The sequence below is a fragment of the Dorea sp. 210702-DFI.3.17 genome (genome assembly GCF_020560825.1).
Classification (GTDB): Bacteria; Bacillota; Clostridia; order Lachnospirales; family Lachnospiraceae; genus Dorea; species Dorea formicigenerans.
In genome coordinates, this window is the sequence record NZ_JAJCNB010000001.1 from 345,392 (window position 1) to 403,062 (window position 57,671).

The 57,671-nt window shown below is 41.2% G+C and carries 52 protein-coding genes, 4 tRNA genes, 8 pseudogenes, 1 riboswitch and 1 other annotated feature (2 of these 66 running past the window's edge); of the genes and pseudogenes, 13 read left to right on the forward strand and 51 right to left on the reverse strand.

All coding sequences use genetic code 11. From position 1 onward, the window contains the following. From LI149_RS01695 to LI149_RS01720, 6 genes are all read right to left on the reverse strand, one after another. Positions 1–769: the 5' portion of an AI-2E family transporter gene (locus LI149_RS01695; protein ID WP_227078375.1), read on the reverse strand. 578 nt of this gene lie to the left of the window's left edge; 769 of the gene's 1,347 nt are visible here — the first part of the coding sequence; it begins with the start codon at positions 767–769; its stop codon lies beyond the left edge, outside the window. A gap of 278 nt (positions 770–1,047) precedes the next feature. Next, positions 1,048–1,371, reverse strand: coding sequence for a DUF1540 domain-containing protein (locus tag LI149_RS01700; protein ID WP_118000194.1), 324 nt, complete (start codon positions 1,369–1,371; stop codon positions 1,048–1,050). A gap of 68 nt (positions 1,372–1,439) precedes the next feature. Beyond that, positions 1,440–3,371, reverse strand: coding sequence for a threonine--tRNA ligase (gene thrS / locus LI149_RS01705; RefSeq protein ID WP_005333086.1), 1,932 nt, complete (start codon positions 3,369–3,371; stop codon positions 1,440–1,442). A gap of 1 nt (position 3,372) precedes the next feature. Beyond that, entirely contained in the window at positions 3,373–3,852 is a 480-nt protein-coding gene (locus LI149_RS01710; RefSeq protein ID WP_173786548.1) for a thioesterase family protein, read from the reverse strand. A 21-nt stretch (positions 3,853–3,873) separates the two neighbouring features. Further along, positions 3,874–4,725: an aldo/keto reductase gene (locus LI149_RS01715; RefSeq protein WP_040015473.1), complete on the reverse strand. Its 852-nt coding sequence runs from the start codon at positions 4,723–4,725 to the stop codon at positions 3,874–3,876. A gap of 393 nt (positions 4,726–5,118) precedes the next feature. Continuing rightward, a complete protein-coding gene (locus LI149_RS01720) occupies positions 5,119–5,631 on the reverse strand; it encodes an SEC-C metal-binding domain-containing protein (protein WP_005333089.1) in 513 nt (170 codons plus the stop codon). Between the two features lie 138 nt (positions 5,632–5,769). Here LI149_RS01720 and LI149_RS01725 point away from each other — a divergent pair, with 138 nt between their 5' ends. After that, positions 5,770–6,012, forward strand: a complete 243-nt coding sequence (locus tag LI149_RS01725) for a hypothetical protein (protein WP_005333090.1) — start codon at positions 5,770–5,772, stop codon at positions 6,010–6,012. A gap of 89 nt (positions 6,013–6,101) precedes the next feature. On the opposite strand, the gene LI149_RS01730 is transcribed toward LI149_RS01725, so the two are convergent. The 3 genes from LI149_RS01730 to cls all read right to left on the reverse strand — a co-directional run bounded on the left by LI149_RS01730 (position 6,102) and on the right by cls (position 9,582). Continuing rightward, positions 6,102–6,269 (reverse strand): hypothetical protein, encoded by a 168-nt coding sequence (locus tag LI149_RS01730; RefSeq protein ID WP_005333092.1) that lies wholly within the window; start codon positions 6,267–6,269, stop codon positions 6,102–6,104. A gap of 330 nt (positions 6,270–6,599) precedes the next feature. Continuing rightward, the gene (locus LI149_RS01735; RefSeq protein WP_005339246.1) at positions 6,600–7,892 is read right to left on the reverse strand and encodes an adenylosuccinate synthase; all 1,293 of its coding nucleotides are present in this window, start codon (positions 7,890–7,892) and stop codon (positions 6,600–6,602) included. Positions 7,893–8,001: 109 nt separating this feature from the next. Next, complete coding sequence (cls, locus tag LI149_RS01740; protein ID WP_117494676.1) at positions 8,002–9,582, reverse strand: cardiolipin synthase; 1,581 nt, start codon at positions 9,580–9,582, stop codon at positions 8,002–8,004. 249 nt (positions 9,583–9,831) lie between these two features. Between cls and LI149_RS01745 the strand changes: the two genes are divergently transcribed. Further along, a complete protein-coding gene (locus LI149_RS01745; RefSeq protein ID WP_227142902.1) occupies positions 9,832–10,206 on the forward strand; it encodes a hypothetical protein in 375 nt (124 codons plus the stop codon). A gap of 319 nt (positions 10,207–10,525) precedes the next feature. Here the strand turns inward: LI149_RS01745 and LI149_RS01750 are convergent, their stop codons facing one another. The 26 genes and pseudogenes from LI149_RS01750 to gdhA form a co-directional block, all read right to left on the reverse strand. Further along, positions 10,526–11,923 carry a PLP-dependent aminotransferase family protein gene (locus LI149_RS01750; protein WP_227142903.1) on the reverse strand — a complete coding sequence of 466 codons (1,398 nt, stop codon included), beginning with the start codon at positions 11,921–11,923 and terminating at the stop codon, positions 10,526–10,528. A gap of 14 nt (positions 11,924–11,937) precedes the next feature. Further along, positions 11,938–13,608: a glutamine--tRNA ligase/YqeY domain fusion protein gene (locus LI149_RS01755; RefSeq protein WP_168933653.1), complete on the reverse strand. Its 1,671-nt coding sequence runs from the start codon at positions 13,606–13,608 to the stop codon at positions 11,938–11,940. Between the two features lie 167 nt (positions 13,609–13,775). Then, positions 13,776–14,516, reverse strand: a complete 741-nt coding sequence (locus LI149_RS01760; RefSeq protein ID WP_227142904.1) for an NUDIX hydrolase — start codon at positions 14,514–14,516, stop codon at positions 13,776–13,778. A 17-nt stretch (positions 14,517–14,533) separates the two neighbouring features. Further along, a complete protein-coding gene (locus LI149_RS01765; RefSeq protein WP_227142905.1) occupies positions 14,534–15,895 on the reverse strand; it encodes an MATE family efflux transporter in 1,362 nt (453 codons plus the stop codon). 149 nt (positions 15,896–16,044) lie between these two features. Then, positions 16,045–16,117 (reverse strand) — tRNA-Thr (locus tag LI149_RS01770). Positions 16,118–16,212: 95 nt separating this feature from the next. Then, a complete protein-coding gene (sigH, locus tag LI149_RS01775) occupies positions 16,213–16,821 on the reverse strand; it encodes an RNA polymerase sporulation sigma factor SigH (protein WP_227142906.1) in 609 nt (202 codons plus the stop codon). A 2-nt stretch (positions 16,822–16,823) separates the two neighbouring features. Continuing rightward, complete coding sequence (rlmB, locus tag LI149_RS01780) at positions 16,824–17,582, reverse strand: 23S rRNA (guanosine(2251)-2'-O)-methyltransferase RlmB (RefSeq protein ID WP_005331454.1); 759 nt, start codon at positions 17,580–17,582, stop codon at positions 16,824–16,826. A gap of 42 nt (positions 17,583–17,624) precedes the next feature. Then, a complete protein-coding gene (locus LI149_RS01785) occupies positions 17,625–18,089 on the reverse strand; it encodes a Mini-ribonuclease 3 (RefSeq protein ID WP_005331457.1) in 465 nt (154 codons plus the stop codon). After that, the gene (gene cysS / locus LI149_RS01790) at positions 18,074–19,480 is read right to left on the reverse strand and encodes a cysteine--tRNA ligase (RefSeq protein WP_117657044.1); all 1,407 of its coding nucleotides are present in this window, start codon (positions 19,478–19,480) and stop codon (positions 18,074–18,076) included. Before cysS ends, LI149_RS01785 begins: the two co-directional genes overlap by 16 nt. Positions 19,481–19,482: 2 nt before the next feature. Continuing rightward, a complete protein-coding gene (gene cysE, locus LI149_RS01795; RefSeq protein WP_227142907.1) occupies positions 19,483–20,175 on the reverse strand; it encodes a serine O-acetyltransferase in 693 nt (230 codons plus the stop codon). Between the two features lie 140 nt (positions 20,176–20,315). Then, positions 20,316–20,566: a binding site (T-box leader), on the reverse strand. A gap of 51 nt (positions 20,567–20,617) precedes the next feature. Continuing rightward, positions 20,618–21,193: a DUF4234 domain-containing protein gene (locus tag LI149_RS01800; RefSeq protein ID WP_173786402.1), complete on the reverse strand. Its 576-nt coding sequence runs from the start codon at positions 21,191–21,193 to the stop codon at positions 20,618–20,620. Positions 21,194–21,215: 22 nt separating this feature from the next. Further along, complete coding sequence (locus LI149_RS01805) at positions 21,216–21,365, reverse strand: hypothetical protein (RefSeq protein ID WP_173786404.1); 150 nt, start codon at positions 21,363–21,365, stop codon at positions 21,216–21,218. Further along, positions 21,352–22,374 carry a GNAT family N-acetyltransferase gene (locus tag LI149_RS01810; RefSeq protein ID WP_227078372.1) on the reverse strand — a complete coding sequence of 341 codons (1,023 nt, stop codon included), beginning with the start codon at positions 22,372–22,374 and terminating at the stop codon, positions 21,352–21,354. The genes LI149_RS01805 and LI149_RS01810 overlap by 14 nt, the downstream gene beginning before the upstream one ends. An 88-nt stretch (positions 22,375–22,462) precedes the next feature. Further along, positions 22,463–23,032, reverse strand: coding sequence for a 2-C-methyl-D-erythritol 2,4-cyclodiphosphate synthase (gene ispF / locus LI149_RS01815; protein ID WP_117613225.1), 570 nt, complete (start codon positions 23,030–23,032; stop codon positions 22,463–22,465). Between the two features lie 184 nt (positions 23,033–23,216). Beyond that, a tRNA-Met gene (locus LI149_RS01820) sits at positions 23,217–23,290 on the reverse strand. Between the two features lie 17 nt (positions 23,291–23,307). After that, positions 23,308–23,380: transfer RNA gene (locus tag LI149_RS01825), tRNA-Val, on the reverse strand. 71 nt (positions 23,381–23,451) lie between these two features. Beyond that, the gene (bilS, locus tag LI149_RS01830; RefSeq protein ID WP_005331472.1) at positions 23,452–23,955 is read right to left on the reverse strand and encodes a flavodoxin family protein BilS; all 504 of its coding nucleotides are present in this window, start codon (positions 23,953–23,955) and stop codon (positions 23,452–23,454) included. A gap of 37 nt (positions 23,956–23,992) precedes the next feature. Continuing rightward, positions 23,993–24,343 (reverse strand): annotated as a pseudogene (locus tag LI149_RS01835) (response regulator); the annotation flags it as partial. After that, positions 24,339–24,629, reverse strand: a pseudogene (locus LI149_RS01840) (carbohydrate ABC transporter substrate-binding protein); the annotation flags it as partial. The pseudogenes LI149_RS01840 and LI149_RS01835, both read right to left, overlap by 5 nt. Positions 24,630–24,771: 142 nt before the next feature. Then, positions 24,772–24,847, reverse strand: a riboswitch (cyclic di-GMP riboswitch). A gap of 99 nt (positions 24,848–24,946) precedes the next feature. Beyond that, positions 24,947–25,020: transfer RNA gene (locus LI149_RS01845), tRNA-Met, on the reverse strand. Between the two features lie 270 nt (positions 25,021–25,290). Then, a complete protein-coding gene (gene ftsH / locus LI149_RS01850) occupies positions 25,291–27,108 on the reverse strand; it encodes an ATP-dependent zinc metalloprotease FtsH (RefSeq protein ID WP_117613223.1) in 1,818 nt (605 codons plus the stop codon). Positions 27,109–27,245: 137 nt separating this feature from the next. Further along, positions 27,246–28,628 (reverse strand): APC family permease, encoded by a 1,383-nt coding sequence (locus tag LI149_RS01855; RefSeq protein ID WP_173786408.1) that lies wholly within the window; start codon positions 28,626–28,628, stop codon positions 27,246–27,248. Positions 28,629–28,639: 11 nt separating this feature from the next. After that, positions 28,640–28,771: a hypothetical protein gene (locus tag LI149_RS15410; protein WP_005331475.1), complete on the reverse strand. Its 132-nt coding sequence runs from the start codon at positions 28,769–28,771 to the stop codon at positions 28,640–28,642. Beyond that, positions 28,768–29,049 carry a hypothetical protein gene (locus LI149_RS01860; RefSeq protein WP_029732576.1) on the reverse strand — a complete coding sequence of 94 codons (282 nt, stop codon included), beginning with the start codon at positions 29,047–29,049 and terminating at the stop codon, positions 28,768–28,770. The genes LI149_RS15410 and LI149_RS01860 overlap by 4 nt, the downstream gene beginning before the upstream one ends. Positions 29,050–29,064: 15 nt before the next feature. Next, a complete protein-coding gene (locus LI149_RS01865; protein ID WP_227142908.1) occupies positions 29,065–29,361 on the reverse strand; it encodes a hypothetical protein in 297 nt (98 codons plus the stop codon). A 243-nt stretch (positions 29,362–29,604) separates the two neighbouring features. Next, positions 29,605–30,939 (reverse strand): NADP-specific glutamate dehydrogenase, encoded by a 1,335-nt coding sequence (gene gdhA, locus LI149_RS01870; protein WP_117613220.1) that lies wholly within the window; start codon positions 30,937–30,939, stop codon positions 29,605–29,607. Between the two features lie 580 nt (positions 30,940–31,519). Here gdhA and LI149_RS01875 point away from each other — a divergent pair. The 3 pseudogenes from LI149_RS01875 to mobT form a co-directional block, all read left to right on the forward strand. Next, positions 31,520–33,205, forward strand: a pseudogene (locus tag LI149_RS01875) (SrtB-anchored collagen-binding adhesin); the annotation flags it as partial. Further along, positions 33,182–34,099: pseudogene (locus LI149_RS01880) on the forward strand (FtsK/SpoIIIE domain-containing protein); the annotation flags it as partial. The pseudogenes LI149_RS01875 and LI149_RS01880, both read left to right, overlap by 24 nt. Positions 34,100–34,282: 183 nt before the next feature. Next, a pseudogene (gene mobT, locus LI149_RS01885) lies at positions 34,283–35,308 on the forward strand (MobT family relaxase); the annotation flags it as partial. On the opposite strand, the pseudogene LI149_RS01890 reads toward mobT, so the two are convergent. The 9 genes and pseudogenes from LI149_RS01890 to LI149_RS01935 form a co-directional block, all read right to left on the reverse strand. Further along, a pseudogene (locus LI149_RS01890) lies at positions 35,277–35,540 on the reverse strand (hypothetical protein); the annotation flags it as partial. The pseudogenes mobT and LI149_RS01890 overlap by 32 nt on opposite strands. Beyond that, positions 35,518–35,916, reverse strand: coding sequence for a conjugal transfer protein (locus tag LI149_RS01895; RefSeq protein ID WP_004843362.1), 399 nt, complete (start codon positions 35,914–35,916; stop codon positions 35,518–35,520). The pseudogene LI149_RS01890 and the gene LI149_RS01895, both read right to left, overlap by 23 nt. 116 nt (positions 35,917–36,032) lie before the next feature. After that, positions 36,033–36,536 (reverse strand): antirestriction protein ArdA, encoded by a 504-nt coding sequence (locus LI149_RS01900; protein WP_004843360.1) that lies wholly within the window; start codon positions 36,534–36,536, stop codon positions 36,033–36,035. A gap of 17 nt (positions 36,537–36,553) precedes the next feature. Then, positions 36,554–37,057, reverse strand: coding sequence for an antirestriction protein ArdA (locus tag LI149_RS01905; RefSeq protein ID WP_004843359.1), 504 nt, complete (start codon positions 37,055–37,057; stop codon positions 36,554–36,556). Next, positions 36,976–37,272 (reverse strand): hypothetical protein, encoded by a 297-nt coding sequence (locus LI149_RS01910; RefSeq protein WP_004843358.1) that lies wholly within the window; start codon positions 37,270–37,272, stop codon positions 36,976–36,978. Before LI149_RS01910 ends, LI149_RS01905 begins: the two co-directional genes overlap by 82 nt. Positions 37,273–37,359: 87 nt before the next feature. Then, complete coding sequence (locus tag LI149_RS01915) at positions 37,360–37,668, reverse strand: hypothetical protein (RefSeq protein ID WP_004843356.1); 309 nt, start codon at positions 37,666–37,668, stop codon at positions 37,360–37,362. A 73-nt stretch (positions 37,669–37,741) separates the two neighbouring features. Continuing rightward, positions 37,742–37,963: a hypothetical protein gene (locus tag LI149_RS01920; protein ID WP_004843355.1), complete on the reverse strand. Its 222-nt coding sequence runs from the start codon at positions 37,961–37,963 to the stop codon at positions 37,742–37,744. Between the two features lies 1 nt (position 37,964). Further along, positions 37,965–38,078 (reverse strand): annotated as a pseudogene (locus LI149_RS01925) (DUF3789 domain-containing protein); the annotation flags it as partial. Between the two features lie 33 nt (positions 38,079–38,111). Continuing rightward, positions 38,112–38,279: pseudogene (locus LI149_RS01935) on the reverse strand (Cro/Cl family transcriptional regulator); the annotation flags it as partial. Between the two features lie 266 nt (positions 38,280–38,545). Between LI149_RS01935 and LI149_RS01940 the strand changes: the two are divergent. Beyond that, positions 38,546–38,749: an excisionase gene (locus LI149_RS01940; RefSeq protein WP_004613735.1), complete on the forward strand. Its 204-nt coding sequence runs from the start codon at positions 38,546–38,548 to the stop codon at positions 38,747–38,749. A gap of 78 nt (positions 38,750–38,827) precedes the next feature. Further along, positions 38,828–40,018, forward strand: coding sequence for a site-specific integrase (locus LI149_RS01945; protein WP_227142910.1), 1,191 nt, complete (start codon positions 38,828–38,830; stop codon positions 40,016–40,018). A 174-nt stretch (positions 40,019–40,192) separates the two neighbouring features. Here the strand turns inward: LI149_RS01945 and LI149_RS01950 are convergent, their stop codons facing one another. Next, on the reverse strand, positions 40,193–43,960 hold the full coding sequence (locus LI149_RS01950; protein ID WP_227078369.1) for a phosphoribosylformylglycinamidine synthase: 3,768 nt from the start codon (positions 43,958–43,960) through the stop codon (positions 40,193–40,195). Positions 43,961–44,072: 112 nt separating this feature from the next. Beyond that, positions 44,073–44,792, reverse strand: a complete 720-nt coding sequence (locus LI149_RS01955; protein ID WP_227142911.1) for a TIGR01906 family membrane protein — start codon at positions 44,790–44,792, stop codon at positions 44,073–44,075. Between the two features lie 181 nt (positions 44,793–44,973). On the opposite strand from LI149_RS01955, the gene LI149_RS01960 reads away from it, so the two are divergent. Continuing rightward, positions 44,974–45,846, forward strand: coding sequence for a LysR family transcriptional regulator (locus LI149_RS01960; RefSeq protein WP_005331483.1), 873 nt, complete (start codon positions 44,974–44,976; stop codon positions 45,844–45,846). Here LI149_RS01960 and LI149_RS01965 read toward each other — a convergent pair. Together LI149_RS01965 and argS are read right to left on the reverse strand one after the other, a co-directional pair. Continuing rightward, a complete protein-coding gene (locus LI149_RS01965) occupies positions 45,821–46,963 on the reverse strand; it encodes a DHHA1 domain-containing protein (protein WP_173786410.1) in 1,143 nt (380 codons plus the stop codon). The two genes, LI149_RS01960 and LI149_RS01965, sit on opposite strands and share 26 nt — an antisense overlap. 112 nt (positions 46,964–47,075) lie before the next feature. Then, positions 47,076–48,842 (reverse strand): arginine--tRNA ligase, encoded by a 1,767-nt coding sequence (argS, locus tag LI149_RS01970; protein ID WP_117648850.1) that lies wholly within the window; start codon positions 48,840–48,842, stop codon positions 47,076–47,078. 213 nt (positions 48,843–49,055) lie between these two features. Between argS and LI149_RS01975 the strand changes: the two genes are divergently transcribed. The 5 genes from LI149_RS01975 (at position 49,056) to LI149_RS01995 (ending at position 52,849) form a co-directional block, all read left to right on the forward strand. Further along, the gene (locus LI149_RS01975) at positions 49,056–49,742 is read left to right on the forward strand and encodes a flavin reductase (protein WP_168933668.1); all 687 of its coding nucleotides are present in this window, start codon (positions 49,056–49,058) and stop codon (positions 49,740–49,742) included. Positions 49,743–49,791: 49 nt separating this feature from the next. Further along, on the forward strand, positions 49,792–50,703 hold the full coding sequence (locus LI149_RS01980) for a deoxyribonuclease IV (RefSeq protein WP_168933669.1): 912 nt from the start codon (positions 49,792–49,794) through the stop codon (positions 50,701–50,703). Between the two features lie 244 nt (positions 50,704–50,947). Beyond that, positions 50,948–51,316, forward strand: coding sequence for a GntR family transcriptional regulator (locus LI149_RS01985; RefSeq protein ID WP_227078367.1), 369 nt, complete (start codon positions 50,948–50,950; stop codon positions 51,314–51,316). 1 nt (position 51,317) lies between these two features. Beyond that, positions 51,318–52,019 carry an ABC transporter ATP-binding protein gene (locus LI149_RS01990; protein WP_227078366.1) on the forward strand — a complete coding sequence of 234 codons (702 nt, stop codon included), beginning with the start codon at positions 51,318–51,320 and terminating at the stop codon, positions 52,017–52,019. Further along, positions 52,013–52,849 (forward strand): hypothetical protein, encoded by an 837-nt coding sequence (locus LI149_RS01995; RefSeq protein WP_227142912.1) that lies wholly within the window; start codon positions 52,013–52,015, stop codon positions 52,847–52,849. Before LI149_RS01990 ends, LI149_RS01995 begins: the two co-directional genes overlap by 7 nt. Positions 52,850–53,124: 275 nt before the next feature. On the opposite strand, the gene LI149_RS02000 is transcribed toward LI149_RS01995, so the two are convergent. The 3 genes from LI149_RS02000 to LI149_RS02010 form a co-directional block, all read right to left on the reverse strand. Continuing rightward, complete coding sequence (locus LI149_RS02000) at positions 53,125–55,542, reverse strand: ATP-dependent DNA helicase (RefSeq protein ID WP_227142913.1); 2,418 nt, start codon at positions 55,540–55,542, stop codon at positions 53,125–53,127. A 78-nt stretch (positions 55,543–55,620) separates the two neighbouring features. Then, positions 55,621–56,394, reverse strand: a complete 774-nt coding sequence (locus LI149_RS02005) for a TIGR03915 family putative DNA repair protein (RefSeq protein WP_227142914.1) — start codon at positions 56,392–56,394, stop codon at positions 55,621–55,623. Continuing rightward, positions 56,372–57,671, reverse strand: the 3' portion of a protein-coding gene (locus LI149_RS02010; RefSeq protein ID WP_117613209.1) for a putative DNA modification/repair radical SAM protein. Its footprint extends 29 nt past the window's final position; only the last 1,300 of its 1,329 coding nucleotides appear in the window; its start codon lies off the right edge, out of view; it ends in the stop codon at positions 56,372–56,374. The genes LI149_RS02005 and LI149_RS02010 overlap by 23 nt, the downstream gene beginning before the upstream one ends.

Sequence of the window (57,671 nt, forward strand, 5' to 3'; positions counted from 1 at the left end):
GATCTGCACGGAACAATGCATAAACCGCTTTCTTACATTGTCGTGCAAATATTTCTTTACTATAAAGTATGTAAACAGATACAATTACACCAATCAGCATGTTAAAAACTTCACTGATAACATTGAAGATTCCGACTGTCAGGTTCGACATCAGACTGTTCACCTGCGTCATCAGATCAGTACGCAGCCAATTGGTCAACATTGTCGTTCCTTCTTCCAGCGCATTTTTCAAAATAGCAACTGTTGTACTGTCTTCCAGTTGGATAGAATTAATCTTATCCAGTGCATCATTGACCTGTTTTGGCAATGTCAGTACCATATTACGGATACTGCTGTAGAGTTCCGGTATCAGCATATTTAATAATACCGTAATCAACACAATTAATATGATTAACGATACGAAGATACCGACACTTCTGGATACCTTTTCAGCCTTCTCCGGCTTTTTCATGCGTTCCTGAAGCTTGGGAATCAAAAATGCATCTACCCTTTTTACAATCGGATTTAAGAGATATGCAATAACACACCCGTACAATACCGGTTTTAATACATCTATAATTTTAAAAATCACATCCGAAATATGCCCTAGTCTTAAAAGCGCAAAATAAAACAGAATACAGGCTGCAACAATTACAAATACTGTCATTCCCCGGTTGATCTGTTGCCGTATTCTGGATGGTCTACGTCCTCCAATCTGTGGCGCTTCCTCGTAATAGGCTTTTTCACGTTGTTTTTTTTCTTCTCGAGTTTTAATTTCTATATTCCCCATATTCTTCTCTTCTTTCCTAAGCATGTATAATTATTATACCCTCAGAAATATACCCCGTCAACTGCGAAACTTTGAAGAAATTCTAAAGAAAATATAGAACAAAGAATGTGCCTTGGCACATTCTCGCGCCGAGCGCGGTCGCTTGCGACATAATTCTTATTCGCGCGAGTGCGCATCCTGCCGGAGGCTTTTTGTATAATAGGAAATGCAATTTCCTATTATACAAAAAAAAGAGAGGACTTGCCTCTCTTTTTCTAATCACATATATTCATTTTTAACTAATGACAGCCACAACTAAATGTTGCGCATTCTGTCTCCTGACATCGACAGGCATTTCCGCCTTCCACACTGATTTTTCCGGCATGACAGTGACACTGTTCATTGTACATACATTCTGTAGCCTTACAGTCAATCTCACTCTTTGGAGATGCCTCTTTCATAGTATTACTGTAACTGTTTCCATCTTTTCTCTCTTCAAAGCTGTCACAGCATGTATCCTGTGCATGTTTTGCAGAGCTTCCACCTACTTTGATACTGTCAAGATCACAATAATAATTCTGGTTATGCAGACATGTCTGTACTGTACATTTTAATTCTGGCATAATGCTACCTCCTTTATTTAATAACATAGCTTATTATGCCCTCACGCCGCAAAAATATTCTTATTATTTTATTTTTCGTCTTCTTTTACAACTTCTCGTTTTACTCTGTCAGCAATCTCTTTCTGAATATCTGCAATAAATGTTTCCAGATTCTTCTGTCCTTCATCTCCTGCAAAACGGCTTCTTACTGATACGAGATCTGCCTCCTGCTCTTTTTCACCTACAACAAGCATGTATGGTATCTTCTGCATCTGAGCCTCACGAATCTTGTATCCAATCTTCTCTGCTCTGGAGTCGACCTCAGCACGAACACCTGCTGCATTTAACTCATCAAGAACTTTATTGGCGTAATCCATATATTTATCAGAGATTGGAAGTACTTTTACCTGTACCGGAGCTAACCATGTCGGGAATGCTCCTGCGAAATGTTCAATCAGGATTCCAATGAATCGCTCAATAGAACCGAATGCTACACGGTGGATCATGATTGGACGATGTTTCTCTCCGTCAGCTCCTGTGTACTCAAGTTCAAATCTCTGTGGAAGCTGCATATCTAACTGAATTGTTCCGCACTGCCATGTTCTGCCAATAGAGTCTGTCAAATGGAAGTCAATCTTCGGTCCGTAAAATGCTCCGTCGCCTTCATTGACTACATAATCAAGTCCAAGGTCATTTAACGCACCACGAAGTCCTTCTGTAGCAAGCTCCCAGTCTTCATCCGTTCCCATACTGTTTTCCGGACGTGTAGAAAGTTCTACATGATATTTAAATCCGAACAGGCTGTATACCTCATCGATCAATGCTACAACACCTTTGATCTCGTCACGAATCTGCTCTGGCATCATAAAGATATGTGCATCGTCCTGTGTGAAGCAACGTACACGCATCAGTCCATGTAACTGACCGGATTTTTCATGACGATGTACTAACCCAAGCTCACCGACACGAAGTGGAAGGTCTTTGTATGAACGTGGCTCTGCTTTATACACAAGCATTCCACCTGGACAGTTCATTGGTTTAATAGCATAGTCTTCTCCGTCGATCTGTGTTGTGTACATGTTCTCTTTATAGTGATCCCAGTGTCCGGATGTCTCCCAAAGATGTCTGCTTAAGATAATTGGGGTAGATACTTCTACATAACCTGCTTTTTTGTGAAGTTCTCTCCAGTAGTCAAGCAGTGTATTCTTAAGAACCATTCCCTTTGGAAGGAAGAATGGAAATCCCGGTCCTTCTTCACACATCATAAAGAGTCCAAGCTCTTTTCCGAGTTTTCTGTGATCACGTTTTTTAGCTTCTTCTAACATTGTAAGATACTCATCAAGCTGTGCTTTCTTAGGATAAGAAATACCATAAATTCTTGTAAGCATCTTGTTCTTTTCATTTCCTCTCCAGTAAGCACCTGCAAGACTTGTAAGCTTGATTGCTTTTACCGGCTTTGTTGTCATCAGATGTGGGCCTGCACATAAATCAACGAACTCACCCTGCTGATAGAAACTGATTTCTGCATCTTCCGGAAGATCCTCGATCAATTCTACTTTGTAAGGCTCATCCTTCTCTTTGAAGTAAGCGATAGCCTCATCTCTTGGCTTTGTAAATCTTGTGATTTCAAGATCTTCTTTAACAATCTTCTTCATCTCTTTCTCGATTTTTTCAAGATCTTCTGCCACAAATGGAGTCTCACGATCCAAATCATAATAAAATCCATTTTCGATGGAAGGTCCAATCGCAAGTTTTGTCTCTGGATAGAGTCTCTTGATTGCCTGAGCCATGATATGAGATGTTGTATGGAAAAATGCTCCTTTTCCTTCCTCATTATCAAATGTCAGGATTTCTACTTCACTGTCAGAATCTACAACTGTACGCAGATCTACCAGTTCTCCATTGACTCTTCCTGATGTTGCAACTCTTGCAAGTCCTTCACTTAAATCTTTTGCAATGTCGATAACTGACATGCTGTGTTCATACTCTTTTACAGAACCGTCTTTTAATGTGATCTTCATGCTATTTATCCTCTCTCTTCTTTATTAATGCTTTTTTGTTTTCTTTATGTACCTTTACCCCAGCCTCAAATGCTTCATTGAGTTCCGGGAAAGACTTTCGAAGTACCAGTGGTCTTCCTGTCTTATCTATGAAACAATGCTTGCTTGTTCCACGACAATGAACCATTCCTGTTCTATCGTCCTTAACTTCATATCCAACGATTAGTTTTATTCCGTTATATTCCTTAATGTATGCGTCAATACTGACCGTATCTCCGTAATAGACCATTCTCAGATAATCCGCTTCCACCGAAAGAATCGGACTGATTATCCCCTGTTTCTCCAGATCTGCAAATCCGACGCCCATATAATCTAAAAGGTCGCATCTTGCTTCCTCAAACCAGCGGATATAATTGGAATGATGTACGATTCCCATCTGATCTGTTTCGTAATTCTGTACTTTGTGGATATATTTATTCCATGTTTTTGTCTGTTCACTCATCTTATGATTCTTAAATATTCCTTATTTTACTCTTGGAAAATCCGGATGCTCTCCTGACCAGCCTGCTGGCTGCATAGAATCGATCCGATACATATCCTCCTTTTCAATCTCAAAATCAAACACTTGATAATTCTGTACCATCCGTTCCTTTGTCGATGCTTTCGGAAGTGGTATGACCTGTCGTTGTATCTCATAGCGAAGACAGATCTGCGCTGCTGATTTGTTATATTTTTCCGCAAGTCCTACTAATAGTGGATGTTCCAGAACTCGTTTTCTTCCAAGCGGTGACCAGGCCTGCACATAAATTCCTTTTTCCTGGCAATAACGAACTGTCGCTTCCTGTGTAAATCCCGGATGGAATTCAATCTGATCTGCCATTGGCATAATCTCACAATTCTGAATCAGGTTTTCCAAATGATGCAAAAGGAAATTGCTGACTCCGATTGCTTTTACTTTACCTGCTTTATATAATTCTTCCAATCCTCTCCACGTCTCAACATCCAGTTCTTTCCAATCTTTATATTCTGGATTTGGAAGTGGCCAGTGGATCAGATACATATCCAGATAATCTGTTCCTAGTTTTTCAAGCGTTTGTGCAAATGCTTTCTTTACTTCTTCATATCCCATCTCCGTCTTCCATGCCTTGGAAGTCAGGAAGAATTCTTCTCTTGGAATCCCCGACTCATGAATCGCTCTTCCAAGCGCTTCTTCTGTATCATAGAAAGATGCTGTATCAAAATACCTGTATCCTGCTTCAATCGCGGTTTTTATAATGCTTTCATTATTTCCTTCTGCTGCCTTGTAGGTGCCATACCCCATACATGGAATCTTCACACCATTTGCCAGTTCATAACAATCTTTCATTGAATTCATCTTATCACCTGCCTGAATTTTCTAAGTAATACAAAAACAACGAATGTGTCTTGGTGCATCCTGCCGGAGGCTTTTTGTATAATAGAAGATGTAATTTTCATTATACAAAAAGTCCCTCACAGCAAATATGCTGTAAGGGACGAGTTCTCTTCTCGCGGTTCCACCCTGCTTAATCTGATCATAAATAAAATCAGATTCACTTCATTCTTGACGATAACGGAGTCACCGGACTGCTTTACAGCCACTCAGAGGTAGTCTTCAGAAAGTTCTGTGGATAAGAAGCTCTCAGCCTGCGGCTTCTCTCTCTGGTATCACGTTCCCAACTTACTCGTCTCTTCACCGTGTTTTCATATGTCTCATTATAGCATCGAAGATGTGGTTGTCAAGAAGTTCTTACAAATTCTTACCGCAGCACTTCTTGTATTTCTTACCGGAGCCACACGGACATGGATCATTTCTTCCAATCTTCTTCTCCTTGCGGATTGTTGTGGATTCTTTCTGCTCTTTGTAAAGCTTCTTCAGCTCTTCCTCAGAATAAATCTCTTTCCACTGTGGAAGTTCATATAACCAGTCAGCTTTTGCTGCAACCATGTTCTTATAAAGCTTCTCTTTATCAAATGCAAGGCTTACAACTGTATCCTCATCCATTGTCTCAATCGGATTTGGCTCTTTTAAGCTCTCATCGATTCCATCTAAGAAACCTACCATAGTCAGAACTTCCTGTCCATACTTCTCAGCAAGTTCTTTTACTGTTCCTTTTACTTCCTCGTCCGGATTAGAAAGAAGCTGTTCATAAATCTCTTTCTCAATCTGGAAATATGTTCCCCAGAATCTCTGCAGAGTTGCTCTGTCAGCGCTCTCGTCATATGCAATATCTTTCCACTGCTCTAATAATGTACGACTCATCTTAATATACTCCTTTGTATCTTTTCATCCTATCCGTCTTATTATATAACATTTTTTCATATTTTCAAAGACCTGTTTGCTTTTTTACTGCCGATTTTATATAATGATGCTAGTGGATCAAATTGAAAGGACTTTCTTATGAAAAAAGTAAAACGTATTCTTGCTCTTGCCGGTGCCATGCTTTTATTCGCACTCTACGCCAGCACACTTATATTTGCATTTATCGACTCGGATGTATCCCTGACTTTCCTCAGGGCTTCCATTGCATGCACGATTATTCTCCCGGTACTGATTTACGCCTATATTCTTGTGTACCGTGTTACTAGAAGAGACACTGACATAAACTCAGAGGACCAGGACGACCAGAATAGTCCGAAGTAAATCCATATTTTCGTTTCTCTTTTTTCTCTTTTCTTTTGTTCAAATACTCCAGCGGCGATATTGGCTGCTGGTAATCTTTCGTTTCCCTGTTATTGTTCTCCATTGCAATACCTCCTACAACACCTGTTAATCAGTCTGTTTATCCCGACTTTACTATTATATGGTGCTATGTCTGCTTTTATGACTGCTTTTGTTCCATACATTTTTGTCTCTGCAACGTTTATGAACTCCCCGCCAGATGATTTTTCATCTGACATCTGTAATGTTAACAGGAAAATGTGTACGACCTGTGGAAGGAATCTAAAGAAAACCTTATGAATTTATAAAATAAATGCAATTTCCGATTAGAACAAAGAATGTGCCTCGGCACATTCTTGCGCCTGCGGCGGTCGCTTGCGACACCTACCTTGTACGCCGCAGTGCGCATCCCTAGCGGAGCGTTTTTTATATGTTAGGAAAGAACTTTCCTAACATATAAAAAAGAGATTACCTCCCATTCGAAGTAATCTCTTATTATTTCGTCTTACAGTATAAGAACCATGACTATAACTCTCGGTTCTCAGTCTGCAATCTCTGATTTTCAATCATTATTTACTGAGTGGTGACTCACGATAAATGATGTCCTCACGTCCTGGTCCGTTAGATACCATTGTAATCGGGTATCCAATCTCCTGCTCAACGAACTCGATGTATTTTCTGCAGTTCTCCGGAAGCTCTTCATACTTCTTGATACCACGGATATCACAGTTCCATCCTGGAAGCTTTTTAAGAACTGGTTTTGCTTTCTCAAGATAATGTGTCGGTGGGAAGTCTGTTGTAATCTCTCCATTAATCTCATATCCTACACATACCGGAATCTCTTCCAGGTATCCAAGCACATCAAGAACTGTAAATGCTACATCTGTTGTTCCCTGCATTCTGCATCCATACTTGGAAGCAACACAGTCGAACCAGCCCATTCTTCTCGGACGTCCGGTTGTAGCACCGAACTCTCCGCCATCTCCACCGCGGCGTCTCAGTTCATCAGCCTCATCTCCAAAAATCTCACTTACGAAAGCTCCTGCTCCAACAGCACTGGAGTATGCTTTACATACAGTTACAATCTTCTGAATCTCATATGGTGGGATTCCAGCTCCGATTGCACCATATCCGGCTAATGTAGAAGATGATGTAACCATCGGATAGATTCCGTGATCTGGATCTTTCAATGAACCAAGCTGTCCCTCTAACAAGATATTCTTTCCTTCTTTGATTGCATTGTGAAGGAACAATGATGTATCACATACATACGGTGCGATCATCTCTTTGTACTCCTGCAGCTCTTTATATAAATCGTCTGGATTGATCAGCGGTTTGTGATACAGATGCTCAAGAAGAACATTCTTCTGCTCTGCCACACGTACAACTTTCTCTTTTAACAAGTCATCGTCAAATAATTCACTGACCTGAAATCCAATCTTAGCATATTTATCTGAGTAGAACGGAGCAATTCCGGACTTTGTAGATCCGAATGACTTTCCTCCAAGTCTTTCTTCCTCATATGCGTCAAAATTCTTGTGGTAAGACATTACCATCTGTGCTCTGTCAGATACAAGGATCTTCGGCATCGGGACATCTCTTTCCACGATAGAATTAATCTCTTTCATCAATACAGGAATATCAAGTGCTACACCATTACCGATAATACTTGTTGTATGTCCATAGAACACACCGGATGGTAATGTATGAAGCGCAAATTTTCCATAATTATTAATAATGGTATGCCCTGCGTTGGCACCTCCCTGAAAACGTACGATGATATCCGCTTCCTGAGCGAGCATATCAGTAATCTTACCTTTACCCTCGTCTCCCCAGTTTGCACCTACTACTGCTTTAACCATATCTATTCCTCCTGTGTTATTAACATAATAAATCACCTTATGCATTATACTATATTTTTCTCCACTTGTACAATGAATTTTCACAAAAACTGACAGAAATCCGCTGTTTTTACATAAGTGGAGCAATCAGGCGCAATACCTGACCGGATATTTTGGTTGCAAGTGTCTGTTTTTTTACTTCCATAAGCGTCACTTTATGGCTTTTTGCAAGTGTCTGCTGAAAGTCCCGTTCCACTTTGTCAACTTCAGAATTATTATAAATAAATACTCCACATTCAAAATGCAGATACAAACTCCGATAATCCAGATTAATACTTCCTACCGTCGCAGTATCATCGTCCGATACGAATACCTTTGCATGCACAAATCCTGGTGTATATTCATAAATCTGTACTCCGCTCTCGATCAGTTCCTTGTAATAAGTTTTTGCAACTGCAAAAGCATACCATTTATCCGGGATATGCGGCATTATAATAATTACTTCGATTCCGCATTTTGCCACACGAGTCAATGTTGTGATCATCTCATTGTCCAATATCAGATACGGCGTCATAATATGCACATATTTCTTTGCATGATTTAAAATATGGAAGTATACTTCCTCGCCCACGTTCTCATCGTCATATGGACTATCTGCATACGGAATAACATATCCAAGTTCCCGTCTGAGCCCCTTAACCTTCGGTGTCAGATACTTGCGGTAATCTTCCGGTTTTCTAGCCTCAATATTCCACATCTGAAGGAACATCATAGTAAAGCTTTGGACAGCATCGCCTTTTAACATAACCGCGGTATCTTTCCAATGTCCAAAACGGACTTTTCGATTAATGTATTCATCACCGAGATTCACACCTCCCGTATATGCTACTTTGCCGTCAATAACACAGATTTTTCTATGATCCCGATTATTCTGTGAAGTAGATAAGAACGGTGTGATCTTGTTAGACATCTTACACTGGATTCCATAACTTCTGATGAGTTCCGGATAATCGTAAGGGAGCATCGAAATGGCACACATGCCATCATACATAAACCGGACTTCTACACCTTCTGCCGCTTTTTCCTTTAATATATCCAGAATCGTCTCCCACATATATCCCTCTTCTACGATAAAATACTCCATAAAAATAAACTTTTTTGCCTTTTTCAATTCCTGGACCATGGAAGCAAATTTATCTTCTCCCAACGGGAAATACTTAACTGCAGTATTACGGTATGTCGGAAATCCTACCTGATGTGACAGAAAATAGGACAAATGTGCATTGGCTGATTTGCTCGCCCAAATTGCCTCTACGATTTCCTGATCCTGCTGCATATACGGGTCTGTCTCTATCTTGAGTTCCGCAAGTCTTGCTTTCAAAAATCTTGTTCCTATCTGAAATTGGACAAACAGATAGAATAAACTTCCCACTACAGGAAACACAAGAACACAAAGTGTCCACGTCATTTTAAACGCTGGATTCCCCTTGGAATTGATGATGTGGATCAGTACCAGAAGACTCACTGCGCGGAATGCTCCATATATGTAAGTTGTATAAGCATTCAGATAATACGGAATCATAATAAAGATTCCAAGCTGAATCAGAATCAGGAGCAACATGATACCAGTTCGGCTGAAAACAATTCGAAAAAGGCCCTTTTTTGCTACTTTTGCTACTTTTGACTTTTTAAAATTCTGTTCACTACTCATGTCTTTCTCCTTCTTCGCGTTCCTCTCAACTGTCGTTTCGTCATTTCTCACAAATACTCTTTCTATATTTTAGCACATTTTCCCATTTGTCTCAACAACCCCGGCTCGACATATTTCTCACATTTTTATTAAATATGTTACGGGAAATTTATATATTTTTTATAGACTCTCCCTTTCAATTTTGTTAAAAAAGTATTACAATATTGCTATTAGTAGAAATTTCATCGCACGAAAGGAGATTTTATTATTATGGCTAAATGGGGAAAGAAATTATTAGGTCTCGCAGCAATTGGAGGAGCTGCAGCAGGTCTTGTTTATTATCTTAAGAGCAAAGAAGAGCTTGATCTTGATGATTTTGATGATGAACTGGACGATGATGATTTTGATTTAGATAATGATCTGAAGCCAGTTGGCGAGCGCGGCTACGTTCCGCTTACACCTAAAAAAGAGGTTGAAGACGCAGACGCTTCTGATGATGAAGAAGCTCCTGACGCTGTTGAGGAAGCTGACAAATCTGACGAAGAACATATAAACGAAGCGATTGCCAAAGAAGCTGAAGAAGCTGATGCGGAATCCAATGAGGCCGCCGAGGAATGTAGCGGTACAGAGACTTCCGAACAGTAAGAAATTTAACAGGGAATTACTAAAAGATTTACTAAAAAACTACTAAAGGAGTTGCCAAAAAGCAGCTCCTTTTCTATACATAAACTGATATTTTATATCAGTTGGGAGATGACTCCCACCTCTATAGGGTGAGAAACAAGCTGGTATCAGTGGTGGAAGTCAATCCCCCAGCTGATATAGCCTCCGGCAGGATTGCAGAGGTGCGCAGTAGAAGTATGTCATGCAATTGCATGACGCGCACCTCGCAGCAAGAATGCCGAGGCATTCTTGAATACGCGCAGCTGCTTCACTACTATCGTAGTCATCCATCTGCACTCTTCTATGTTCCCCAGCACTTACACAGGGTTCTTGCCGCCTCTTTAATCTGTTCTTCGCTTAAATTGGCATATCCAAGAAGAATCGTTGCTTTCTTACTTTTTTCTTCACCCACCCGATAATCTGACATTCCATAGACCCGGATATCTGATTTTTTTGCAAGTTCGATCAGTTCCTGTTCTGAATACCCATCTTCAAACGTCAGAAGCAGATGCACACCTGCATGTTCTCCGGAAATCTTGCATTTTTTCAAAAGAGGCTTTAATTCCTCGATCAGCGTATCATGACGTCCTTTATACATGGCTCTTGTCTTATTCAAATGCCGTTCATAATAGCCCTCTTCAATAAATCGCTGTACGATCATCTGATCGACTTTTGAAACGGTTGAATTCACAAAACTATATTCCCGTTCATAGCGTTTCTGCAGTTTTTCCGGCAACACCATATAGCTCATACGGATTGCCGGTGCAATGGATTTTGAAAATGTACCAAGATAAATAACTTTTCCGTTCCGATCATATCCCTGCAGTGCCGGAATCGGTTTTCCTTTATAACGGAACTCACTGTCGTAATCGTCTTCGATCACATAACGATCCGGTTCTTCTTTCGCCCATTTCAAAAGTTCCAGTCTTCGTCCAATCGGCATAATAATCCCTGTCGGATATTGGTGAGACGGAGTCACGTATGCAATATCTGCCCCACTATCAGACAATTCTGTCACTTTCATTCCATTTTTGTCCATACCGACCGGAACAGTCTTATAGGCAAGTCCCCGGAAGAGACGATATGCCTGTTTGTATGTCGGATTTTCAAATGCAACGACATGTTCTCTTCCAAGTATCATACCAAGAAGCATTAAAATGTAATCACTTCCGGCACCAACGATTACCTGTCCCGGTGTACAATTCACGCCTCGGGCCTGATGCAGATAATTACAGATTGCCTGCCGGAACCCAAGTTCCCCTTTGGATTCACCGGATCTGAACAGCTCTGTTTTATCATCTGTCAGTATATCTTTAGAAAGCTTTCTCCACGCATTGTAGGGAAAGCTTTTTAAATCCACTCCGTTTGGCGTAAAGTCATAACGGTATCGTGGCTTCTGTTCTTTTTTTTCTTCTGTTGGTGTTTTTGCAGGACGGATTTGATATAACTCATCAATCTTTGCTACAAAATATCCTCTGCACGGCTCCGATTCTATATAGCCTTCTGACAGTAACTGTTCATACGCAAGCTCTGCCGTACTGCGGCTGATTTCCAGATGTCTGGCAAGAGCTCTTGTGGAAGGGAGCTTCTCTCCATAAGAAATCCTGCCATTCTGGATATCACTTTTTATATAGTTGTAAATCTGTTCATAGAGGGGAACTTTTGAATCTGTCTTCAGATTCATGGTCAGTTCGTTCATGTTATTCCTCTTTTTTATTTCTTAGGCAGTTTGAAAGAGCTCTTCAGTGACACGATTCTATTGAACACCAGATTCTCCGGTGTAGAATCTTTACTGTCAACGCAGAAGTATCCATTTCTTACGAACTGGAAGCTGTCACATCCCTTTGCCTCTGCAAAGCTATCCTCTACATAGCAGTTCTTGCGGATTTCAAGAGAATGTGGATTCAGGTTCAGAGAACCGTCCTCTTTATTGTATACACCTTTCTCTTCATCTACAAGATTCTCATAGAGACGAATTTCTGCCTGTTTTGCATAAGGTGCTGCTACCCAGTGGATCGTTCCTTTCACTTTACGTCCTGTAAATCCTGTTCCGCATTTTGTCTCTGGATCATAAGTAGCATGAACAACTGTCACATTTCCATCTTCGTCTGTCTCATAACTTGTACAGGTCACAAAATATGCATTCATAAGACGTACTTCATTGCCTGGGAAGAGACGGAAATATTTCTTCGGAGGCTCGATCATAAAATCGTCACGCTCAATGTAAAGCTCTTTGCAGAATGGAATCTGTCTCTTTCCAAGTTCCGGATTCTCCAGGTTATTATCTGCTTCCAGATATTCCACCTCTCCTTCCGGATAATTGTCGATCACAAGTTTAATTGGATCTAGTACTGCCATCATACGCGGACGTTTCAATTTTAAATCCTCACGAATACAATACTCAAGCATCGCATAGTCTACCGAACTCTGGCTTTTTGATACTCCACACAGCTCGATAAACATTTTCAGAGATTCCGGTGTGAATCCTCTTCTTCTGAGTGCTGCGATGGAAACAAGTCTTGGATCATCCCAGCCATCTACGATGCCGTCCTGAACAAGTTTCTTAATGTATCTCTTACCTGTCACAACATTGGTCAGGTATAATTTTGAAAACTCAATCTGACGCGGTGCCGGATCAAACTCGCACTCTTTTACGACCCAGTCATAGAGCGGTCTGTGATCCTCGAACTCCAGTGTACAGATAGAATGTGTGATATGCTCTACTGCATCCTCAATTGGGTGAGCAAAATCGTACATCGGATAAATGCACCATTTATCCCCTGTGTTGTGATGTGTCATGTGTGCCACACGGTAAATGACCGGGTCTCGCATGTTAATGTTCGGAGACGCCATGTCGATTTTTGCACGAAGTACCTTTGTTCCATCTTCAAACTCACCATTCTTCATGCGTTCAAAAAGATCTAAGTTTTCTTCAACACTTCTGTCACGATATGGGCTGTTCTTTCCTGGCTCTGTCAGTGTTCCTCTGTACTCGCGAATCTCATCAGCACTGAGATCACACACATATGCTTTTCCCTTTTTGATCAATTTTACTGCACATTCATACATGGTATCAAAATAGTTAGAAGCAAAATACAGATGGTCTTTATAATCTGCTCCTAACCACTGCACATCTTCTTTGATAGACTCTACAAATTCCATATCCTCTTTCATCGGGTTCGTATCGTCAAATCTTAAATGAAATGTTCCACCGTATTCTTTCGCAAGTCCGGAATTTAAAAGAATGGACTTTGCATGTCCGATATGAAGGTATCCATTCGGCTCTGGCGGGAATCTTGTGCAGACCTCTGTATAAACTCCCTCTGCCAGATCTTTATCGATTTCCTGCTCTATAAAATTCTTAGAAACTGTCTCTTCTGCCATTTCTCTCCTCCTGATTTATATGAATTATTTTAAATATACGCTAGTGATATCCACGGATTGCTCCATGCTGCACATTCCTGCAATCCTTCGGATATTCGAATATCGAGTGACTTATGCCCCTCTTCCATTCCCATATCACTCAATATTTTACCCTATGACGGCACAGATTACAAACGTTTTTTGAGCGTTAAAAGTGCCTGTACAATAATTGCACTGTGGTCGACCGCAATCTCACCTGCTTTTTCCACCTGAAAATGTTCCTCGCGCACCAGCTCGCCACGGATCGTCTGTACAACTTCTGCCTCTGTATCCAAGCCTCTGCTTCCATTTTTCACGTGAAGTTTATAGTGATATTCCATCTGTTTTTCCGGATCTGACACAGCGCCTCCATAGCATTTCAAATCATTCTCTCTTTCTTCTGTGCTGACTCCTTGTAGATTTACCTCACACCACACAGCATCCGCGGCGTCATCACCTGCCTGTACTTTCACAGCATTTTCCGGAACGACCGCCATATATGCAGTCGTGATCACGCGGGTCCGCGGGTCTCTGTCATAATCCCCATAAGTTGCAATCTGTTCCATAACAAGCCCCTTTACACCTGTCTCTTCTTCCAGCTCACGCCTTGCAGTCTCATCTAAATTCTCCCGCATATTGGCAAAACCGCCCGGCAGTGCCCAGTAACCAATACTTGGGTGATTGCTTCTCTTTACAAGAAGAACCTTTAATCCGTCAATAGAATCACAGCTTTCCCCTTCATATGCAAATATGACTGCATCTGTCGTATTGCTTGGTGTTTCATATTTTCTCGGATCATACAGTTCCAGGAATTCTTCCAGATTCTGTCCCGCCTCATTTTTCTCACCAGTTCCGTAAAACTTGCTAAAATCATTTAAAAAAGCTGTCATGATACATCACTCACTTTCTATCCTTCTTTCTTCATTCGATAATATGCCTCTGGCATCCATTTTCCCTTCCATACATAGAGCGCGATCAGTACTGCACCAATCAGCCATGTCACCGGATATGCCGTCATAACATAAGACAGTTTGTGGTCGATTCGAAGTACCGCCCAAATCCAGATAACTCTGCATACACATAAGGATACAAGGAATACAACCATTGTCTGAAATGTCTTTCCTGTTCCCCGGACTGTTCCTGCCATAACATGTAAGAAACCAAGCAGCCAGTAGAACGGACAGAAAAACTTCATAACATAAATTCCATACTGGACTACATCTGGCTTGCCAGAAAACACTCCAATGACCTGCAGCGCAAACATTAACAATAATATTCCGGAAATAATGGTATATCCAACGCCCATACCTGTTGATACCCACATTCCTTTCTTCACGCGGTCATATTTTCCTGCGCCTACGTTCTGACCTGCAAATGTACTGGCCGCCATACTGAAACTCAGCACCGGAAGAATATTGAATCCATCTACTTTTACATAAGCTGCATAGCCTGCCATTACAACTGCACCAAAGCTATTGACGCTGGACTGTACAATAACATTTGAAATGGATATAACAATATTTTGAAATCCTGTCGGCAGACCGATCTTCAAAATCCTTCCAAGCAGATTATCATAAAACCGAATATCACGTAGTCTTACATGATAACTTTCCTGGCTTCTCATTAAAAATCCCAGAATAAAAATACAGGATAAAAGCTGGCTGATATCTGTTGCAAGAGCCGCTCCAATAATTCCCATTTTCAAAATCACAACAAAAAATATATCTAAAAATATATTGGAAACCGCTGCAATAATCAAGTAGATTAATGACCGTCTGGAATTTCCCACTGCATTGAGAATTCCTGCTGACATATTATAAATAACAGAAAAAAATATTCCGCCAAAATACACCTGCAGATACTGTGATGATTGTTCAAATACTTCCTGCGGTGTGTCCATTGCCCGCAAAATCATCGGTGTTGTCACAACCCCTGCCACTGTCAATATCGCTCCTGCTGCCACGGCAATTGCAAGTGTCGTATGTACTGCTTTCCTTACTCCTTCACGATTCCCGGCTCCAAAAAACTGAGAAACAACGACTCCGGCACCTGCGGATGCACCGATACAGAATCCAACCAGAAGATTGATAATCGCGCCACTGGATCCGACTGCTGCCAATGCCTCACTCCCAATCCAGTTTCCCACAATAATAGAATCTACTGTATTATATAATTGTTGAAATAAATTTCCCAAGATGAGCGGAATGGAGAAGAATAAAATTTCTTTCCAAATTGCCCCTTCTGTCATCACTGTACTTTTCTTACTCATATTTTCTCTCTACGCCTCTCTTCTAACACCCAAAATTCTTCTTTCAGCTATACTCTTCTTTGCCCTGCAGTCATACGATTTTAAAAAGTCAGATAGTAAAAACCCCGTAAACTCACATTCTTCGCGAGTTTACGAGGTTAATTTAAACAAGCTGCCTAGCGGAATCGAACCGCCGACCTCCGCCTTACCAAGGCGACGCTCTACCGACTGAGCCAAGGCAGCGCGCATATGTTCTATGCAACGTTAATAATATACAATATCCGGCACTTGTTGTCAATGCCTAATCGAGTATTTCTATTTTTCGGCATTCCTGTTTTTCATAGCTTCTCTCTTTCCAGAATTTTTTGCGTCTTTGCTTTAATTCTTTGCAAGGCATTATCCACCGTCTTTGGACTTTTGTCTAAAAACCTTGCTATCGTGCGGTAATCGGTGCCCATAAGATGCAGATAAAGTACACGGTTCTCAAGATCACTTAAGCTCTCTTCCAGTTTACTTTCCAGAAGTTCTGCGTATTCCTGGCTGACTAATAATTCTTCCGGATTGCTGTTTTTATGTGCTTCCATCGTATTGATCAGAGGTTCTTTCTCCTCCGTCATATCATAAAGTGAAACATAAGAATTTAACGGACTGTGTTTCTTTCTCCTGGAAGCCTCGATTGCGGAGTAAAGCTGTCTGGAAATACACAGTTTTGCGAAGCTGAAAAATGAACTATTCTGATCCGGCTCATAATTCTGCACCGCTTTAAAAAGACCGATCATACCTTCCTGGATCAGATCTTCATTTTCTCCTCCAAGAAGATACATAGCATTCGCTTCTTTTCGCACAAGATTTTTATATTTTTCCATAATATAATCTACGATTCTGTTGTCTCCATCGCGCAGCTTCTGAATCAGTTGTTCATCTGTCATCTTCTCATATCTGTCCATAATTATCCAAGCCTCTGTCTTACAATCTCATATGCAAGAACTCCGGTTGCCACAGATGCATTCAGGGAATCAATATCCCCTTTCATCGGAATGCTTGCAACAAAATCACAGGTTTCTTTTACAAGACGGCTGACACCTTCTCCTTCATTTCCAATCACAAGACCGATCGGACCTGTCAGATTCAGCTTATACATAGACTCACCACCCATATCCGCACACACGAACCAAAGCCCTTTTTCTTTTAATTCTTTCATCGTCTTAGTCAGATTAGTCACTTTTGCAACCGGTGTATAGTTGATTGCTCCTGCCGATGTCTTTGCCACAGTCGCCGTCAGTCCTACCGCTCTTCGTTTAGGAATAATGACTCCATGCGCACCTGCCAGATTTGCAGTACGGATAATCGCACCCAGGTTGTGTGGGTCTTCAATATCGTCCAGCAAAATAAGAAATGGATCCTCTCCCCGCTCTTTTGCCAGTGCCAGCATATCCTCTACCTGTGCATACTCATAAGCCGCTGTATAAGCAATCACTCCCTGATGTCTTCCTGTCTGTGAAAGCTGTGTCAGACGTTCTTTATCTACAAACTGAACCAAAGTATCATGCTTCTTTGCCTCACGTACAATCGTCCGCACCGGGCCATCCTGGCAGCCGTCCAGAACAAATAATTTGTCCACTGGTTTTCCGGAACGAAATGCTTCTAATACCGCATTACGTCCCTCAATCATATTTTCATTTCCATGTTTGTCTTTGTGTTCTATCATGAAATTCTCCTTCTTCAAAACTTACTCAAATCCTGCTGCCAGCTATTCTTCTTCCTTTAAAGCGGACCTGTCAGAAACACTGCAAAGCCCGATCTTCACCAAATCCAGCAGTCGTTTCCAGTCCTTTTTCAGATACAGATATCCCATCAACGCTTCAAATCCCGTAGCACGTCTGTAGTCTGTGATGGATTGATTCTTTGCAGGAGACACACTTTTGGCATTCCTTCCGCGTTTGTATATGCCATGCTCTTCTTCTGTTAAATGTTCCTGAATGGTACGCATCATTTTGGACTGGGCAGATGCCTGTACATAAGAGCTGGTCTCCTTATGCATTTTCTGAACCTGTTTATTTCCCTCATTCATTACTAAAGACTTAATTACAAGGTCAAAAATGCAGTCTCCGATATAAGCCAGAGCAAGAGGTGAATATTCTCTGATATCCACCTCTTTCATCTGGAAAATCTCCTGCATATAACTGTCAAACTGCCAATCTACGCTCTTTTCCATTGTACTCCTTCTCTTGTATCTTTCAAAATGATACCTTTTTCTAATAATTCATCACGGATCGCATCTGCTCTTGCAAAGTCCTTTGCTTTTCTTGCAGCCTGACGCTCCTCAATAAGTTTTTCAATATCCTCTGCCAGAATTTCTTCTTTCTTCTCTACAATAAGGCCAAGAACATCTGCAAGCTTCACGATCAAGTCTTTGATCTTTCCAAGATACTCTTTTGTCTTCTTGGCATCTGCATTGGTGTTGCTGTATCTTACAAGCTCAAAAATTGCAGCTACTGCATCTGCTGTATTAAAATCATCATCCATCGCATCTTCAAATGCTTTTACAAACGAATCTGTCTGAGCGAAAAGTTCTGCTTCCTCTGCAGTCATCGGCTCATCCTTTGCATTTTTTATAAGGAAGTTCAGGTTATCTACTGCATTTACAATTCGCTCCAGGCTGCTCTTAGCTGCTTCCATAAGCTCAGCACTGAAGTTCAATGGACTTCTATAGTGTGCGCTCAGCATAAAGAAACGAAGCACCTGAAGATCATACTGCTCACTGATCTCACGGACAGTTCTGAAGTTTCCGAGAGACTTACTCATCTTGCGGTTGTCAATATTTAAAAATGCATTGTGCATCCAGTAATTTGCAAATGTCTTTCCATTGGCAGCCTCACTTTGGGCAATCTCATTTTCATGATGTGGGAATACAAGATCTTCTCCACCGGCATGAATATCTATCTGCTCTCCAAGATATTTCTTGGACATCTCAGAACACTCTGTATGCCACCCCGGACGTCCGTCACTCCATGGGGATTTCCAGAATGGTTCTCCTTCTTTTTTCGGTTTCCAGAGAACGAAATCCAATGGATCTTCCTTCTCATCTGCACCAGATACAAGAAGTGAGCGCTCTCCGGAACGAAGATCATCCAGATTCTTGTGGGACAGTTTACCGTACTCTTTGAACTGGCGGGTTCTGTAGTAAACAGTACCGTTCTTTTCATAAGCATATCCCTTGTCCATCAGTGTCTGGATCAACTGGATCATACCGTCAATTTCCTGTGTTGCAAGCGGATTTGTTGTTGCAGGCTTTACATTCATGCCAGCCATATCTTTCTTACATTCTTCAATGTAACGCTGTGAAATCTCTTCAGCAGTCACACCTTCTTCATTTGCCTTTGCAATAATCTTATCATCTACATCCGTGAAGTTTGATACATAATTTACATCATATCCTTTATATTCGAAATATCTTCTGACAGTATCAAATACGATCATCGGTCTTGCATTACCAATGTGAATAAAGTTGTATACAGTAGGTCCACATACATACATGCGGACTTTTCCTTCTTCAAGTGGTATAAATTCTTCTTTTTTCTTGGACATTGTATTATAAATCTTCATTTTTATTGCTCCTTCTCTTCTTTTGTGCACTGGGCATGCGCAACCATTTTTAACTGATTTTCCAGTTCCATAAGCTTTTTATGCATACGCAGGTTATCAACCTGAAGCTCTTTGATGTCATTGCTGATCGGGTCCGGAAGATCTACCTGGTTCATATCCATACGTGGGATTTTTGCACCATCCTGCTTTACAATTCTTCCAGGGACACCAACAACTGTACAATTAGCCGGCACTTCTTTCAACACAACGGATCCTGCTCCGATTTTTGAATTCTCGCCAATTTTAAATGATCCAAGAACCTTTGCTCCTGCGCTGACCATAACATTATCTCCAAGCGTCGGATGACGTTTTCCCTGTTCTTTTCCTGTACCGCCAAGTGTTACCCCCTGATACAAAGTAATGTTATCACCAAGTTCTGCCGTCTCACCAATAATAACGCCACTTCCGTGGTCAATAAAAAGACCTTTTCCAATGGTCGCACCCGGATGGATTTCAATTCCTGTCTTTCTGACTGCTCTTTGAGAAATCCAGCGCGCCATAACATAATGTCCCTTTTTGTATAATTTATGTGCGACTCTGTAATGAAGAATTGCCTTAAAACTAGGGTATAAAAATACTTCCATATTCGATTTGATTGCAGGATCCCGCTCACGAATCACCTGAATTTCTTCCTTGACATAGGATACAACTCCCATTTTAAGTTCCTCCCTTGACATATAATGATCAAATATATAGATGTTGGGGCAAAAGCCCCAACTATGATGCCTACGGATTGTTCCGTGCTTTGCACTCCCACAACCCTGGTATCATATATAAAAAAACTTCGTCTCTCATAATAAGAGACGAAGTATATCCGCGGTTCCACTCTTTTAGAGATTCTGTCTTATGATCTTATGCAGACACCAATCTCCACTTTTCATACTTAACGCGTATCCACGTACTGCACTACCAGATTCCGATAAATCCTTCGCCCAGTCAACTCCCGGAGGCACTTCACAGATATTCCTCTTAAGAACGCTTTCAGCCGGTGACGTTCTCTCTCTGTCAGATTCTTATTCTGTTACTCTTTCCGTTCTAGGTCTTTGCCTGTTTAGAATATATAATATGTGAAAAAATACATTTTGTCAATCACAGATTCTACATAATTGCTTTATTAATTGTATCCTGCATCAGACAATAGCTTACAATTCCGAGGCCGAAAATTCCAAGAATCAGATATAAGATTCCTGAACTTCCATTCACGCCCTTGATCTGATCGCATTTTTCACCCATCTTGTACATCCAGTACCATCCATAGATTCCACATGTAATCAATGTGAACAGAAATACAAGTCCGCCACCTGTCGCCTGTGTATCGCCACAGATCTGATTAACCTCGTCATTCAGCTTGATCATCCAGTAAATTCCATAGAGTCCGCATGTTACAATCGAAAGAATGACTGCAATCGCAATATTTCTCTCCTGGATTCCCGGGAATCTCTGATTCATGCCGCCTGCCGGGCCGCCATATTGATTCTGGTTTCCATAATTATTCTGATTTCCATATGCATTCCGACTATTATTCGTATCTGCACTTGTATACTGAGCCTGTCGTGGTACTTCGTATGTCTGCTGGCTTTGATTCGCATTCACATCAGCTAAAGCCGCTCCGCACTGTTTACAGAACTTTGCTCCGTCCTCACACTGAGATCCACATTTGTGACAAAATTTCATTTCTCATTCCTCCTAAGTAAATCTATAAATATGCAGGGCAATATTTTTGTGAAATAATGCTTTGCCCGCCAATATTTACGATGACTGCGCCATCTTTTTTATCATAGCACAGTTTCCTGTATTCGTCTATTGCAGAAATATGAAAAAGCATACTTGGATCAAACTGCTTCATTCAGATAAATCCTGGAAAGTGGAATAATCTTTTCAAGCTCCGATGCCATTCGTCCCGACATGGAAACTCCTTCTTCTTTACTGATTTCTTCTACCGTTTTTGCACCAAAGACAAGTTCTCCCAATGCACTGACCGGCAGAATACCTTCACTGGTTTCTGGCTTTCCATCCATAAGCATCAGGCCTGAAAACTCCGTTCCTGTCATTGTAACGTAACGGTTATTCTCCGGAATCAGTGGGTCTGTAATCTGAAAGCTGACTGCCATAAGACTTTTTAACTTCAACGACATCAACATTCTTCTGACATCTACGATCCGAATCATAATCTTCGGTTTTGCTTCCTTTTTTTCCACTTCTTCCATCTCTTTAGATTCTTCATAATATGGTCTTACATCAACAATCTGTCCATCTTTTCTGTAGATGATAAGCTTTCCATCTTCACATGCCAGCTCTTTCAGTAACCGTTCATAATAATTCTTATCACGCTTAGCGTAAACCTGGTATTTTCTCGCCAGTTCTTTCTGTGCCCAGGCTGAAATTTCATCACAATCTTTGTCTTCAGCCGCCTGTACAGTAATACTTTCCGCCAGTTTCTCCTCCGGAGCATAATATTCAATATTCTGTTCATACATCGTCCGGAAATCATGTGGCAGATAAATAGCCTCCACTGCCGGCATCAGATAAGTAAATGTTACACCGGCCTGGTACATATCCAAAAGAGCCTCTCTTAAAAGTCCGGCCATATACCTTCTGCCACGGTATTCCTTTCTCGTTGCAACTGCCACAATGTAATAAGATTCCTTTTCAATTCCATTGACCATCAGTGTATATGGATTTAAATGCAGCATAGCCTGAATATCATCGTCTTCCCGAACAACATAAATTATGTTGTCCTTCGTCTTCTCCTGATAATAATAATCTACAAAGCTTTTCTCGTCTTCCGAAAACACTTCTTCATAAAGCTTTCTCGTATCTAAATGCTGTGAAACTTCCAGCTTTTCAATTTTCATATGTCCTTTCCTCCAGCCACACTGTACATTTTACTTTATAATTCCAGATTATATAGATGTTGGGCTCAAAAGCACACAACTATGATACCTACGGATTCTGGCATCCACTACAGCCCGTACATCCGCCACAACTGCCTGCACAACCAGAACTTACATCCGCCGGACCGACACCGTAACTGTAATTCACAATCGTCTCAAGTGACGCAATTGCCTGTGCCGAAATACCTTCTCCGCTTCCGGTAAATCCAAGTCCTTCCTCTGTAGTTGCCTTAATATTCACCTGACTTACTTCAATTGCAAGGGCATCTGCAACATTTTTTTTCATCTGCTCAATATAAGGTGCCATCTTCGGACGCTGTGCAATGATTGTCGCATCAATATTTCCAACCACATACAGCTCATCATCAATCAACTCTCGTACATACTCCAAAAGCTTTATACTGGAAATTCCTTTATATTTTGGGTCTGTATCCGGAAAATGCTTCCCAATATCTCCAAGCGCTGCTGCTCCGAGAAGGGCATCCATAATCGCATGGAGAAGCACATCCGCATCCGAATGTCCCAAAAGACCTTTCTCATACGGTATCTGGACACCTCCGATAATCAGATCTCTTCCTTCTACTAATTTGTGAACATCGTATCCCAAACCAACTCGCATTTTAATTCCTCCACAAAACTTTTTTCATTCTCCATTGTCAATGTCTTTTTTTATTATACATGAGAGAATATTCAGAGTCAACGAAAGGCCACTATAGCCAGAGTTTTTTTGCATAATAGAAAATGCAATTTCTTATACCACAAAAAAAGAAATCTGCTTTTGCAAATTCCTTTTCTTACACAAGTAGCGGGAACTGGATTTGAACCAGCGACACCGCGGGTATGAACCGCGTGCTCTAGCCAACTGAGCTATCCCGCCATATATTGAGGTATATATGGGACCAATAGGGCTCGAACCTATGACCCTCTGCTTGTAAGGCAGATGCTCTCCCAGCTGAGCTATGATCCCATATCTTGTGGCTCTCTCGAACCGACTTCGTTAGTATACATCAATATAGTGAGTATTGTCAATAACTTTTTTTATTTTTTTATTATCTTTTTTAATTTTTCCAGATCGTCCATATCAGGATGTGACAATGCACAGTCAAAATTTGCGATCAACATATCAAGATTCGCTGGATGTTCCGGATTTTCTTTCATCTTTACATATCGTTCACGCACAGATTGTGGCATTTTTCCCTGGCACATATACTCTCCAATAACAGCATTGCTTGAATCAATGGATTGTTTGACTTGTCCGAGAATCTTTTCAAAATATACATCACTTCCACCGAACCCAGCCGTTCCAAACAGAAAAATCTTCTTGTTTTTTAGTTTCGCTAATAATTCTAATGTCTTGGTATCCGCGCTCCCTTTGTCAGTCCAAAATCCGATATACAACAAATCGGATGGAGGGATCTTTGAATCATTCTCCCCAAAATAATCGCACTTATCTTTTGGCAATATTTCATAGACTGCATCAGCCAGCTTCTTTGTATTACCAGTTGAACTACTGAATACGATTGAATAATTTTCTTGTTCCATATCTCATCGTCTCCTTCTTTGTTTGATTTTTGCTGTGCTAAACTCTCTCCAGATTATGTTGTAACGCATCAATCAAATCTTTAATAACAATTGGCTTGGATAAAAATCCATCCATACCACATTCCAGTGCTTTCTTTCTATCTTCCTCAAAAGCATTGGCAGTCATGGCAAGAATTGTAATTCCCGCCAGTTTTGGATCCTCCAGTGCGCGGATCTGCTTTGTTGCCTCATATCCATTCATCACAGGCATCTGCACATCCATCAGCACCAGATCATAACCAGCTGCTGTTGAATTCTTAACCTTCTCCACTGCCTCTGCTCCATCTTCTGCTGTATCAACCAGAAAGCCATATTCATTAAGGATCTCCACCGCAATTTCACTGTTCAAAAAGGTCTTTGTTCACTACAAAGCCATGCGCATCCGCACACACCGGAAGCCAGTTTACGCTTCCATCTTCATTCATAAAATTATTAAGATATGTGTCATAGACAGCACCTGCCACGTTGGTTGTAGAAAGATCCATCAGACTGTTTTTCAGAGGACTTGCATCGTGAAGTGAAAAACAACAGCAGGTTATAATATCCGGCAATCCACCGTTTTCCTTAAGAAACTTGTAGAAATCCAGGTCATTATTGCCTACTACAAATTCAACATTGATATTCGGAAGCTGTTCCATTTTTTCTTTTTCAATATGCTCCCCCCTTGTAAAATTGTTTTCCACTAATTCATGAATTCATGAATTATCTTTACTAATAGTTTCGTATCAACAGATTTTATAAAAAAACACCATCTAAAATAGACAGTGTACATCCTTTTTTTACAACTGGCTACCATTTTACAGGTCCTATAGCTTTGCGTCGCAGACTTTCGTCTGTTTTGCCCAAAATATTATTTTAATTATAGCACTTCTTATTTTCTCATGTCTATATTTTTCTATGGCAAAGTATAAAAAGAAAAAAAAGAACTCACAATGTGAATTCTCTTTCCAAGTAGCGGGAACTGGATTTGAACCAGCGACACCGCGGGTATGAACCGCGTGCTCTAGCCAACTGAGCTATCCCGCCATATTTATATTCGCTGCTCTCTTGAACCAGCTTCCTAAGTTTACAATAAGATTCTACTTTCGTCAACAACTTTTTTTAAATTTTTCAATTTTTTCTACATTTGCAAAAATTTCATCTTTTATTTCGTCCCTCGCATCAGTAAATACCTGTGTTCCAATAGATACTCAAAAGAAAAAAGCGAGTCTGTGCGTGGAATCCGGTTTTACCTCATAGATACATTTTCCCGAACTCCTGCACATTCTCGCTGAGTGTATTCACTCCTCTTCCTGATCAGGCGTTTAAAATATTCATGAATTCTTCTCCTGTAATCGTTTCTTTCTCATACAGATACCTTGCCAGATCGTCCAGTTTTTCTCTGTTCTCCATCAATATTCCAGCTGCTTTTTCATGTTCACTTCGAACAACTTCCACAACCTTCTCATCAATCTTTGTCTGCGTCTCTGCCGAACAGGTCAGGGAAGAATCTCCTCCTAGATACTGATTCGTCTGCACTTCCATTGCAACCATATCAAAATCACACGTCATTCCATATCTTGTGATCATAGCCCTTGCAAGCTTGGTTGCCTGTTCAATATCATTGGAAGCTCCCGTCGTGACTGAACCAAACACAATTTCTTCCGCTGCCCTTCCTCCTGTAAGAGTCGCGATCTTATTCAGGATTTCTTCTTTTGTCATCAGATAATGATTGCCTTCCTCGACCTGCATCGTATAGCCAAGAGCCCCCGACGTTCTGGGAACAATGGTAATCTTCTGAACCGGTGCAGAATTTGTCTGCTTTGCAGCCACAAGTGCATGCCCGATTTCATGATATGCCACAATACGCTTTTCTTTATCTGTCAGTATTGCATTTTTCTTCTGATATCCGGCGATAACAACCTCAATACTCTCCTCCAGATCTTCCTGCGTTACAAATTTACGGTTGTCACGAACTGCACGAAGCGCTGCTTCATTTACAATATTAGCAAGTTCCGCTCCAGAAGCTCCGGAAGCCATACGTGCCACTTTATTATAATCTACATTATCACCAACTTTTATTTTCTTTGCATGAACCTTCAGGATATCTTCTCTTCCTTTCAGATCAGGAAGTTCTACCGGCACACGTCTGTCGAACCGTCCCGGTCTTAAAAGAGCCGGATCCAGGGATTCTGGACGGTTCGTTGCCGCAAGAATGATCACGCCCGTGTTGTCTTCGAATCCGTCCATCTCTGTCAACAACTGATTCAAGGTCTGCTCACGTTCATCATTTCCACCTATCTGTCCGTCCCGCTTCTTACCGATTGCATCTATCTCATCAATAAACACAATACATGGTGCTTTTTCTTTTGCCTGCTGGAACAGATCACGCACCTTTGATGCACCCATACCAACGAACATCTCTACAAATTCAGAACCGGACATGGAGAAAAATGGAACATTTGCCTCACCGGCAACTGCTTTTGCAAGCATCGTCTTACCTGTTCCCGGAGGTCCTACAAGAAGAATTCCTTTCGGCATCGAAGCTCCGATTTCTTTATATCTGGCCGGGTTATGAAGATATTCTACAATCTCGCTTAAATTCTCTTTCGCCTCATCTTCACCTGCAACATCACGGAAACGGATTCCCTCGGATGATTTCACATAAATCTTCGCACTGCTTTTTCCCATTCCGAAAGACATGGCGTTTTTTCCACCGGCCCGCTTCATCAATTTTCTGGACATGTATTCTCCCAATGCCACAAAAAACAAGATTGGAAGCACCCAGGATAAAATATTAACCAGAATCGGAGATGACTGATCAATTTCTTCTCCGTAAAAAGAAACATCCGCTTCATATAATCGTTTCGTCAGATCCGGATCATTGACCATCGCCGTTTTGTAAATGGTCTTCCCGTCTTTTCCTGTAAATAAGATTGTATTATCCTGTTGCTGCAATTCTACTTTTTTTATCTCCTTTTTCTCGGTCATAGAGATAAATGTTCCATAATCTACATCTTTAATCTGCTTTTCCTTTATGTAAGGCATCGCAATAATGTTAAATAATATCAGGATAATCAGCACAATCGTATAATAAAACATCAACGGTTTTTTCGGCCGTTTCACCTGTTCCATAATCATTCCTCCATTCTTTCAATATCGAATTCAATTTTCTTTTATATGGTAACAGTTTTTGTCTGATTATTCCAGTTTTATATTATAAAAATTGTATGAATTTCGTAAAATAAAAATATTAAAGTACAATCTTCCAATTATAATTCCTTCGGTTTCGGCCACTTCTGAGTACCGGCTTTTAAGAACTGTGATTTATCTATAAACTTCAGTCTCCTTTTCAAGAACCAGACAGATGCCAGGAAATAAAATGCAACTCCGCCTAGTATATTAATCCAATAACCCAGATACATACCCAGCAGCGTCATACCGATCAACACTGCTGCGATCAATGCAGGTACCGGATGGATTGGTGCAACATATCCACGCTCAATCGTTCCAAGGGGATACATTTTCCGGAACCGGAACATCATGATCACTGTCAGCACATATACCATCAACGCTGAAAATATAGAAAATGTAACAACCTGATCCAACATTCCTGTAAATGCAAATGCCATAGATATCGGCAGTAAAAATACAGTTGCCCGGTACGGTGTCTTATATTTCGGATGTGTCTTTGCAAATATCGGCGGGATCAGCCCATCTCTTGACATTGCAAACCAAGCTCTGCTTGCATCGTTAATGCAGCCATTTGCTGAAGCCAGACACGCCATAATCGTACCAACAAACAATGCAATGATAACATATAATTTTCCAGTTGCCAGTGCCGCGTCATACAACGGATATGCAGACTCACCAAGCTTTTCTGCCGGGACAAGACCTGAGCACACAAACCATGTTGTAGTAGCACCAATCAGCAGCACGGACAAACCTATCATAGTTCCCAGTGGCAGAGCTCTGCTGGTAGACCTGCATTCTTCTGCCGCCAGTGCTCCTCCTTCGATTCCCAGGAAAAACCAGACTGCAAACTGCATGGCTGCAATAATTCCAAGATAACCATATGGAAGTCCATCTGTCATTTTTTTCAAATTAATCAAAGTCAGCTGTGGATCATAAAAACTTGTTGAAAATAATAAAATAAATATCGTCACAAATGCAACTGCCGTAATCACAAAATTCAGGGTCAAGGTTGCATAGACACCACGGTAATTCATATATGTCAGCACAAGCAGACTTAATATGATAAATGGCAGTGCTTTTACATTCGGGTTCAATGATTCAAGTATCTGTCCGACGACCAGAACATCGGCTGCTTCCAACATTGCATATTCCAGCACAAGCATCAGCCCTACGTTAAATGCAGCTAAAGGTCCAAGCATATATTTCGCCATTGTATACTGTCCGCCTGCCTCCGGCATGACCGAACCCATCTCCGTATTCATCATCACGATCATGACATAAAGCATGGCTACCGTCCAAAGTGCAATAACAGAACCAATCGATCCTCCTTTTGCGACCGTAAAATTCCATCCCATGAACTCTCCAACAAGTACAATTCCTACTCCAAGAGCCCAGATATGAATTGGTCCGAGAACTTTCGAAAGTCCCTGACTCTTTTCATTTGTCTTTTCTTTCTCCATAAGTATGCCTCTTAGTCTTTCTTTTCAAGCTTTTTCTCTTCTCTGTTCCTTTTTTCCACTTTTATCAGATCACTCAAGATCAAATAAAGAAATACTGCACATAATACCCATGCTGCAATATTTATAATTGTCCATATGCTCATACCTGTTCCTGCTCCTTTTCGCTATATTCCAGTTCAATAATTTCCTTTAAATCTTTTTTGCTTCTTTTCACAAGAAATGTTACATATGCTGCCAGCGCAACTACAACCGGCACCAGTGTAGATGCCTGGATCACATATGCTTTTCCTGCCTCCTTGACACCTGCAAGATTTTGAAAAAGCATCGTCACAAGCAAAACCACAAAGCATAGGATCATTACGAAAAACACATCTATCACTTGCATTATTTTTTCTTTTTTCGTCTCTTTTTTATTTTCCATCTTCTGTCACTCCTGCTACGCATCTTTCTTCTGCAATTTCAAATTTTCAAGATCCTCTTTATAAATCACATCTTTGTTTCTTTTTAAGTGTCTGTAAACTGCAAAAAGTCCGAGGGACAATGCACTTCCAGTCACCAACGCAATACAAATCATAATTGTTCTTGTAGTAGAATCTCCCGCTACCTGTAAAGCCTGTCGCAATATCGTACTTAAAATACACCACATAAATATTGCAAACCCTGCCAGAAGAATGCAATCCCTATGGTAGACTTTCTGGATTTCCGCCTCAGACACTTTCATTTTTGAGCCCATTTTTTTCATCCTTTCTGTATAAAATTTCCCGCACGCTTTTCAATGTTATCACGATAACATTAGTCGTTTATATTATACTCTTTTTTGCATAAAATTCAATTATTTTTTTAATAAGTGGAAAATCTTTTGAACATAAAGTACTGATTCTGCCGGATACTTTTTATATAACAGGAAATAAAATTCCTGTTATGCAAAAAAAGAAAGCCCCGTAAATCCGGGACTTTCCAAATATTTTAGTGTTTTTTATACAATTCCCTGAGCTGTCATAGCATCTACGACTTTCTCAAATCCTGCAATGTTAGCTCCTGCTACGTAGTTACCTTCCATATCGTAACGTTTTGCAGCATCTACCATGTTGTGGCAGATATTTACCATGATGTTCTTCAGTTTTGCATCAACTTCCTCGAATGTCCAGCTAAGTCTCTCACTGTTCTGTGACATCTCAAGAGCAGATGTAGCAACACCACCGGCATTCGCAGCTTTTCCAGGTGCAAAGATTACACCGTTCTCCTGCAGATACTCAGTTGCCTCGTATGTAGTAGGCATGTTAGCACCCTCGCATACAGCTACGCAACCGTTTGCTACTAACTGTTTTGCATCCTCTAAGTGAAGCTCGTTCTGTGTTGCACATGGAAGTGCCAGATCTACCTTTACAGACCATACGCCACGTCCCTCATGATACTCTGAGTTCGGACGATAGTTCTTGTATTCTGTCAGTCTTGCACGTTTTACTTCTTTAATTTCTTTCAGAGCTGCAACATCAATTCCTTCAGGATCATACACCCAGCCTGTAGAATCGCTGACTGTAACAACCTTAGCTCCAAGCTCCTGAGCCTTCTGTGTTGCATAAATTGCAACATTACCGGAACCGGATACTGCAACTGTCATACCTTTTAATTCTTTTCCATTGAGTTTCAGAAGTTCCTCTGTCAAATACAGAAGTCCATAACCTGTAGCTTCTGTTCTTGCTAAAGATCCACCGTAACTTAATCCTTTACCTGTAAGTACACCTTCGTATACTCCGCGGATTCTCTTGTACTGACCGAACATATATCCAATCTCTCTTGCACCTGTTCCGATATCTCCGGCCGGAACGTCAGTGTCAGCACCGATATATTTGCAAAGTTCTGTCATAAAGCTCTGGCAGAATGCCATAACTTCTCTGTCGGATTTTCCCTTAGGGTCGAAATCAGAACCACCTTTTCCTCCTCCGATTGGAAGACCTGTCAGTGAGTTCTTGAATACCTGCTCAAATCCAAGGAATTTGATAATTCCAAGGTTTACGGAAGGATGAAGGCGTAAGCCTCCTTTGTATGGTCCGATTGAACTGTTGAACTGTACACGGTAACCTGTATTTACCTGAACCTGTCCATTATCGTCTACCCATGGAACACGGAATTTGATCTGTCTCTCAGGCTCAACCAGTCTCTCAAGCAAAGCGTCTTTTCTGAATTTCTCCTCGTTTGCTTCGATTACCACTCTCAATGATTCCAATACTTCTTTTACTGCCTGGTGGAATTCTGGCTCAGCAGGGTTCTTTGCCACTACTTTTTCCAGTACTTCATCAACATATGACATACCTTTGTACCTCCTGAAAAAATGTTATTATGAAATTTAAAGCGCCATATTTCTTGATTTATTTGCATTCATCATTCAAAAAAGAAGGACGGCAAAACCGTTCTTCTCCTTCGACGCTTTTGTCCTTTAATATTGTAAAGTATTTTACTTTATAACACAAGATTTTTTTTGCAAAAAAATGTTATTTTTATATTTTGTGCAATTTTAATTTTCATTTCCTGCATAATTTTGTATTTTTGCCGAAATACAGAACAAGCGCCTGCAAAATTTGCAAGCGCCTGATTATTTTTAAATAAAAACACAATAAAAATCTGATTATCCGCTAAAACACAGTATCTATCAGCATTTTCAAGGGAACAAATACATCAATTTACTACTTATTTACTACCATTGAATGAGCCTTGATACGCCAGTTTTCCTAGATATGCAAAGATATGGTACAGCACATCAGTATTGAAACAAGAAAAAAATTGAATATTTTATAGACTATGGAACGCCTAAAATGACGTTCCTTTTCTATTTTCAGCCGTTCTTATTGGACGGCTATTTTATTACCCAAAATGAAAGGAGCATTAGATTTATGAAAAAGATGTTAAAACGATTGTGTACGGGCTTCTTAGCTCTTGCAACTGTCGTTACTGCTTTACCGACTACACCCGTCCATGCAGAAAGCAAGCAATACTGGACGGAGTCAAAGGAGCGTGTCGGTATCGTTGAAAAAGTAATGAATGACGGTTCGATTGGTTCTACTTTTAACGAGGGGCATTTGACCGTTGAGGGCGAGGACGCTTACTGTATCGACATTAACACAGATTTTAGAAACGGCTACAAAACCAGAGCTGACGTAAGCACCCGTATGAGTGCCGACCAGATAAGCGACGTTGCCTTATCTATCGAATATGTAAAACAGTACACAGACAGCCACAGCGGAATAAGCAACAATCACGCCTACCTTTTAAGACAGCTTGTTGTCTGGCAGAGATTGAGCGTACATCTTGGCTGGCAATGTGATAATGTGCGAGCTTCTTATGATGAAATTCCAAAGGCAACGCAGGACGAAGTTTTCTCTGGTGCAAAAGCCTTTGTCAAAGAGAATAAAGGACGCTATGAATGTGGCGGTTATATCTACTCTGGCGAGGGGCAGGAATTAGGACAATTCTGGGCGAAGCTGAATGTTGGAAATGCAAAACTGCAAAAGACTTCCAGTAATACCAGCATTACAGACGATAACGGGAATTACTCTGTTGCTGGTGCAACATACGGTGTCTTTGCTGATAAGGACTGCACGAAACAGCTTGCCACCCTTACGACTGATGAAAACGGAAATACAGATGTTGTAGAGGTAAAAGCAGGCACAGTTTATATCAAGGAATTATCTGCACCAGCAGGATATAAAGTAGATAAAACTGTATATTCCTTAAAGGTTGAAGCTGGAAGGACAGCGACCTTGAAAGTATCAGATACACCGAAAGTAACAGACACTTTGATTAAGCTTTTCAAGATTGATATGGAAACACAGAAAGACAATCCGCAGGGAAACGCTTCTCTAGCAGGTGCGGAATTTACATGGAAGTATTATGCTGGCTTCTATAAGAAAGACAATCTCCCTGCCGAAGCTACTCGTACATGGGTTACAAAGACAATCGCTGAAACAGACAGCGACGGGACAACCCACTACATCACAAAATTAGCGGACGCATACAAGGTATCTGGCGACAGCTTCTATATGCAGGACGGTAAGGCGGTTCTTCCACTTGGAACGCTAACTGTTGAGGAAACAAAAGCTCCAAACGGCTACTTGTTAGAGGGTGCATATATGCAGGCTGGCGATAAGTCCGAACAGATAAAAGGCTTATATGTAACACAGATTACCGAGGACGGCGACCTTGCCGTACTATCTGGAAGTAACCAGTTTTCCGTATCAGACAAGGTTATCCGTGGCGGTGTCAAAATTCAGAAACGAGATTTAGAAACGGGCGATACAAAGCCACAAGGAAGTGCCACTTTGAAAGATACTGCTTTTGACATCATTTCCTTAAATGATAATTCTGTTTTGGTTGAGGGCAAGCTATACAAGAAAAATGAAGTGGTAAAGACAATCCATACAGACATTGAGGGTGTCGCTTCTACGTCTGCTGACCTTTTACCTTATGGAAAATTCCGTATCGTTGAGAGTAAAGCTCCAAACGGTTACTTAACTGACGGTGCAAAACCGATTGATTTTACAATCACAGAAAATGGTAAAATCGTGGACTTAGAGGACAAATTGGAGAGTGGCTTGTATTGCGAGCTGACCGACAAAACCTTACATGACGGCTATATCGAATACACCCTGCTTTATGATATGATAGCGAACCGCATTACCATTGATGAAGTACGGGCAGAGAACGGCTGTCTAAAGCTGATGAAAAATCTTGTCTGGGAATATGACGCACTTCCCCATGCTCTGATTGCTGGTGGGACTGGTGGCGGTAAAACTTATTTTCTGCTGACACTCATTGAAGCCTTACTGCATACCAACGCTATCCTTTATATCTTAGACCCGAAGAACGCTGACCTTGCAGACTTAGGGACAGTTATGGAAAATGTGTATCACACCAAAGAAGAAATGATTGATTGCGTCAATGCCTTTTATGAGGGCATGGTACAGCGAAGTGAGGAAATGAAGCGACACCCGAACTATAAGACGGGCGAAAACTATGCCTATCTGGGACTGCCACCCTGCTTTCTTATCTTTGATGAATATGTGGCATTTTTTGAAATGCTGGGGACGAAAGAAAGCGTGGGCTTACTTAGCCAGTTAAAGAAAATCGTTATGTTAGGACGACAAGCAGGTTATTTCCTTATCGTTGCCTGCCAGCGTCCAGACGCAAAGTATTTCTCGGACGGTATCAGAGATAACTTCAATTTCCGTGTGGGATTGGGGCGTATCAGCGAATTAGGTTACGGTATGCTGTTCGGTTCAGATGTGAAAAAGCAATTTTTCCAGAAGCGTATCAAGGGGCGTGGCTATTGTGATGTGGGAACAAGCGTCATAAGTGAATTTTACACGCCTTTAGTACCGAAAGGACATGATTTTTTGCAGACTATCGGCTCTCTTGCACAAGCAAGGCAGGACGGGACGGCGACGTGCGAAGCGAAAGGCGACGGCACGGACTAGCCGTTGCTGGTGTGGCGTAAGCCACGCCAGCAGGTAAAACCCCTCGGTATCTAACAGAGGGGTACGTTTACAAATAGACAATAGACAAAAAACATAGGAAACATAAGGCTTCTGGCATGATTTTCTAACAAAAATCGGCTGTGAAGTCGCCTTAAAAAACTTCACACTTTATAGATTGGGGGTATGGTTCTGAATGAAGAACAATGGATAAAAGAATTACGGGAGAAGCGGATTGCTTACGGTATCTCACAAGGCAGACTGGCGGTGGCTTCTGGTATCACAAGGGAATATCTCAACAAGATAGAAAGTGGAAAAATGAAGCCGTCAAAGGAACTTCTGGAAACTCTGTATAAAGAACTGGCAAGGTTCAATCCAGAAGCACCGCTTACCATGCTGTTTGATTATGTGAAAATTCGTTTTCCCACGCTGGATATACAGCACATCATCAAAGATATATTAAAACTGAATATCAATTATATGCTCCATGAAGATTACGGACATTACAGCTATACGGAGCATTATTCTTTAGGGGACATCTTTATCTATACGTCGGCTGACGAGGAAAAAGGTGTCCTTTTAGAGTTAAAGGGGCGTGGTTGCAGGCAGTTTGAAAGTTACCTGCTGGCACAGCAAAGAAGCTGGTATGACTTCCTCATGGACGCATTGGTAGACGGTGGCGTGATGAAGCGTATCGACCTTGCTATCAACGACCATACGGGCATTTTGGATATTCCAGAGCTTGCGGAAAAATGCAGGAAACGGGAATATATCGGAAAGTCCAGAAGTTATAAGTTTTACCAGTCGGGCGAGCTTATCAAGCACAGAGAGGACGACAGAGAATATATGGGACGCACCCTTTATCTTGGTTCGCTGAAATCAGATGTGTATTTCTGTATCTATGAAAAGGACTATGAGCAGTACGTCAAGCTGGGGACACCGCTGGAAGAAGCTGATATTATCAACCGTTTTGAGATACGGCTTCGCAATGAACGTGCCTATTATGCAGTACGGGATTTGCTGACCTATTATGACGCAGAGCGGACCGCCTTTTCTATCATCAACCAGTATGTGCGGTTTGTTGATGAAGAACCAGACAAGCGGAAAAATGACTGGAAACTCAATGACCGCTGGGCTTGGTTTATCGGCGATAACAGACAGAGCTTGAAGCTGACGACAAAGCCAGAGCCTTACACCTTAGACCGTACATTGCGTTCTTTGACTGCTCCTGCATACTTCGTATGGAGCTTTCTGTGGCAATCTGCAACGCATGAATTTTACCCTCACGGGACTGTGCAATGAGCTGTCTGAAACTGTCATGCACGATAAATTTCTGCTCTGCGGATAAGAAAGAATAGTTGTACGGTATCAGCTCATAGTAGGCGAATACCTCATTGTCCTTGTTCCAGACAAGGTTATTGTCAATATATTTTATCGGGAACATAGTTCACACTCCTTACTGCCGTGATTGTTTCATTCAAGGTCTGCTTATGCAGTTTTACGGCTTTTCCTGCATAAGTGATTTTAGGTCGCAGGGCATAGGTTATCTGTGATTTCAAAAAGCTGTACGGCTTCTTTCCGTCAAAGGTTTTCTGCGACATGAACCAAGTGAGAGCAACGGGAATACCAAAGTATTTGAGAAATGCTCCCTCAATCATGGAAAGTGGGGGAATATCCCCAAACAGAATGATGATAAATTCCGTAATCACAAACCATGTAATCTGTGTAAAGGTAACGGGAAAGGGTAAGTTAAAGTCATTGATTGCATACAAGACTTTTTCCACGTTCCAGATACCCGTATAAGATTTAATCTTTTTCAAGTTCTTTCAGCTCCTTTCGTAAGTTTCTAAATGGAAAGGACAGCCATGTTTCAGACTGTCCCTTAAAGAGAAATACGCTGTCAGTAGCAACCATGCTTGTCGCTGATCTTCCAGCGTTAATATGGTATCTCGCACATACCTCGGCTTGTTTCAATAAAGCAACCACCCATATCCAAATCTCGCCCGTAGGCTTCATAGTCAATGTAGTTCTGTAAGCTGGGTGGAATGTCCCCAAGTGCCTGCAATTCGTCTATGTAGTAGTAGGCAACGTCTGTCATGGTTTCACAGTCGGGATAATAATAAATATCGTCCTTGTGTTCCACAACTTCTTCCAGCGTCCCGTAGTGGCTGATAAATTCGTCCAGACACTCTACGATATAGTCAGGAAGTTCCTCTATGATTTCATACATCTCATTGAGTTCTTCAATGGAAACATACTCGCCAATCGCAATGGGGAAGTTGTCGGTATCATGGATTGCGTATTCCTCATACTGTTCATTCAAGCCGATTTTTTCTTTCACATCTTCCTCGTCAATAGGAAAAGTGAACCAAGCACCGACTAAATAGCCCTCATTGTATTTGCCAAGATTAGCAATATAAACCGCCATATCATCAATCATAAGCACCACCTCATTTCCTACTCTGGCAGTTCAAAGATACCGTGTTCTGTTACTAAAAATTTCCCGTGTTCCTGCAAGTGAGAAGCATAGGCTTCAAAGTCAAAGTAATATTCTTGACAGTCCTCGGATAAATGCTTGAATGTCGGGTCATTCATCAGCTTTTGCCTTGCAACATCTATCATGCTTTTGCAGTCGGGATAAACCGTAATCACGTTTCTGCAAATATAAAGTGCTTCTAAGTTTTCATACACGGTAAGAAGTGCTGTATATTCTTCCTGCATATCGCTTGAAAGCTGGCGGTACATAAAATCTAGTTCGTTGAGCTGGTACACGCTTGTATGTTCGTGGACTTCATCAGCAAAGGGCAGTACCTTTTCGATAATGCGGTAATCTTGACTTTCTGCACCGACACCTAACTTTTCTTCAAACTCTGCAACATCTATCGGCAGGTCGAACCAGTATGATGTTGTTTCTTTGCCAGTTGTTCCTCTCGTTTCCACCAGCACCCTTGTTTCCTGCATTGTTCCTCACGTCCTTTCTGTTGTTTCATCACATCTTTTAAGCTCTGGTACGACATACCAAACACATACTTTGAAAAATCTTCTAACTGTTTTTCTTCATAATCGGCAGGGTTCAACCGTTTCATTTCCTGCCACACCTTACGCTTGTAAGAGGGCAGGTCGGAAATGTATTCACAGCCGACTTTTGCCTGCATATCCTTAAAAATATCGTTCATGTAATCACTCCAATCTGAAATTTTAGGTAAGAAAAAAGCAGTCAATCCTAAGACCAACTGCTTTGCATATAAATATAAATTTGTAAACTAAAATTTTCGGAAGTTTTTTTGTATTTTGTGTAGCCATAGTCCAGCAATACCAGCTATAATTGCCAAGAAAAAAACTGCGGTAGGAATAGAATGATTTTTTACTATAATCGCAATTACCCCAGATACTAAAATACCAATCCCTACGAATAAAACAGGTTTTCCTAATTCTTTTGCATATCCTTTTTTGTTATCAGTAGTATCAAATACTTTACCATGAACAAAAGAGTAATTTCCCTTTAATAAAGAAATACTCACGAATATAAGGATAGCAGAAACAAACCACATCATTATACTAAATCCTAACATAAAATATCACTTCCTAAAGTTGTATTTTTATATCCATATTATATCACCCCATTAACAACATCACAATAAAAATTTATGCACCGATAATCTTGTTGAATAGCTCTAACAGTACATCTTTCACACCGCCGGCGTTAAATACCAAACCGACAGCAATCAAGGCAACTACCAAGAAGCCGATAAGTTTGGAAAACTCACGCTTGAACCCTAAGTAGATACCGATAACCACAATCGCCATAAGCACCAAGCTCTGTGCGTTTGATAAAAACCATTGATACAAATTGTTTCCGAAATTCATGTTATTTGTCCTCTCTTTCTTCTAATTGTTTCATTTCACAGTCAGCTTCTTTGCCGACAGTCAAAATACACATCAAGACTATGCCGATACCCATTCCCATAGATACCAGCAGGAAGTCTTTTAATAATATCCACATTTTTTATCACTCCTAACTTTCCACCAAATCTTTTGCAGGGGTCGTCTGCTGTTTGATTATCATTTCATGTTTTTCTGTGAGCTTTGCCTGCTGTTCGATTGTTTCCATGTAGTCTGTACCGTTTCCCTTATCAATTCTTTTCAGCATTTTCAAGGTCGGTGCTACCTGCCTTTGTACCCAAAGCAGACAGATACGTTTGTGAGATAGCGAGCCACGGGAACTGTACGCCACGACCTTTCCAAAAGAAAGCGAGCGACCCACGCAGTGATCCGAGAGCGACTGTTGGAAAAGTCGTTTTGCCACGACCTATCCTCACAGAATAATGATACGTCCGCATGGTGTGGTTCTGCCCACAAGAATGGGAATAGTTGAGATACTAACGGAGCTTTCCAAAGCCGTCTGCCTGCTTGTAAAAAATGACACACAGTAAAGGGGGTGCATAGATTATGAACAATACTGATGTGCCTATCTGGGAAAAATATACGCTGACGATTGAAGAAGCGTCCAAATACTTCCGCATTGGCGAAAAGAAATTGCGTAAATTAGCCGAAGAAAACATTGACGCTGGCTGGGTTATCGTGAACGGTAATCGTATTCAGATTAAGCGAAAACAATTTGAAAAAATCATAGATACATTGGACGAAATCTAATGTCATTGAGCCGTAGATATGGTATAATAAGGTATAGCGTATCACGGCTCATTCCATGACGGAAAGGAGCTTTACACTATGTCTAATGTGAAACGAAAAGACAGTAAAAATCGCAATTTGCGTAATGGAGAGAGCCAGCGAAAAGACGGAAGATACGTTTATAAATATACCGATATATACGGAAAGCCACAATTTATCTATTCTTGGAAACTTGTACCGACAGACAAGACACCTGCTGGAAAGCGTGATGATATATCGTTGAGGGAAAAAGAAGCACAGATAAAAAAAGACCTCAATGACGGTATCGACACGGCAGGCGGTAAAATGACAGTCTGCCAGCTTTATGAGAAGAAAAACAGCCAAAGAAAGAACATCAAGAGGGCTACTGAAAAGGGACGACAGTATCTTATGAACGCTCTGAAAAATGACCCATTGGGTATGAGGGCGATTGATACTGTTAAACAGTCGGACGCTAAAGAATGGGTTATCAGAATGAGCGAAAAAGGATATGCCTATAAAACGATTGATAACTACAAGCGTTCCTTGAAAGCGTCATTTTATATGGCAATACAAGACGACTGTATCAGAAAGAACCCGTTTGAATTTAAGCTAAGTGATGTTCTGGAAGATGATACGGAACAGAAAGTTATCCTTACACCAGAGCAGGAAGAACGCCTGCTTGCCTTTATGGAAAAGGACAAGATTTACAGCAAGTATTATGATGAGGTTGTGCTTCTGCTGGAAACGGGACTTCGTATTTCTGAATTTTGCGGACTGACGACGCATATTGATATGCAGAATAGAATACTCAATATAGACCACCAGTTATTGAAAGATAGCGAAATCGGCTACTATATTGAAACGCCAAAGACTAAAAACGGAAAACGGGAACTTCCATTAACAGAACGGGCTTATCAAGCAATCCAAAGAATACTAAAGAACAGAGGAAAGGCACAACCGCTGATTGTAGGTGGTTACAGCAATTTCTTATTCTTGAACCGTGAGGGCTTGCCTAAAGTTGCAGGAAACTATGAGGGCATGGTGCGAGGACTGATTAAGAAGTATAACAAGTACCACAAGGACAAGTTACCGAACATCACACCACATTCATTCCGACATACTTATTGTACGAATATGGCAAACAGAGGAATGAACCCTAATACCCTACAATATCTCATGGGACACGCTAACATAACCATGACACTTGGCTATTATGCACACGGTACATTTCAATCTGCAAAAGCGGAGCTGGAAAGACTGGCTTGTTAATATCGGAGCCTATATTTACTACTCATTTACTACTTTTGGTTGCATTTTCATGCTGGTAAATGCCAGCTTATGCAAGGTATCTTCCAAAAAGAAAATACCGATAAAGCCCTAAAATAAGGGATATATCGGCATTTACCAACTTATGAAAAGATAATCAGAAATTTAGTAAGTTTTTTATTTAAAATATTTCACTCCGGACTCAAAGATCTTCAGATCCTGTTCTCCGTAAATGTTCATTGCAACGGAACGTCCACGTCTTTCTGAATGAGCCATTTTACCAAATACTCTTCCATCCGGGCTGGTGATACCTTCGATTGCAAGATAGGAACCATTAATGTTCCATGTCTCATCCATAGATACATTTCCCTGTGGGTCGCAGTACTGAGTTACAACCTGTCCATTTGCGATCAGCTTGTCAAGCCATTCTTTGCTTGCAACAAAACGTCCCTCTCCGTGAGATGCCGGATTTGTGTAAACTCCACCAAGCTTTGCTCCGGAAAGCCATGGAGACTTGTTGCTGACTACTTTCGTGTACACCATCTTAGAAATGTGGCGTCCAATTGTATTGTAAGTCAGTGTCGGAGAATCCTCTGTCTGCCCTGTAATTGTTCCATTTGGAACAAGTCCAAGTTTTACAAGAGCCTGGAATCCATTACAGATACCAAGTACCAGTCCGTCACGCTCCCCAAGAAGCTTCTCAACCGCCTCTTTCATCTTCGCATTCTGGAATGCAGTTGCAAAGAATTTCGCAGAACCATCCGGTTCATCACCAGCGCTGAATCCACCTGGGAACATGATCATCTGAGACTGCGCGATTGCTTTTTCAAATACATCGACAGAATCTACAATATCGGAAGCACTCATATTGCGGAATACTTTTACGATTGTTTTTGCTCCTGCTCTCTCAAAGGCTCTCTTACTGTCATACTCACAGTTTGTTCCAGGAAATACCGGAATAAATACAGTCGGCTGAGCGATCTTGTGTTCGCAGATATGTACTTCTTTTGTATCAAAAAGACCTGTGTCGATCTTCTCGTCCTGTCCCTCTGCTTTGGAATTTGTAGCAAATACGCTCTCTAGTGTACTCTCCCATGCTTTTTGGGCATCTGCAAGGGCAATCTTTGTATCTTTGTATTCAAAATTCTGCTCTTCTGTCACTTCACCGATGACTGTGTAATCAATCGTCAGTCCATCCAGCTTGTCAGCCGGAACTTCAGCAATCAGATCTCCAAATGCAGGTGCGAACAAGTCTTTTGCCTCTACGCTCGCATCTAATGTTACACCCATGCGATTACCAAATGCCATCTTGCTGACAGCCGGAACGATTCCGTGTCTGTCAAGTGCATAAGCTGCCACAATCTTGCCGTCATGGATATCAGCAGTAAATTTACCATACTGGTCCATAACTTTTTCATAAACCGGAACATCATACTCATCTGTCGGGATCTGAAGCCATACAAGCTTATCTCCTGCTTTCTTAAGCTCCGGTGTAATAATATCTTTTTCTGTTGCCACATCCACCGCAAAAGAAACCAGTGTCGGTGGTACATCAATATGCTCAAATGTTCCGGACATACTGTCTTTTCCACCGATAGAAGGAAGGCCAAATCCAAGCTGTGCACTGTAAGCACCAAGAAGTGCTGCGAATGGCTGGCTCCATCTATGTGGATCCTCTGTCATACGGCGGAAGTACTCCTGGAATGTGAAACGGATCTTACTGTAATCTCCTCCTGCTGCCACAATTTTTGCTACAGACTCTGTCACTGCGTAAATAGCTCCGTGGTACGGACTCCATGTTGACAGATACGGATCGAATCCGAAACTCATCATTGTAACCGTATCGCAGTCTCCTGTCAATACAGGAAGCTTTGCAACCATAGCCTGTGTCTCTGTCATCTGATACTGTCCGCCATGCGGCATAAATACAGAAGATGCTCCAATGGAACCGTCAAACATTTCCACAAGACCTTTCTGTGAGCACACATTCAGATCTTTTAATGTCTCCATCCACTTTTCTTTGACATCTGTCACTTCTTCTCTTACGAGGATACTGTCTTTGCGGCTTGGAATATCTACAGCTACTTTTGTCTCCTGATGAGCACCGTTAGTATCTAAAAATGCTCTGGATAAGTCTACGATCTTCTTACCTCTCCAGGATAATACAAGTCTTGGCTCCTCTGTTACGACAGCTACCTTTGTTGCCTCTAAGTTCTCTTCTGCTGCATATCCCATAAATTCATCTACATCCTTCGGGTCTACAACAACAGCCATACGCTCCTGAGACTCAGAAATTGCAATTTCTGTTCCATCAAGTCCTGCGTATTTCTTCGGTACTTTGTCCAGATCTACCTGAAGTCCGTCTGCAAGTTCTCCGATTGCAACAGAAACTCCTCCGGCTCCAAAGTCGTTACATTTCTTAATTAATTTGCTGACTTCCTCTCTGCGGAACAGTCTCTGGATCTTACGCTCTGTCGGCGGATTACCTTTCTGTACCTCTGCTCCACAAGTCTCGATAGACTCCTCTGTATGTACTTTAGAAGATCCGGTTGCTCCACCGCAGCCGTCACGTCCGGTACGTCCACCGAGCAGGATAATGATATCACCAGGATCTGAAGTCTCACGGATTACTGCACGTCTTGGTGCTGCTCCGAGAACTGCTCCGATTTCCATACGTTTTGCCACATAATTCGGGTGATAGATTTCCTTAACTGCACCAGTTGCAAGTCCGATCTGGTTACCATAAGAACTATATCCATGAGCTGCCTCACGAACCAGTTTCTTCTGAGGAAGTTTTCCTTTCATTGTATCTTTGATAGATACAGTCGGATCTGCTGCTCCGGTCACACGCATTGCCTGGTATACATAAGTACGTCCTGATAATGGATCTCGGATTGCTCCGCCAAGACATGTAGCAGCTCCACCAAAAGGCTCAATCTCTGTCGGGTGGTTGTGTGTTTCATTTTTAAAGTTCACAAGCCACTCTTCTTCCACGCCATCTACCTTGATTGGTACAACGATACTGCAGGCATTGATCTCATCTGACTCTTCCTGATCCTGAAGCTTGCCTTCTTTTTTCAGCTTTCTCATAGCCATCAATGCAAGATCCATCAGACATACAAATTTGTCCTCACGCCCTTTAAAAATCTCGCTGTGATCGCGAAGGTACTGCTTGTAAGTATCTTCCATCGGTTTTCGATAATCTCCGTCTCCAAAGGAAACTTCTGTAAGTTCTGTTGAAAATGTTGTATGACGGCAATGGTCTGACCAGTAAGTATCCAGTACGCGGATCTCTGTCATGGAAGGATCGCGGTGCTCTTCCCCTTTGAAATGATTCTGGATATGCTGGAAGTCACGGAATGTCATTGCAAGTCCAAGAGAATCATATAATTTCTTAAGCTCTTCCTCTTCCATATCCTTAAATCCGTCAAATACAATAACATCAGCAGGCTCGTCAAATTTTGTCACTAGTGTCTCCGGCTTCTCCTCTGCTGCTTCTCTTGAGTCTACCGGGTTGATGCAGTGTTCCTTAATCTTCTGAAGTTCTTCTTCTGTAATAACTCCATTCTTACCATGAATAATATAAGTCGTTGCAGTACGGATGACCGGCTGCTCGTCCTCTTTTACGAACTGGATACACTGAACAGCAGAATCTGCTCTCTGATCGAACTGACCCGGAAGAAATTCTACGGAAAACAGACTGTCTCCGGAACCAACAGGAGCCTCCTCTTTCCAAAGGACATCTACCGGCGGTTCAGCAAAGATACCATTGCATGCTCTTTCGAATGTCTCATCTGATACGTTCTCCACATCATAACGATTCAGGATACGCACATACTCTACGTCTTTGATTCCAAGATAATTGCGAATCTCATGTGCAAGTGCCTTCTGCTGGACATCATAGCTGCCCTTTTTCTCAACATACACTCTTCTTACATTACTCATTCGTCTTCCTCCATTGTGTTTATATTTTTATTTGGTAATAGTTCTGTTACTTTAAATCTTCATTATTTATTTCATTGTAACATACCCACCATTATTATTAAAATTAATATATTTAAACCCTTTTATAAGTTTTACTAATTTCTTTCTTTTTCTGTTTCCACATGTTCACGACCGCTGCAACTCCAGGCACGGCAAGTAATACAATAAATATCACTCCGACCCGGATTACCATGTCCAAGAAAAATCCTTCCGGCAGCATGCGGATCATATAATCTGTCTCCGGGTCAAAGATCCAGAGATTATTTGTAAAAAACAATTTATGAAACAGCGTAAAACAGCTTGTAAAATCAATGCTCATGGCAATTCCCAGAATTGCCGCCAAAATAAGATAAACAAACAGCGCCTGCAAATATCCCTGCGGAACCAGTCTTCGGAAATCTGCTTTTTTTGCCTTAAGAACAATCATTAAAATAGATGCAAGAATCAACGCATAATTCCGAAGCTTCAAACCTCCCAGAAACAAATTTCTCACATCTGCCAGGTGAAGCCTGTCCTGTTCATTGAAGAAATCCTGATGCTCACCGTCCACATCTATGACAATTGACAGCTTTTCTTCCTTTCCAATCAGATACGCCATCATATGTTCTGTCACTGCCATCACATTGTCAATCTTCATATTCAGATCGTCCGTGACCCGGTACTTTTCATATTCCTTTTTATAAAATCCGTAATGGCTGTCTCCATAAACTGCAAGCTGAAATCCAGTGATCAGCAATGCAAAGATTACCAGGAGCATCGTAAATGTAATGGTAACTCTGTACCAGATCTTCATGTTATCTTCCTTTTCTTTCCTAAACTACCTGCGCATTTTTTGCGATCCAGGTTTTTATCTCTAGTATTATACCAAGATATCTCATATCTGTATAGAAAAATCACTTCAAAACAAATTCTGCCATTGCATTTTGCATTAATTTACCTTATAATCAAATTAGTATTTATTAGGGAGTCTTATTATGGATATTAATTACGAATTATATAAAGTGTTTTACCACGTAGCAACTACACTAAGTTTTTCGGAAGCTGCGAATAAATTATTTATCTCTCAGTCAGCCGTAAGCCAGTCTATCAAAGCGTTGGAAAAGAAATTAAATCAAAAGCTTTTTATCAGGAGTACCAAAAAGGTACGCCTGACACCGGAAGGCGAACTGCTTCTTCGTCATGTGGAACCAGCTATGAATCTGATTCACCGTGGAGAAATCCAGCTTTTAGAAGCTTCTGAAGGTGTAGGACAACTTCGCATCGGTGCCAGTGACACTATCTGCCGTTATTTTCTTGTTCCTTACCTGGAGCGTTTCCATAAGGAATTTCCGGGAGCTCACATCAAAGTAACGAATGCAACTTCTATCCACTGTGTAGAACTATTAGAAAATGGACAGGTTGACCTGATTGTTGTCAATTCTCCAAATCCATATCTTGGAAACTGTGAAACAAAACATATCCGCTCTTTCCAGGACGTGTTTGTTGCAAATCATTCTTTTGATAAACTTGTCGGAAGATGCTTAAGCTACAAAGAACTTTTAGAACATCCGATTCTGATGCTGGATAAAAAAAGTACAACCAGCGAATTCCTGCATAATCTCTTTTTACAGCACCAGTTAGATCTCGTACCGGAAATTGAGCTGAGCAGTAATGATCTTCTCATTGACCTTGCAAAAATCGGGCTCGGCATTGCATGTATACCCGATTACTGTATTACCGGAAAAGATCTGGAAAAATTATTTATTGTTGAGACAAAAGAAAAACTGCCGGTAAGAGAACTGGTCATTGCTTACAATGACCGCGTTCCCATCACCAAGGCAGCTACAGAATTTCTGAAATATTTTTAGCAGTTCCTTTTAAGGATCCCTGCACCATCTGAGGTTTTCCACCGCCACGGCCCTGGAAAGCCTCATTTAATTTTTTGCTGATCACTCTTACATCTTCAGAATGGCTTCCGATAACATAACGATATCCTTCTTCATCATTTCCTGCAAAAATTGCACAAATCTTTGCACCTCTCTCTAATAGAATGTTCATTAGTTCTCTCAGTTCATTTCCACTAAGTTCACTGTCAAATACCTTTACCAGTTCCGGAGTAACGTCAATCTCCTTTGCCTGATAAGCCAGTAATTTTTGTTTGAGAGCAGATACCTGATTTTTCAAGTCAAGCTGCTCTTCTTTTAATTTTTCTACAGCTTCGGCAACTTCTGTATCCTTTGCACAGAGCAGTGCGGAAATCTTCTTCACGCTCTCCTCTTTCTGCTGATGATCTGTAAGTGCACGGCTTCCACTTAACATAGTGATGCGTTCGCCGCCTTTGTATGACACCATATCCACCAGTTTGATATTTCCAATCTCCCCAGTTCTATCTACGTGTGGTGCACAGCATGCACAGATATCCACGCCCGGAATATTCACAATACGGACCTGTCCTTCAATTTCAATCTTACTTCTGTAAGTCAGATCTTTCAACTCTTCCTTTGTCGGGTAAAGAATCTCTATATTCAAATTCTTGTAAACGATGCGATTCGCCTCTTCTTCGATTTCTTTCAACTGCTCCTTTGTAATCGGTCCGTCAAAATCCATCGTACAGTAATCAGCTCCAAGATGGAATCCTACATTGTTGTATCCGAATCTTCCATGTACAATTCCTGAAATGATATGCTCGCCGCTATGTTGCTGCATACTTTCGAATCTCTTTTCCCAGTCAATTTCGCCTTTAACGATCTCGCCCGGTGTCAGTGCGCCATCTGTGTAATGATAGATAATTCCATCCTTCTCCTGCGCGTCCAGCACATGAACCCCTCCAAGAATTCCTGTATCTGCATACTGTCCGCCGCCTTCCGGGAAAAATACTGTCTTATCCAAAACTACTTTGTATCCTTCTCCTTCCGGCTCACATGAAATTACCTGTGCCTCAAAATCTTTTCTATGACTACTTTCGTAGTACAACTTGTCTGTCATGTTACCTATAAATCCTTCCTGTAATATATACTACTCTTCATGATACCTTCAGATTGCTCCGTGCTATGCACTCCCACAATCCGACCACACTATTCGGATATCGCGCAACTCATTACATTCTCTCTGGTGCTTCGAATCCAAGAACATCAATGCAGGACTCCAATACTTTCTTTGTCAGTATAAGCAGTGCAATGTATCCCTGTTTCTTTGCTTCGTTTTCCTCTGCCAGAATTTTGGTTTCATGATAAAAATGATTGAATGCATTTGCAAGATCATAAATATACGCACAGATTTTATGTGGTGCAAGTTCTTCGTAAGCATTTTCCATCATCTCGTTATATTTTACCAGCGCAAGCATCAATGCTTTCTCGCTCTCGCCGGACTGCTGATTTACCTTAAGTCCAGTGACCGCTTTTCCTTCTTCCTGGTATTTGTTCAGGATAGATTTGATACGCACGATGGTGTACAGAATATACGGTCCTGTGTTTCCCTCAAAGGAAGTAAATCTGTCTACATCGAAGACATAATCTTTGGAAGCCTGATTGGACAGATCCCCGTACTTGATTGCAGCCATACCTACCGTTTTCGCAGTGTTCTTCGCTTCCTCTTCCTCTACAGTACGGTTGTCCGTGATCTTCTTGTACATTTCCTCCTGAATCTCAGCGATCAGATTCTCCAGACGCATAACACCACCTTCTCTTGTCTTAAATGGTTTACCGTCTTTTCCATTCATGGTACCGAAACCTAAGAATTTCAGTTCTGTCTCAGAAGGAACGATTCCTGTCTTCTTTGCTGCACGGAATACCTGTACAAAATGTAACTCCTGACGCTTATCTACAACATAAATGACTTTGTCCGGATGGTAATCTTCCACTCGTTGAACCAGCGTTGCAAGGTCTGTCGTTCCGTAGAGAGATGCTCCATCTGACTTTTGGATCATGCATGGTGGAATTTCCTTTGTGTCTGACTCTTCCTGTACATCAATCACAAGAGCTCCGTCATCGACATGTGCAAATCCTTCTTTTTTCAGCCGCTCAATCATATCTGGAATGTAAGCCTGTGCATCAGACTCACCTTTCCACAGATCAAAGTCCACATTCAGGTTCGCATAGTTCTTCTTCAAATCATTTACAGATACATGCATAATGTGGTTCCAGATTGCTGTATAACCTTTATGTCCGTTCTGGAGTAAATATGTGGCATGCAATGCACGCTCTCTATACTCCTCATCCTCTTTTGCTTTTCCACTTGCTGTCGGATAGATCTCTTCCAACTCAGATATGGTAAATGGAGCCTCTGCCGGATATTCTCCTTTAAAATTCTCATCAAAATATGGAAGTTCTGGTTTTCTTTCCTTTAATTCCGTAATGATCAGTCCCATCTGATATCCCCAGTCTCCCAAATGGATATCTCCAAGAACATTATGTCCCATTTTTCTTGCAATTCGTTTTACGCTCTCACCAATAATTGCAGAACGAAGATGTCCTACATGAAGCGGTTTTGCCACGTTCGGTCCGCCGTAGTCGATCACGATCATCTTAGGATTGTCAGTCTTATTCAGTCCGAGGTCTTCATCCGTCTCCATCTCATCCAGATAATCTGCTACAAATCTTTCATCTAATTTCAGATTGATAAATCCCGGATTTACTGCCTGAACATCGCAGAAGCAACCACTTCCTTCTAATTTTGCCACAACATCCTGCGCAATCATGATCGGTGCTTTATGATAAGCTTTTGCTCCTGCCATAGCACCATTACACTGATACTCGCAAAGATCCGGGCGGTTCGACAATGTTACTTTTGCATAATTCCTGTCATATCCTGCTGCTTCGAAAGCTGCTGCCAGTTCTTCCGCTATAAAATCTGATATTCTCTTCATGCTCTCTACCTCTTATTTATCGTAATTTTTCATTTACAAAATATGTCACATTGTATTTTAGCACAAGAAAATAAAGCCAACAACCTTAATTCTTTTCACACACAAGATTTTCAACGCTTTTTTAGAAAGTCTGGTTGCTATTCCAGTAAATCCATGCTATTATAATAGTAATAATTACTGTTATTATGCAATTTAATAGATGGGAGGTTACCTATGAACAAAAAAGTACTTCGAAATTTATCTTATGGTGTATATGCCGTTTCGGCACTTGGGGAGAATCGTATGTCCGGCTGCATTGCCAACAGTATTATGCAGATTACTTCTTCCCCTGCAACTTTAGCTGTCAGTATGAATCATGATAATTATACGCATGAATGCATTGAAAAAAGTGGAATGTTCGCAGTTTCCATACTTTCTGAAAAGACTGACCCCAATATCATCAGCCAGCTTGGATTTCAGTCTTCCAGAGATGTGGACAAATTTATGAATGTTCCTTTTATTACAAAGCATAATATTGCCGTTGTCGATGATGCATGCGGTTATCTTGTCTGTAAGGTCATCGATAAAATGGAAACAAATACCCACACAGTCTTTCTTGGGGAAATCATTGACTGTGATACGTTGAATCAGGAAACACCTATGACCTATGCATACTATCACAATATCATCAAAGGCAAGAGTCCGAAAAATGCACCGACTTACCAGCCGGAAGATCCGGATACAGTAGATTCTGCTTCTTCTGATTCTTCAATCACCTCCAGTAATTCCTCCGGAAATGGCAAATGGGTGTGCAGTATCTGCGGATATGTCTATGATGGTGATATTCCATTTGAAGAACTTCCAGACACATTTGTCTGTCCAATCTGTAAACAGGGCAAGGATAAATTTAAGCAGCGATAACTTGTCTGACAGACACATTTCATATTAAATTAAAGGTTAGGTTACATCTATGAATTTAAAACTTGGATCTCATGTCAGCATGAGCGGAAAAAGCATGCTCCTTGGTTCTGCAAAAGAAGCTGAATCCTATGGAGCAAATACATTTATGTTCTATACCGGAGCACCACAAAACACCAAAAGAAAAGAGATTTCTGAACTCAATATTGATGCCGCTTGGAACTATATGAACGAAAAAAATATTTCAGATATCGTCGTTCACGCTCCTTATATTATCAATCTTGGTAATGCCGTAAAACCTGAGACATATGAACTGGCCGTGGAATTTCTGGCAAAAGAAATTGACCGCGCGGCCGCCTGCAAAAGCCAGACTCTGATTCTGCATCCTGGTGCCCACGTCGGTGCCGGAGTTGAAACCGGACTTCAACAGGTCATAAAGGGGCTCAATGAAGTCTTGACAAAAGACACGCCTCTTCATATTGCACTGGAAACCATGGCGGGAAAAGGATCGGAACTTGGCCGGTCTTTTGAAGAACTTGCAGCAATCTATGACGGCGTAGTCTACAGCGACAAACTGCGTGTCTGTTTTGATACCTGCCACACTCACGACAGTGGTTATGATATCCGTGGTAATTTTGACGGTGTGATCGACGAGTTTGATCATTTGATCGGTAAAGATCAGATTGCGGTCTTTCATATTAACGACAGTAAAAATGTGCGTGGTGCAAAGAAAGACAGGCATGCCAATCTCGGCACTGGAGAAATTGGATTCGATGCCCTCTCCTATATCGTACACCACCCGGATTTTGAACAAATTCCGAAAATCCTTGAAACTCCATATATTCCTTCTCCAACAAAAGAGAAGAAATCTTACGCACCATACAAATATGAGATTGCAATGTTAAGAGCCAGCCAGTTCGATAAGAATTTTCCGGATAATATTATTGCAGAAAATGAACATTAAGTTACTATTACAATCAGTCAGTACTACTTTAAATTTAAACAAATAGATATCTGAGCAGTAAATCTTTAAAGGTTTGCTGCTTTTTGTTACTCATTTTCAGCAAACTCTACTGACAGATTCTTGTAAAATGCCCCCTGATATTTAAATGAATCATTTTTTCACAATTGTGCTTGACACTTGCGATCATCTGTATTATTGTATTACTCAGATAGTACAACAATACAAAATGAAAGGAGTACATAATATGCCATGGTATTTAGATAGTGACCGTCCCATTTATCTTCAGCTCATGGAACGAATTCAGCATGATATTATCTCCGGCACCTATAAACCCGGGGACAAACTTCCTTCTGTTCGCGAACTTGCTATGGAAGCATCCGTAAATCCTAACACAATGCAAAAAGCACTTTCCGAACTGGAGAGAATTGGTCTGGTACACTCCCGCCGTACAAGCGGACGATTTATTACGGAGGACGAAACAATGATAAAACAATTAAAAACAGAGACTGCCACCGAGCATATCCGTGAATTTTTAAAATCAATGGAACATCTTGGATTTACCAGATTGGAAATCCTGGAACTGGTTCAAGATACAATGAAGGAGGAAAAATAATATGAAACCCATTTTAGAATGTAAAGGGCTTTCCAAAAAGTACAATAAAAATGCCTACGCTCTCCACAATCTGAACCTGACACTGAACCATGGTCAGATTATCGGACTGCTTGGTCCAAACGGTAGCGGGAAAACTACACTGATCAAACTGATCAACGACCTCTTAACACCGACAGAAGGGACTGTTCTTATCGACGGAGAACTTCCTGGTGTCCACAGCAAGAATATCGTGTCCTATCTCCCAGACCACAGTTATCTGGACGGTTCCATGAAAATCCAAGATCTGGTTTCTTACTTTGCTGACTTTTATGAAGATTTTTCCAAAATCCGAGCCACTTCGATGCTGAAGGACCTGAACATAGATCAGACAGCACGTTTCAAAACTCTTTCCAAAGGAAACCAGGAAAAAGTAGCTCTGATTCTTGTTATGAGCCGCGACGCCAAACTATATATACTTGATGAACCGATCGGAGGTGTTGACCCTGCTGCCAGAGATTACATCTTACACACGATTTTAAGTAATTACAATGAACATGCAACGATTTTAATCTCAACACATCTGATTTCCGATATTGAAAATATTTTAGACCGCGTACTCTTTATCCAGAACGGTGAACTTGTATTAAATGCAACCGTCGATGATATCCGGTCAGAACAAAAGAAATCTGTTGACGCATTATTCCGGGAGGTATTCAAATGTTAGGAAAAATCATCAAATACGATATGAAAGCCATGAATCGTTTTTTAATCATCATCCATGCATTCCTGCTTATATATGCATTTTTTATCCGTATACTGATCACAGGCAGACTTACAGCCAACAATGTTCATAACTTGGGTAATACTTACTTCTTAATTCTTGGATTGACTGTTTCTTTTGGTATTATCCTGCTTACCTGTGTTGCTTTTGCAACCTCAATTATCATTGCTGTGCATTTTTATAAGAGTACATACTCTGACGAAGGATATTTGACCCACACCCTGCCGGTCAAAAAGGGAACTCTCCTGATTGCAAAAGTCATTGCAGGAACAATCTGGTGCATAATCGACATAATTGGACTCTTTGCCGCTATATACATTGCTGCCTGGGTGCCATATGTAAAAGATTCTCTCTCCGGCAATAAAGCTCTCCTAATGGAAATTTTCGGTTTGGGATCCCATCTTGGAGTCTTTGGATCAATTGCCTTTTACATCTTTTTCATGATAGCCGGAACAGTTGCAAATGTTATTTTATATTACGCCTGCATCTCTCTGGGACAGATATTTACCGGTCATCGCGTCTTTGGCGCTGTTGCCATGTACTTTATCGTTACATTTGTAGAAAGCATTAGCTGTCTTTTGATTTTTATCCCACTTGGACTGTTAAACACCCAGGCTGTAACGATTGGGACAAGTACAACACTTTATATGTCTACACCATCTCAGTATATGCTCGGCCTTTTGGGAATCTCTCTGGCTTTGATGGTTATATGGAGTGTGATTCTTTATATTATTACTTATTATCGTCTGAACCGTAAATTAAATCTGGCATAATCGTTATACAGCAACAGCATTATTCACAACATAGACCAGTTCAAGAATGCCTCGGCATTCTTGCTGCGAGGTGCGCGTCATGCAATTGCATGACATACTTCTACTGCGCACCTCTGCAATCCTGCCGGAGGCTATATCAGCTGGGGGATTGACTCCCACCACTGATACCAGCTTGTTTCTCACCACCTATAGAGGTTGGAGTCATCTCCCAGCTGATATATATGAATCTGAAAAATCACAGACCGCCTGACGCAAGAAAAACAATGCATCAATATTTATTCTTTTCTCCGGACGGTCTGTGCTTCTTCCTTTTCTTTTTTCCAGAACTCTTCTATCTGCTCTGCCATATTTCCAAGGCTGCAGCTTCTTTGGTTTTCCCATTCTCTTGGAAAAGTCTCCTGATACCGCCTGTCAAAAAAGCGATCATCCAGCAACAATATCACTCCTCTGTCCTCGTCTGTTCTTATGACACGTCCGGCTGCCTGAAGTACCTTATTCATTCCCGGATACAGATAAGCATAGTCAAATCCCCTCTGCCCGTGCTGATCGAAATAATCCTTTAAAATCTCCCGTTCTCGACAAACCTGTGGCAGTCCTGTGCCTACAATCACGGCCCCGATCAGCTTATCCTCCGTCAAATCAATTCCTTCTGAAAAGATACCACCCATGACACAAAATCCAAGCAGGCTTTCCTTTCTTTCCTCTTCAAATGTATTCAAAAATTCCTCCCTGTCCTTTTCTGACATAGACTGGGATTGTGTCACACAAATAATTCGATGACCCAAAGCCGGGAAGGCTTCTAACTCTTCCTTTTCCTGAATCTTTTCAAAAGCTTCATAGACATCTTCCAGAAAACGATAAGACGGAAAGAATACCAGATAGTTCCCTTTCTTTCCATTTGAAAGCTTCCACAGATACCTGGCATATCTCTGATACATCTCTTCATTTCTCCGTGTGTACTTTGTACTTACATCTCCTCCAACCATTAGCAGGCGATGCTCTACATCAAATGGGGATTCTGCATAGATTGCATAATCTTCTTTTCCCGTGGAAAGCAGTTTTTTATAATATGTAATTGGCAATAATGTAGCTGAAAAGAAAATTGTGCTGTTTCCCTTTTGCAGAAATTCTCCCAAATTTCCCGCTGGATTGACACAGAACAGATGTACCCGGAATTTCCCTTCCCCATCCAGTTCACTATAAATCACATAATTCTCATCTAACCGCTCATGTATATCCATAAAGCTTCGAATGTGAAAATAAAACTCCAGAACTTCTTCCCGGATATCTTCTTTCTCACATTCTTCCAGAAAACGTTCCAGTTCTGTCATCAGATTTAAAAGCTTGAGGTAAATATGCGATACACTATTTAGAACTTTATATTCTTCGCATTCTCGTTTCATTGCCAGAAGCCCCCGGTTACAATCTTCCAGTCTCTCTGTTAGCTTCTCATCCTCATACCGGACCTTTTTCTTAATTCCAAGAAAATCTTCTTTGCAGATACTGGCACTGTACATCTGCCTGCCCCGTTCCACCAGATTATGTGCTTCATCAATTAAAAACAGATAATCGCCTTTATTTCCTTCTCCGAAAAATCTGCGCAAATGCGCCTGTGGGTCAAATACATAATTATAATCGCAGATAATTGCATCAACCCAGACCGCCACATCCAGACTCATCTCATACGGACACACCTTCCATTTTCTTGCCTGTTCCTCTAGTATCTCCCGGTTCAGTTCATCGGAAGATGTCAGAAGTTCATAGACTGCATCGTTCACCCGGTCAAAATGTCCTTTCGCATAAGGGCAATAATCTGGATTACAATTTGTCTCTTCACAAAAGCAAATTTTATCTTTTGCTGTCAGAACAATTACTTTCATGCGAAGCGCCTGTTCCCTTAATGTCTCAAATGCCTGCCAGGCTACTGTTCTTGTGATCGTCTTCGCTGTCAGATAAAATATCTTATCACCCAATCCCTCTCCTACTGCTTTCACTGCCGGAAATAATGTTGCGATTGTCTTTCCAACTCCGGTCGGTGCCTGAATAAACAGCTTCTTTTTTCTAAGTATCGTCCGATATACCGATGTTACCAGGTTCTTCTGCCCTTCTCTGTATGCAAATGGAAATTCCACATCCTTGATCGACTTATCTCTCTTTTTCTTCCACTGAATCTGATATCTCGCCCACTTTTCATACTTTCCGATCAGCTCATAAAACCACCGTTCCAAATCTTCGAATATGTAACCACTCTGAAAACGCTTTATCTCCTCTGTCTCCATATTACAGTAAGTCATCTGCACACCAATTTCCGGCAAATTATGAGATGCCGCATAAATATACGCATAACACATTGCCTGTGCAAGATGTACCGGTACCGGCTCTTTAATCTGATTCAGTTCTCTTAACACACCTTTAATTTCATCAATGACAATTCCTTCCGGAAGCTCAATAATTCCGTCTGCTCTTCCTTCCAGTTTCAGCGTAAAATCTTTACATGGAATCTCATATTTTAGTGAAATCTCTGCATGATAATCCGGACCCATCTGCTTTTGAATCTTCCTGTGGATTCTGCTTCCAAGCTGCATAGTATCTTTATCTGTCGACGCTATTCGATTGTCTATATCTCCCGCACGAAGTATAAATTCCACCAGATTTCGCACAGAAATGCGAATCACAGGCTGTTCAAGATCCATTGTGTTTCTCCCTTTCCCTGACACTTCTTGTAAACGCCCATATTATAACACATAAATATAAAATATTTTAAAGTAATTTTACACCTCGTCTGCCATCTCAGTCATCTCCGGCCGATATCTGAGTGGAAGATGCTGCATCTGACTTCTTGGATTCTCCCTGGATTCAATAGATATTGTCCTGCAAAAAGCAGTCCACAGACTTTCATACATCTGTTCATTTTCCGATATCTGTCCCAGCCTCTCCTCCTGTATCCGTTCATTTTCTACCAATACCCATTCCTTTCCCGCCTCATGCACTGCATACATATGATGTGTCTTATCATGGATCAGCCAGTTTTCCTGTGGAAGCCGGTTAGCAAAATGTGGAGCAATACAAGTCAGTATCCTGTTCTTTGGTGCAATCCCTCCATACAAAATCCCGCCAGACAACTCCCGAAATCTCAAAAATCCTTTATAATTATGGGCTTCACTTCCTACCTTCCTGCTCAGTTCAAATACACGTTCCACTTGTGGGTGGCTCAAATGTTCCATAACCTTTTTACTGTCACGAAGCCTTCTTGCAGCCAGCATTGTCCCATAAATTGCATCTGCCTTATCCTTATCCGAAGCAAGAGATGCATGCCAGATATCAGCATAAGCCTGTCCTCCCAGATGTTTTCGGATCAAGCGTTCTACTGCCTGTTCCTTGTGAAGATTCTCCTCCACCAACATGTACTCACAAAAAAGCTCCTGTTCTAACATTCCCTTTATTGCAATCCCACACTCTTTTTCTTCTCTTCCTTCTTTCCATGCATCATAAATTGCAGAAAATATTCCTGTGATCGTATCATTACACACATAAATCTTTTTCATAGAAATTCTCCCGGAACCTGACATCATCAAATAATGAAAGCTGTCTGTAACCGAGATTTCTCACCTCCTGTGGCAGTTTTTCTCTGGAATCCAGAAGATTTCTGGCTATGGATTCCTCTTCTATCCTGAGCGGATACATGGTCTTCCCATTACAGGTAATAAAATACACCGCCCGTTTCAGTACTACTCCAAGTTTCTTAAGATCTGCAAAATCCAGCGTTCCAAGTCTTCTCGCTTTCACAATTCTTGTTGCTGATTTATATCCAAGACCCGGTACACGAAGCAGCATCTCATAGTCTGCCCTGTTGATCTCCACAGGAAAATACTCCAGATGCTTCAGCGCCCAGTTACACTTCGGATCAAACAGAACATTAAAATTAGGTTCCTCCTCCGACAGTAATTCATCTGCCTGAAAATGATAATAACGAAGCAGCCAGTCTGCCTGATAGAGCCGATGTTCCCGGAGAAGCGGTGGTCCGTCATCTGTCCTTGCCGGAAGTGCTTTATCTTCATTCACATGTACGAATGCAGAATAAAACACTCGTTTCAATTCAAACTTCTTATACAGACTCTCTGTCACCTTCATAATCTGATAATCCGATTCCAAAGTTGCTCCGATAATCATCTGGGTACTCTGCCCTGCCGGTACAAATCTCGGTGCCTGACGGTATAATGACAGTTCACGGCTGTTTTCATTCCTCCCTTCTTGGATGAGCCTCATCGGTGCGAGGATATTCTTTCTGGATTTATGCGGTGCCAATAGCTTCAATCCTTCTGCTGTCGGAAGTTCCAGATTCACACTCATTCTGTCCGCCAGAAATCCTGCTTTTTGGATCAGTTCCTGACTTGCTCCCGGAATGGCTTTCACATGGATATATCCCTGAAAATTACACTCTTTTCTCAGCTTATAAAGTGTTGCACAGATTAACTCCATCGTATAATCCGGACTTACCAGAATGCCGGAACTTAAAAATAGTCCTTCAATATAATTTCTCCGATAGAATTCCATTGTAAGCGTACAAACTTCATCAGGTGTAAAAGAAGTCCTCACTACATCATTACTTCTTCTGTTCACGCAGTACTTACAGTCAAAAATGCATTCATTCGTAAACAGGATTTTTAAAAGTGAAATACATCTGCCATCTGCGGAAAAACTGTGGCAGATTCCACACTGTGTACAGTTTCCTATTCCGGAACCATCACCTTTTCTCTTCGTTCCACTGGAAGTACACGCCACATCATACTTTGCTGCATCCGATAAAATATTTAATTTTTCA

Bases quoted from the DNA above. Each gene is read 5' to 3' on its own strand.
- LI149_RS01700 (WP_118000194.1), bottom strand. From the start codon at position 1,371: ATGCCAGAATTAAAATGTACAGTACAGACATGTCTGCATAACCAGAAT.
- thrS (WP_005333086.1), bottom strand. From the start codon at position 3,371: ATGAAGATCACATTAAAAGACGGTTCTGTAAAAGAGTATGAACACAGC.
- LI149_RS01710 (WP_173786548.1), bottom strand. From the start codon at position 3,852: ATGAGTGAACAGACAAAAACATGGAATAAATATATCCACAAAGTACAG.
- LI149_RS01715 (WP_040015473.1), bottom strand. From the start codon at position 4,725: ATGAATTCAATGAAAGATTGTTATGAACTGGCAAATGGTGTGAAGATT.
- LI149_RS01720 (WP_005333089.1), bottom strand. From the start codon at position 5,631: ATGAGTCGTACATTATTAGAGCAGTGGAAAGATATTGCATATGACGAG.
- LI149_RS01725 (WP_005333090.1), top strand. From the start codon at position 5,770: ATGAAAAAAGTAAAACGTATTCTTGCTCTTGCCGGTGCCATGCTTTTA.
- LI149_RS01730 (WP_005333092.1), bottom strand. From the start codon at position 6,269: ATGTCAGATGAAAAATCATCTGGCGGGGAGTTCATAAACGTTGCAGAG.
- LI149_RS01735 (WP_005339246.1), bottom strand. From the start codon at position 7,892: ATGGTTAAAGCAGTAGTAGGTGCAAACTGGGGAGACGAGGGTAAAGGT.
- cls (WP_117494676.1), bottom strand. From the start codon at position 9,582: ATGAGTAGTGAACAGAATTTTAAAAAGTCAAAAGTAGCAAAAGTAGCA.
- LI149_RS01745 (WP_227142902.1), top strand. From the start codon at position 9,832: ATGGCTAAATGGGGAAAGAAATTATTAGGTCTCGCAGCAATTGGAGGA.
- LI149_RS01750 (WP_227142903.1), bottom strand. From the start codon at position 11,923: ATGAACGAACTGACCATGAATCTGAAGACAGATTCAAAAGTTCCCCTC.
- LI149_RS01755 (WP_168933653.1), bottom strand. From the start codon at position 13,608: ATGGCAGAAGAGACAGTTTCTAAGAATTTTATAGAGCAGGAAATCGAT.
- LI149_RS01760 (WP_227142904.1), bottom strand. From the start codon at position 14,516: ATGACAGCTTTTTTAAATGATTTTAGCAAGTTTTACGGAACTGGTGAG.
- LI149_RS01765 (WP_227142905.1), bottom strand. From the start codon at position 15,895: ATGAGTAAGAAAAGTACAGTGATGACAGAAGGGGCAATTTGGAAAGAA.
- sigH (WP_227142906.1), bottom strand. From the start codon at position 16,821: ATGGACAGATATGAGAAGATGACAGATGAACAACTGATTCAGAAGCTG.
- rlmB (WP_005331454.1), bottom strand. From the start codon at position 17,582: ATGATAGAACACAAAGACAAACATGGAAATGAAAATATGATTGAGGGA.
- LI149_RS01785 (WP_005331457.1), bottom strand. From the start codon at position 18,089: ATGGAAAAGAGCGTAGATTGGCAGTTTGACAGTTATATGCAGGAGATT.
- cysS (WP_117657044.1), bottom strand. From the start codon at position 19,480: ATGAAGATTTATAATACAATGTCCAAGAAAAAAGAAGAATTTATACCA.
- cysE (WP_227142907.1), bottom strand. From the start codon at position 20,175: ATGGGAGTTGTATCCTATGTCAAGGAAGAAATTCAGGTGATTCGTGAG.
- LI149_RS01800 (WP_173786402.1), bottom strand. From the start codon at position 21,193: ATGAAATTTTGTCACAAATGTGGATCTCAGTGTGAGGACGGAGCAAAG.
- LI149_RS01805 (WP_173786404.1), bottom strand. From the start codon at position 21,365: ATGAAGCAGTTTGATCCAAGTATGCTTTTTCATATTTCTGCAATAGAC.
- LI149_RS01810 (WP_227078372.1), bottom strand. From the start codon at position 22,374: ATGAAAATTGAAAAGCTGGAAGTTTCACAGCATTTAGATACGAGAAAG.
- ispF (WP_117613225.1), bottom strand. From the start codon at position 23,032: ATGCGAGTTGGTTTGGGATACGATGTTCACAAATTAGTAGAAGGAAGA.
- bilS (WP_005331472.1), bottom strand. From the start codon at position 23,955: ATGGAACAAGAAAATTATTCAATCGTATTCAGTAGTTCAACTGGTAAT.
- ftsH (WP_117613223.1), bottom strand. From the start codon at position 27,108: ATGGAACAGGTGAAACGGCCGAAAAAACCGTTGATGTTTTATTATACG.
- LI149_RS01855 (WP_173786408.1), bottom strand. From the start codon at position 28,628: ATGGAGAAAGAAAAGACAAATGAAAAGAGTCAGGGACTTTCGAAAGTT.
- LI149_RS15410 (WP_005331475.1), bottom strand. From the start codon at position 28,771: ATGAGCATATGGACAATTATAAATATTGCAGCATGGGTATTATGTGCA.
- LI149_RS01860 (WP_029732576.1), bottom strand. From the start codon at position 29,049: ATGGAAAATAAAAAAGAGACGAAAAAAGAAAAAATAATGCAAGTGATA.
- LI149_RS01865 (WP_227142908.1), bottom strand. From the start codon at position 29,361: ATGGGCTCAAAAATGAAAGTGTCTGAGGCGGAAATCCAGAAAGTCTAC.
- gdhA (WP_117613220.1), bottom strand. From the start codon at position 30,939: ATGTCATATGTTGATGAAGTACTGGAAAAAGTAGTGGCAAAGAACCCT.
- LI149_RS01900 (WP_004843360.1), bottom strand. From the start codon at position 36,536: ATGATTGATGATATGGCGGTTTATATTGCTAATCTTGGCAAATACAAT.
- LI149_RS01905 (WP_004843359.1), bottom strand. From the start codon at position 37,057: ATGCAGGAAACAAGGGTGCTGGTGGAAACGAGAGGAACAACTGGCAAA.
- LI149_RS01910 (WP_004843358.1), bottom strand. From the start codon at position 37,272: ATGAACGATATTTTTAAGGATATGCAGGCAAAAGTCGGCTGTGAATAC.
- LI149_RS01915 (WP_004843356.1), bottom strand. From the start codon at position 37,668: ATGTTAGGATTTAGTATAATGATGTGGTTTGTTTCTGCTATCCTTATA.
- LI149_RS01920 (WP_004843355.1), bottom strand. From the start codon at position 37,963: ATGAATTTCGGAAACAATTTGTATCAATGGTTTTTATCAAACGCACAG.
- LI149_RS01940 (WP_004613735.1), top strand. From the start codon at position 38,546: ATGAACAATACTGATGTGCCTATCTGGGAAAAATATACGCTGACGATT.
- LI149_RS01945 (WP_227142910.1), top strand. From the start codon at position 38,828: ATGTCTAATGTGAAACGAAAAGACAGTAAAAATCGCAATTTGCGTAAT.
- LI149_RS01950 (WP_227078369.1), bottom strand. From the start codon at position 43,960: ATGAGTAATGTAAGAAGAGTGTATGTTGAGAAAAAGGGCAGCTATGAT.
- LI149_RS01955 (WP_227142911.1), bottom strand. From the start codon at position 44,792: ATGAAGATCTGGTACAGAGTTACCATTACATTTACGATGCTCCTGGTA.
- LI149_RS01960 (WP_005331483.1), top strand. From the start codon at position 44,974: ATGGATATTAATTACGAATTATATAAAGTGTTTTACCACGTAGCAACT.
- LI149_RS01965 (WP_173786410.1), bottom strand. From the start codon at position 46,963: ATGACAGACAAGTTGTACTACGAAAGTAGTCATAGAAAAGATTTTGAG.
- argS (WP_117648850.1), bottom strand. From the start codon at position 48,842: ATGAAGAGAATATCAGATTTTATAGCGGAAGAACTGGCAGCAGCTTTC.
- LI149_RS01975 (WP_168933668.1), top strand. From the start codon at position 49,056: ATGAACAAAAAAGTACTTCGAAATTTATCTTATGGTGTATATGCCGTT.
- LI149_RS01980 (WP_168933669.1), top strand. From the start codon at position 49,792: ATGAATTTAAAACTTGGATCTCATGTCAGCATGAGCGGAAAAAGCATG.
- LI149_RS01985 (WP_227078367.1), top strand. From the start codon at position 50,948: ATGCCATGGTATTTAGATAGTGACCGTCCCATTTATCTTCAGCTCATG.
- LI149_RS01990 (WP_227078366.1), top strand. From the start codon at position 51,318: ATGAAACCCATTTTAGAATGTAAAGGGCTTTCCAAAAAGTACAATAAA.
- LI149_RS01995 (WP_227142912.1), top strand. From the start codon at position 52,013: ATGTTAGGAAAAATCATCAAATACGATATGAAAGCCATGAATCGTTTT.
- LI149_RS02000 (WP_227142913.1), bottom strand. From the start codon at position 55,542: ATGGATCTTGAACAGCCTGTGATTCGCATTTCTGTGCGAAATCTGGTG.
- LI149_RS02005 (WP_227142914.1), bottom strand. From the start codon at position 56,394: ATGAAAAAGATTTATGTGTGTAATGATACGATCACAGGAATATTTTCT.